This window comes from Nonomuraea longicatena (assembly GCF_039525605.1).
Taxonomy (GTDB): Bacteria; Actinomycetota; Actinomycetes; order Streptosporangiales; family Streptosporangiaceae; genus Nonomuraea; species Nonomuraea longicatena.
Window position 1 is genome coordinate 105,695 of sequence record NZ_BAAAHQ010000046.1, and the last position, 57,671, is coordinate 163,365.

Annotated in this window: 52 protein-coding genes (2 of these 52 running past the window's edge); 31 read left to right on the forward strand and 21 right to left on the reverse strand. The window is 71.1% G+C overall.

What is annotated here, in order from left to right:
- The 4 genes in view from pqqB to pqqE are tightly spaced (each overlapping or abutting the next) and all read left to right on the forward strand, a layout consistent with a single transcriptional unit that may run on beyond the window.
- Positions 1-458: the 3' portion of a pyrroloquinoline quinone biosynthesis protein PqqB gene (gene pqqB, locus ABD120_RS34500; RefSeq protein WP_343954506.1), read on the forward strand. Its footprint begins 349 nt before the window's first position; only the last 458 of its 807 coding nucleotides appear in the window; its start codon lies off the left edge, out of view; the stop codon is at positions 456-458.
- Positions 455-1,123 carry a pyrroloquinoline-quinone synthase PqqC gene (gene pqqC / locus ABD120_RS34505; RefSeq protein ID WP_343954507.1) on the forward strand — a complete coding sequence of 223 codons (669 nt, stop codon included), beginning with the start codon at positions 455-457 and terminating at the stop codon, positions 1,121-1,123. The genes pqqB and pqqC overlap by 4 nt, the downstream gene beginning before the upstream one ends.
- Positions 1,123-1,365, forward strand: coding sequence for a pyrroloquinoline quinone biosynthesis peptide chaperone PqqD (pqqD, locus tag ABD120_RS34510; protein WP_343954508.1), 243 nt, complete (start codon positions 1,123-1,125; stop codon positions 1,363-1,365). Before pqqC ends, pqqD begins: the two co-directional genes overlap by 1 nt.
- A complete protein-coding gene (gene pqqE, locus ABD120_RS34515) occupies positions 1,362-2,444 on the forward strand; it encodes a pyrroloquinoline quinone biosynthesis protein PqqE (RefSeq protein ID WP_343954510.1) in 1,083 nt (360 codons plus the stop codon). The genes pqqD and pqqE overlap by 4 nt, the downstream gene beginning before the upstream one ends.
- Here pqqE and ABD120_RS34520 read toward each other — a convergent pair.
- From ABD120_RS34520 to ABD120_RS34540, 5 genes are all read right to left on the reverse strand, one after another.
- Positions 2,404-3,300 (reverse strand): oxygenase MpaB family protein, encoded by an 897-nt coding sequence (locus tag ABD120_RS34520; protein ID WP_343954511.1) that lies wholly within the window; start codon positions 3,298-3,300, stop codon positions 2,404-2,406. The two genes, pqqE and ABD120_RS34520, sit on opposite strands and share 41 nt — an antisense overlap.
- A gap of 13 nt (positions 3,301-3,313) precedes the next feature.
- Complete coding sequence (locus ABD120_RS34525) at positions 3,314-4,204, reverse strand: alpha/beta fold hydrolase (RefSeq protein WP_343954513.1); 891 nt, start codon at positions 4,202-4,204, stop codon at positions 3,314-3,316.
- Positions 4,205-4,294: 90 nt separating this feature from the next.
- Positions 4,295-5,290: a hypothetical protein gene (locus tag ABD120_RS34530; protein ID WP_343954514.1), complete on the reverse strand. Its 996-nt coding sequence runs from the start codon at positions 5,288-5,290 to the stop codon at positions 4,295-4,297.
- Positions 5,291-5,493: 203 nt separating this feature from the next.
- A complete protein-coding gene (locus ABD120_RS34535) occupies positions 5,494-6,027 on the reverse strand; it encodes an RNA polymerase sigma factor (RefSeq protein WP_343954515.1) in 534 nt (177 codons plus the stop codon).
- 347 nt (positions 6,028-6,374) lie between these two features.
- Positions 6,375-8,072 carry a DEAD/DEAH box helicase gene (locus tag ABD120_RS34540; protein WP_343954516.1) on the reverse strand — a complete coding sequence of 566 codons (1,698 nt, stop codon included), beginning with the start codon at positions 8,070-8,072 and terminating at the stop codon, positions 6,375-6,377.
- Positions 8,073-8,406: 334 nt separating this feature from the next.
- On the opposite strand from ABD120_RS34540, the gene ABD120_RS34545 reads away from it, so the two are divergent.
- Positions 8,407-9,051 carry a ferritin-like fold-containing protein gene (locus tag ABD120_RS34545; protein ID WP_343954517.1) on the forward strand — a complete coding sequence of 215 codons (645 nt, stop codon included), beginning with the start codon at positions 8,407-8,409 and terminating at the stop codon, positions 9,049-9,051.
- A gap of 334 nt (positions 9,052-9,385) precedes the next feature.
- Here ABD120_RS34545 and ABD120_RS34550 read toward each other — a convergent pair whose 3' ends face one another.
- The 5 genes from ABD120_RS34550 to ligD (ABD120_RS34570) form a co-directional block, all read right to left on the reverse strand.
- Entirely contained in the window at positions 9,386-9,646 is a 261-nt protein-coding gene (locus ABD120_RS34550; protein WP_343954519.1) for a DUF3107 domain-containing protein, read from the reverse strand.
- A gap of 51 nt (positions 9,647-9,697) precedes the next feature.
- On the reverse strand, positions 9,698-10,318 hold the full coding sequence (locus ABD120_RS34555) for a TetR/AcrR family transcriptional regulator (protein ID WP_343954520.1): 621 nt from the start codon (positions 10,316-10,318) through the stop codon (positions 9,698-9,700).
- A 93-nt stretch (positions 10,319-10,411) separates the two neighbouring features.
- Positions 10,412-10,618, reverse strand: coding sequence for a hypothetical protein (locus ABD120_RS34560; protein ID WP_343954521.1), 207 nt, complete (start codon positions 10,616-10,618; stop codon positions 10,412-10,414).
- Positions 10,619-10,652: 34 nt separating this feature from the next.
- On the reverse strand, positions 10,653-11,531 hold the full coding sequence (gene ligD / locus ABD120_RS34565; RefSeq protein WP_343954523.1) for a non-homologous end-joining DNA ligase: 879 nt from the start codon (positions 11,529-11,531) through the stop codon (positions 10,653-10,655).
- Positions 11,528-12,409 carry a non-homologous end-joining DNA ligase gene (gene ligD / locus ABD120_RS34570; protein ID WP_343954579.1) on the reverse strand — a complete coding sequence of 294 codons (882 nt, stop codon included), beginning with the start codon at positions 12,407-12,409 and terminating at the stop codon, positions 11,528-11,530. Before ligD (ABD120_RS34570) ends, ligD (ABD120_RS34565) begins: the two co-directional genes overlap by 4 nt.
- Positions 12,410-12,491: 82 nt before the next feature.
- On the opposite strand from ligD (ABD120_RS34570), the gene ku reads away from it, so the two are divergent.
- Positions 12,492-13,337, forward strand: a complete 846-nt coding sequence (ku, locus tag ABD120_RS34575; RefSeq protein ID WP_343954524.1) for a non-homologous end joining protein Ku — start codon at positions 12,492-12,494, stop codon at positions 13,335-13,337.
- Positions 13,338-13,605: 268 nt separating this feature from the next.
- Here ku and ABD120_RS34580 read toward each other — a convergent pair whose 3' ends face one another.
- Positions 13,606-13,890, reverse strand: coding sequence for a hypothetical protein (locus tag ABD120_RS34580; RefSeq protein ID WP_343954525.1), 285 nt, complete (start codon positions 13,888-13,890; stop codon positions 13,606-13,608).
- Between the two features lie 537 nt (positions 13,891-14,427).
- The gene (locus tag ABD120_RS34585; RefSeq protein ID WP_343954526.1) at positions 14,428-14,739 is read right to left on the reverse strand and encodes a hypothetical protein; all 312 of its coding nucleotides are present in this window, start codon (positions 14,737-14,739) and stop codon (positions 14,428-14,430) included.
- Between the two features lie 628 nt (positions 14,740-15,367).
- Between ABD120_RS34585 and ABD120_RS34590 the strand changes: the two genes are divergently transcribed.
- From ABD120_RS34590 to ABD120_RS34640, 11 genes are all read left to right on the forward strand, one after another.
- Positions 15,368-16,267, forward strand: coding sequence for an alpha/beta fold hydrolase (locus ABD120_RS34590; RefSeq protein ID WP_343954528.1), 900 nt, complete (start codon positions 15,368-15,370; stop codon positions 16,265-16,267).
- 43 nt (positions 16,268-16,310) lie between these two features.
- Complete coding sequence (gene moeZ / locus ABD120_RS34595) at positions 16,311-17,492, forward strand: adenylyltransferase/sulfurtransferase MoeZ (protein ID WP_343954529.1); 1,182 nt, start codon at positions 16,311-16,313, stop codon at positions 17,490-17,492.
- Positions 17,493-17,541: 49 nt separating this feature from the next.
- Positions 17,542-18,261 (forward strand): hypothetical protein, encoded by a 720-nt coding sequence (locus ABD120_RS34600; RefSeq protein WP_343954530.1) that lies wholly within the window; start codon positions 17,542-17,544, stop codon positions 18,259-18,261.
- Positions 18,255-19,469: a S8 family serine peptidase gene (locus tag ABD120_RS34605; protein ID WP_343954531.1), complete on the forward strand. Its 1,215-nt coding sequence runs from the start codon at positions 18,255-18,257 to the stop codon at positions 19,467-19,469. The genes ABD120_RS34600 and ABD120_RS34605 overlap by 7 nt, the downstream gene beginning before the upstream one ends.
- A 60-nt stretch (positions 19,470-19,529) precedes the next feature.
- The gene (locus ABD120_RS34610) at positions 19,530-20,435 is read left to right on the forward strand and encodes a hypothetical protein (RefSeq protein WP_343954532.1); all 906 of its coding nucleotides are present in this window, start codon (positions 19,530-19,532) and stop codon (positions 20,433-20,435) included.
- A complete protein-coding gene (locus ABD120_RS34615; RefSeq protein ID WP_343954533.1) occupies positions 20,429-21,559 on the forward strand; it encodes a S8 family serine peptidase in 1,131 nt (376 codons plus the stop codon). Before ABD120_RS34610 ends, ABD120_RS34615 begins: the two co-directional genes overlap by 7 nt.
- A 22-nt stretch (positions 21,560-21,581) precedes the next feature.
- Positions 21,582-21,935 (forward strand): hypothetical protein, encoded by a 354-nt coding sequence (locus tag ABD120_RS34620; RefSeq protein ID WP_343954534.1) that lies wholly within the window; start codon positions 21,582-21,584, stop codon positions 21,933-21,935.
- Positions 21,929-22,237 (forward strand): MGMT family protein, encoded by a 309-nt coding sequence (locus tag ABD120_RS34625; protein ID WP_343954535.1) that lies wholly within the window; start codon positions 21,929-21,931, stop codon positions 22,235-22,237. The genes ABD120_RS34620 and ABD120_RS34625 overlap by 7 nt, the downstream gene beginning before the upstream one ends.
- Positions 22,238-22,371: 134 nt before the next feature.
- Complete coding sequence (locus tag ABD120_RS34630) at positions 22,372-25,164, forward strand: CDP-glycerol glycerophosphotransferase family protein (RefSeq protein WP_343954536.1); 2,793 nt, start codon at positions 22,372-22,374, stop codon at positions 25,162-25,164.
- A gap of 95 nt (positions 25,165-25,259) precedes the next feature.
- The gene (locus tag ABD120_RS34635) at positions 25,260-28,685 is read left to right on the forward strand and encodes an ATP-dependent helicase (RefSeq protein WP_343954537.1); all 3,426 of its coding nucleotides are present in this window, start codon (positions 25,260-25,262) and stop codon (positions 28,683-28,685) included.
- The gene (locus ABD120_RS34640; RefSeq protein ID WP_343954538.1) at positions 28,679-31,942 is read left to right on the forward strand and encodes an ATP-dependent helicase; all 3,264 of its coding nucleotides are present in this window, start codon (positions 28,679-28,681) and stop codon (positions 31,940-31,942) included. Before ABD120_RS34635 ends, ABD120_RS34640 begins: the two co-directional genes overlap by 7 nt.
- Before the next feature lie 48 nt (positions 31,943-31,990).
- Here the strand turns inward: ABD120_RS34640 and ABD120_RS34645 are convergent, their stop codons facing one another.
- From ABD120_RS34645 to ABD120_RS34655, 3 genes are read right to left on the reverse strand one after another with little or no spacing between them, the layout of a single operon-like run.
- The gene (locus ABD120_RS34645) at positions 31,991-33,598 is read right to left on the reverse strand and encodes an IucA/IucC family protein (RefSeq protein ID WP_343954539.1); all 1,608 of its coding nucleotides are present in this window, start codon (positions 33,596-33,598) and stop codon (positions 31,991-31,993) included.
- Between the two features lies 1 nt (position 33,599).
- A complete protein-coding gene (locus tag ABD120_RS34650; RefSeq protein ID WP_343954540.1) occupies positions 33,600-34,994 on the reverse strand; it encodes an IucA/IucC family protein in 1,395 nt (464 codons plus the stop codon).
- Positions 34,991-36,148 carry an ATP-grasp domain-containing protein gene (locus ABD120_RS34655; RefSeq protein WP_343954541.1) on the reverse strand — a complete coding sequence of 386 codons (1,158 nt, stop codon included), beginning with the start codon at positions 36,146-36,148 and terminating at the stop codon, positions 34,991-34,993. The genes ABD120_RS34650 and ABD120_RS34655 overlap by 4 nt, the downstream gene beginning before the upstream one ends.
- 147 nt (positions 36,149-36,295) lie before the next feature.
- Here ABD120_RS34655 and ABD120_RS34660 point away from each other — a divergent pair, with 147 nt between their 5' ends.
- The 6 genes from ABD120_RS34660 to nudC all read left to right on the forward strand — a co-directional run bounded on the left by ABD120_RS34660 (position 36,296) and on the right by nudC (position 41,199).
- Positions 36,296-36,640 carry a hypothetical protein gene (locus tag ABD120_RS34660; RefSeq protein ID WP_343954543.1) on the forward strand — a complete coding sequence of 115 codons (345 nt, stop codon included), beginning with the start codon at positions 36,296-36,298 and terminating at the stop codon, positions 36,638-36,640.
- A gap of 69 nt (positions 36,641-36,709) precedes the next feature.
- Complete coding sequence (locus ABD120_RS34665; protein ID WP_343954544.1) at positions 36,710-38,038, forward strand: sensor histidine kinase; 1,329 nt, start codon at positions 36,710-36,712, stop codon at positions 38,036-38,038.
- A complete protein-coding gene (locus ABD120_RS34670; protein WP_343954545.1) occupies positions 38,035-38,697 on the forward strand; it encodes a response regulator transcription factor in 663 nt (220 codons plus the stop codon). The genes ABD120_RS34665 and ABD120_RS34670 overlap by 4 nt, the downstream gene beginning before the upstream one ends.
- Positions 38,698-38,770: 73 nt before the next feature.
- Positions 38,771-39,496, forward strand: a complete 726-nt coding sequence (locus tag ABD120_RS34675; protein WP_343954546.1) for a hypothetical protein — start codon at positions 38,771-38,773, stop codon at positions 39,494-39,496.
- A 3-nt stretch (positions 39,497-39,499) separates the two neighbouring features.
- The gene (locus ABD120_RS34680; RefSeq protein ID WP_343954547.1) at positions 39,500-40,123 is read left to right on the forward strand and encodes a class F sortase; all 624 of its coding nucleotides are present in this window, start codon (positions 39,500-39,502) and stop codon (positions 40,121-40,123) included.
- 116 nt (positions 40,124-40,239) lie between these two features.
- The gene (gene nudC / locus ABD120_RS34685) at positions 40,240-41,199 is read left to right on the forward strand and encodes an NAD(+) diphosphatase (protein WP_343954548.1); all 960 of its coding nucleotides are present in this window, start codon (positions 40,240-40,242) and stop codon (positions 41,197-41,199) included.
- Between the two features lie 3 nt (positions 41,200-41,202).
- Here nudC and ABD120_RS34690 read toward each other — a convergent pair whose 3' ends face one another.
- Together ABD120_RS34690 and ABD120_RS34695 are read right to left on the reverse strand one after the other, a co-directional pair.
- On the reverse strand, positions 41,203-41,451 hold the full coding sequence (locus tag ABD120_RS34690; protein ID WP_343954550.1) for a mycoredoxin: 249 nt from the start codon (positions 41,449-41,451) through the stop codon (positions 41,203-41,205).
- A 62-nt stretch (positions 41,452-41,513) separates the two neighbouring features.
- A complete protein-coding gene (locus tag ABD120_RS34695) occupies positions 41,514-42,410 on the reverse strand; it encodes an alpha/beta hydrolase (protein WP_343954551.1) in 897 nt (298 codons plus the stop codon).
- A gap of 163 nt (positions 42,411-42,573) precedes the next feature.
- On the opposite strand from ABD120_RS34695, the gene ABD120_RS34700 reads away from it, so the two are divergent.
- From ABD120_RS34700 to ABD120_RS34725, 6 genes are all read left to right on the forward strand, one after another.
- Positions 42,574-44,607 carry an ATP-dependent DNA helicase UvrD2 gene (locus ABD120_RS34700; protein ID WP_343954580.1) on the forward strand — a complete coding sequence of 678 codons (2,034 nt, stop codon included), beginning with the start codon at positions 42,574-42,576 and terminating at the stop codon, positions 44,605-44,607.
- A 1,250-nt stretch (positions 44,608-45,857) separates the two neighbouring features.
- Positions 45,858-46,730 (forward strand): acyl-CoA thioesterase, encoded by an 873-nt coding sequence (locus ABD120_RS34705; RefSeq protein ID WP_343954552.1) that lies wholly within the window; start codon positions 45,858-45,860, stop codon positions 46,728-46,730.
- A gap of 109 nt (positions 46,731-46,839) precedes the next feature.
- Positions 46,840-47,139: a hypothetical protein gene (locus ABD120_RS34710; protein WP_343954553.1), complete on the forward strand. Its 300-nt coding sequence runs from the start codon at positions 46,840-46,842 to the stop codon at positions 47,137-47,139.
- Between the two features lie 128 nt (positions 47,140-47,267).
- Positions 47,268-47,537, forward strand: a complete 270-nt coding sequence (locus ABD120_RS34715) for a WhiB family transcriptional regulator (RefSeq protein WP_343954554.1) — start codon at positions 47,268-47,270, stop codon at positions 47,535-47,537.
- A gap of 862 nt (positions 47,538-48,399) precedes the next feature.
- Positions 48,400-48,972, forward strand: coding sequence for a TetR/AcrR family transcriptional regulator (locus ABD120_RS34720; protein ID WP_343954555.1), 573 nt, complete (start codon positions 48,400-48,402; stop codon positions 48,970-48,972).
- A gap of 74 nt (positions 48,973-49,046) precedes the next feature.
- On the forward strand, positions 49,047-50,222 hold the full coding sequence (locus tag ABD120_RS34725; protein WP_343954556.1) for a Cmx/CmrA family chloramphenicol efflux MFS transporter: 1,176 nt from the start codon (positions 49,047-49,049) through the stop codon (positions 50,220-50,222).
- A gap of 221 nt (positions 50,223-50,443) precedes the next feature.
- Here ABD120_RS34725 and ABD120_RS34730 read toward each other — a convergent pair whose 3' ends face one another.
- The 3 genes from ABD120_RS34730 to ABD120_RS39925 form a co-directional block, all read right to left on the reverse strand.
- Positions 50,444-50,848: a hypothetical protein gene (locus ABD120_RS34730; RefSeq protein WP_343954557.1), complete on the reverse strand. Its 405-nt coding sequence runs from the start codon at positions 50,846-50,848 to the stop codon at positions 50,444-50,446.
- A gap of 263 nt (positions 50,849-51,111) precedes the next feature.
- Positions 51,112-52,449 carry an ABC1 kinase family protein gene (locus ABD120_RS34735; protein WP_343954558.1) on the reverse strand — a complete coding sequence of 446 codons (1,338 nt, stop codon included), beginning with the start codon at positions 52,447-52,449 and terminating at the stop codon, positions 51,112-51,114.
- Positions 52,446-55,028, reverse strand: coding sequence for a ThiF family adenylyltransferase (locus ABD120_RS39925; RefSeq protein ID WP_425564084.1), 2,583 nt, complete (start codon positions 55,026-55,028; stop codon positions 52,446-52,448). Before ABD120_RS39925 ends, ABD120_RS34735 begins: the two co-directional genes overlap by 4 nt.
- Positions 55,029-56,136: 1,108 nt before the next feature.
- On the opposite strand from ABD120_RS39925, the gene ABD120_RS34740 reads away from it, so the two are divergent.
- The gene (locus tag ABD120_RS34740) at positions 56,137-56,652 is read left to right on the forward strand and encodes a M48 metallopeptidase family protein (protein ID WP_343954559.1); all 516 of its coding nucleotides are present in this window, start codon (positions 56,137-56,139) and stop codon (positions 56,650-56,652) included.
- Positions 56,646-57,233 (forward strand): hypothetical protein, encoded by a 588-nt coding sequence (locus tag ABD120_RS34745; protein ID WP_343954560.1) that lies wholly within the window; start codon positions 56,646-56,648, stop codon positions 57,231-57,233. Before ABD120_RS34740 ends, ABD120_RS34745 begins: the two co-directional genes overlap by 7 nt.
- Before the next feature lie 165 nt (positions 57,234-57,398).
- On the opposite strand, the gene ABD120_RS34750 is transcribed toward ABD120_RS34745, so the two are convergent.
- Positions 57,399-57,671 carry the end of an NUDIX hydrolase gene (locus ABD120_RS34750; protein WP_343954561.1) on the reverse strand. Its footprint extends 276 nt past the window's final position, so 273 of the gene's 549 nt are visible here — the last part of the coding sequence; its start codon lies off the right edge, out of view; its stop codon occupies positions 57,399-57,401.

The following is a 57,671-nucleotide window of genomic DNA, read 5'->3' on the forward strand; positions in this document are numbered from 1 at the left end:
TCCTGCGGCCCTACGCCCCGATCCGATGGCGCCCGCTGCCGGAGGCCGTCACCGTGTCGGACAAACGGCCGCGCTACGCCGACGGGCCGGGGCGGGGCTGGGTCTCCGCGCTGCGCTTCACCGACGGGGGCAGGACGCTCGTGTACGCCCCCGCCATGGGCGCGTGGACGCCGGAACTGGAGGCCGCCTGTGAGAGCGCCGACTGCGTGATCCTCGACGGCACCTTCTGGGACGACGAGGAGCCCCGCCGTACGGGGATCTCGGAGAAGACCGCGACCCAGATGGGCCACCTGCCCGTCGAGGCCACGATGCGGCGCCTGGCCGGGCTGCGCGCACGCTGCCTGTACACCCACCTCAACAACACCAACCCCCTCGTGGACCCGGGCTCCGGCCGGCACAAGGTGCTGGAGGAACTGGGCCTGGAGGTGGCCGCCGACGGGATGGTGATCGACCTGTGAACCCCTTCGAAGCCGAGCTGCGCGCCGTGCCCGAGGAGCGCTACCACCACCTGCACCCGTTCAACCTGCGCATGCACGCGGGCGAGCTGAGCCAGGCGGAGCTGCGCGGCTGGATCCTCAACCGCTTCCACTACCAGCGCAACATCCCCGTCAAGGACGCCCACGTCCTGGCCAAGCTGCCGACCTCCGACCTGCGGCGCATGTGGCTGCGGCGGATCCAGGACCACGACGGCGCCGCCCCCGGCGAGGGCGGGATCGAGCGCTGGCTGCGACTCGGCGAGGCGGCCGGGCTCGACCGCGACCTGCTGCTGTCGGGGGAGGGCGTGCTGCCGGGGGTGCGGATGGCGGTGGACGGCTACGTGAACCTGTGCCGCAACGGCACGCTGGTGGAGGCCGTGGCGTCGTCGCTGACCGAGTTGTTCGCGCCCGACCTGATGCGTACCCGCATCGCCGCCTTCGAGAAGCACTACCCGTGGATCGGGGCCGAGGGCCTGCGCTACTTCCGTATCCGCGTCGACCAGGGGCGGCAGGACAGCGGCGAAGCGCTGGCGCTGGTCCTCGACCGGGCGCGCACCCGTGAGGACCGCGACCGCGCGGTCGCGGCGCTGCGCTTCAAGTGCGACGTGCTCTGGGCGCTGCTCGACGCCGTGGACGGTGCGTACTGATGGACGACTGGCGTCCCGAACTGTCGCGCTCGGCCGTGCTCCGCCACTGCCCGATCCGCGAGGCCGAACTGCTCATCGTGCCCGAGCGCATCGTGGTGCTGAACGACGAGGCCGCAGAGATCGTCGCCCTGTGCGACGGTGACCGTACGGTCGCCGAGATCGTCGCCGAGTTCCCGCCCGAAGCCGGAGCGGACGTGACGGAGTTCCTGGAGAAGGTCCGCGCGGAAGGCTGGCTGCGGTGAACCCGCCCTGGGCCATGCTGGCCGAACTCACCCACGGCTGCCCCCTGCGCTGCCCGTACTGCTCCAACCCCACCGAACTGGTCTCCCGTACGGCGGAACTGTCCACGGCCGAGTGGCAGCGGGTCTTCGCCGAGGCCGGTGCGCTCGGGGTGGTGCACGCCCATCTGTCCGGCGGCGAGCCGCTGATGCGCCGCGACCTGCCCGTGCTGGTGCGCGCGGCCAAGGAAGCGGGCATCTTCACCCAGCTCGTGACCAGCGGCGTCGGCCTCGGCGGCGGCCGGGTGGCGGAGCTTGCGGAGGCGGGGTTGCACAGCGTGCAACTGTCGGTGCAGGCGGCCTCGGCGGGGGAGTCCGACCGGATCGCGGGCCGCCGCTCGTTCGCGGCCAAGGAACGGGCCGCGGCGGCGGTCACCGGCGCGGGGCTGCCGCTCGGGCTCAACGTCGTGCTCCACCGGCACAATCTCGACCAGGTCGAGGAGCTCATCGAGCTGGGCATCGCGTGGGGGGCGGAGCGGATCGAACTGGCCAACACCCAGTTCTACGGCTGGGGCCTGCGCAACCGCCACGCCCTTCTCCCCACAAGAGCCCAGTTGTCGCGCGCCGAAACAATAGTCACGAAATTTCGGGAAAAAACGGATGCAGAGCTGATCTGGGTGGTTCCTGATTACTTCGATGGCGTCCCCAAGCCCTGCATGGGCGGCTGGGGCGCGATCTCGCTCACCGTCGCCCCCGACGGCCGGGTGCTGCCCTGCCCCGCCGCCTACGACCTGCCGCTGGAGCTGCCCAACGTCCGTGACCGCGACCTGGCCTGGATCTGGGCGCACTCACCCGCCTTCACCGCCTACCGGGGCACCGCGTGGATGTCCGAGCCGTGCCGAAGCTGCCCGCGCAAGGAACTCGACTTCGGCGGCTGCCGCTGCCAGACGTACGCGCTGACCGGCGACGCCGCCCGCACCGACCCCGCCTGCCGCCTGTCACCCGACCACCACCTGGTCACCGAGATCACGGGCGCCGAACTGCCGTTCATCTACCGCACGGTCACCGAGGAGCCCAGCGGCGGGGGTCGGTCAGCCCCTTGAGGCCCTTGCCGACGTCGTAGCCGAGTTCGCCCAGGCGGTCGCGGGCACCGTCCAGCATGCGCCTGGTCGAGGGCATGAACACCCGGTGGTAGGGCGCCTCCGGCACCGCGCCCGCCACCAGGCCGAAGGCCCGCAGCGCCGCCGTCACCCCCGCCTGCGGCACCTCGGGCAGCACGCCGTACATGCGCCGCGCCCAGGCGGGCAGCGTGTAGTAGCAGAGCGCGCCGAACGGGAAGTACAGCGGCTTGCCCGGCGACAGCCTGCGCAACCGCTCGGGCAGCCGGGGCCACAGCAGGAACCGCACCGTGGCCGCCGACTCCTCGACCACCCGCAGCTTCGGGCGCATCCGCTCGAAGTAGGCGGCCATCTCGGCCCGCGAACCGGGCACGTCCTCGGGGTGCAGGCCCACATAGGCGGCGCTCCTGCGCTGCTCACGCAGGTAGCGGTCGGCCTGGTGGCCGGTGAGGGCCAGGCCGCCGCGCCGTACGACGTCGAGGTAGGAGGAGACCTCCGCGCAGTGCACCCACAGCAGCAGCTCGGGGTCGTCCACCCGGTAGGTGCCGCCCTCGTGGGAGATCCGCAGCGAGCGGTGGATGTCCCGCACGCGGCGCCCGATCGCCTCGGCCTCCGCCGGGCTGCCGAACGTCACCCGGCCGACGAAGTCGGCGGTACGCATCAGCCGCCCGAACGGGTCCTCCTGGAAATCGGAGTTCTGCCAGACGCCCCGCATCGCGATCGGATGCAGGGCCTGGAGCATCAGACTGCGGACCCCGGCGACCCACATGCACCGGTTGAGGTGGACCTGCCAGGTCGCCGACTGAGGCGGTTGGACGACGGCCGTTTCGATGCTCGCCATAGCGAGCCGATGATTACACGAGGTCGGACCTGGTGTCCAAAAGACGGGCTTCTGCGGCATTCCAGAACCGGATCAGCGCGGCCGCCGTGGTCTCCGGCGCCTCGACGGCGGGCGAGTGCGCCGCACCCGGCACCACCACGCACTCGGCCTGCAACCTGACCGACATCTCGACCTGCGACTCGGTCGGCCAGCCGTCGTCCTGCTCACCGAACAGCACCAGCGCGGGCACCTCGATCTCCCGCAGCTCGTCGGTGCGGTCGCGCATGGTCAGCACCTGCTCCGCCATCCGGGCCAGGCCCGTGGGGGAGTTGGCCAGCATGCGCTTGTGGAGGAAGGAGAGGATCTCGTCGGACACACCGCCGGTCAGCGCCTCGCGTTCGAGTCCGGTGTGCCAGACGTGCTCAAGCCCGCGATCGGGCACCTCCTCCATGATCTGCCTGCTGTCGCGCGCCCGCCTGCCGACGATGCCCGCCGGGCCCGCGCTCATCAGCGTGAAAGAGGTGAACTTGGTGCGCCCGTCGATGACCGCCTCGCGCGCCACCAGCCCGCCGAAGGAGTGCCCGACCAGGTGGATCGACTCGCCCCCGCCGACCACCTGGGCGACGGCGTCGACGTCCGCGCCGAGCGCCGCGCACGTGTACGCCCCCGGCTCCTCCGGCCCCGGGGTCTCGTACTGGCCGCGCAGGTCGATCGCCACCACCCGGCGCCCTGAATGCGCCAGCGTCTGCAGCACCGCGAGGAAGTCTTCCTTGCTGCCGGTCAGGCCGGGCACCAGCAGGGCGGGGGAGCGCTCGACGACCCCGCTCACCGGGAGCGCCTCAAGGGCCGCGAAGGTGCCTTGAGGCGTCTCAAGATGGCCGGGGGTGACGCCAGGTGGCAGGGTCAGGAATCGCGGCGTACTCACGTGGCGCAACAATACCCCGAGGTCAGCGCGACGACACCGGCCGACGCCGCACGGCGGGGCGAGTTCTAGGGACTTGTCCGTTTTGAGAATTCACCGGATGCACGTCTTCGCGCAGTTGTCCGGCCGCTGCGGCATGGAGTCCGTCCACTCGGCCCGATCGTGGACGGTGATCGACGTGGAGTCGCCGGTCGCCTCGTCGATCTGCTGCCGCGACAGCAGCCTGCCGTCCTTCTCGGAGAACAGGTACCAGGTGTGCCTGTACTCGATCCCCACCCCGCGCTGCCCTGCGGAGTCGGTGATCTGGCCGAGCGGCCGCACCCCCGGCGCCGACTGCACCAGGCGCAGCAGCGCGGCCCGGGTCCCGCCCGTGATCGGGCTCTCCGTCAGCAGCCCGACATACTGCTCGAACAGCCACCTGTCCTGAGTAGGGAAGACGATTCCCTCAGGTGGCTTCGGCCCCTTCTTCCGCCAGCTTTCGTACTCGGCCCAGTAGGACTGGAGCCGCTTCTTCAGCGCTGCGGGCTCCTGCGGCAGCGCGAGCAGCTTGTCCGCGCCGACCCCCCGCAGATCCATCGGCCATCGAAGGGTCTGGTAGGCGTAGCTGGTGCGGTTCGCCGAATATCCGGGCGTCTCGCCGCAGTCGGTGCCTCTCGCGCACAGCCGGGGCGAACCGGCCCGCCGCCAGGCGGCCTCGGCCTTGACGTTGAGTGGGCGGGTGTAGAGCTCGCGGCTCATGACCAGCACCTGCTCACCCGCCGCACGTGGAGTCCACGACTCGTATTTCGCGGCCATCTCGACCCGGAACCGGCCGTTCTTCGGCCCGGTCTCATGCTTGCCGATGCTGCGCGTGACCACGAGCCAGTACTTGCCGGATACGGCCGTGCGCGCGGCGGACGCCTGCGCCTCCAGAGCCCCCTGCGCCGCCCGCTCCAGAACACCCGGCGTCGTGCGGTCCGGAACCTCCGGGTTCGCGCGTTCCACAACCCCCGGCACCGTGGCCGAGGGCGCCTCCGCCGTCAGCATTCTCGGCACCGTCACCATCCCGATCACCGCCGCCGTGGCCACCGCCGCTGTCAGCCAGCCCATCCGATTCCCCCTCCGCCCGGCAGCGCCTGTGCGCCATGCCCCTCTGCTCGCCTGCCGGTCTTCGGTAGCCCGCCAGGCCCTTCTACCTGTTTGCCGGTCTTCGGCGGCCTGCCGAATCTCCTCGGCTGCCCGCCTGGTGCCCGGAACCGGGTCCAGGGCGTCGGGCCGGGCCTTCGCCAGCGCCCTCATCAGCTCGCTGTGCCTCACACGCCCTCCTTCGGTGTCAACCGCCGGACGGTTCTGCTCTCCTCGCCCAGCGCCGCCTCCAGCCGCCTTCTCGCGCGATGCAGCCGGACGAAGAAGGCCGACACCGAGCACCCGACCACCGAGGCCGCCTCCCGCGACGACAGGCCGTGCCACGACACGAGCGTCAGCACCTCCTTGTCGTCGTCGCCGAGCGCCGTCAGCGCCCACAGCAGCGCCGCCCGCTGCGCGACCTCCTCGCCCACGTCACCGCCCGCCACGGCCGCCTCGGCGGCCCAGCCGTGCAACGCCTCCGCCAGCGCGGCGTGCCGTACCTCGTCGCGGTACAACTCGCGGATCACGTTGCGCGCCACCCCCAGCAGCCACGGCAGCACCGCGCGCCTGGGGACGTCCTGCCTGCGGCGCCACGCCACCGTGAACGTCTCACTGACCACCTCCTCCGCCAATTGACGCCCGCACCTGCTCACCGCATAGGCGAACACCTGTGGCCGCAGGGCGTCGTACAGGTCGGAGAACTCCCTCTCATCGAGCACCGGAGCCCTTTCTCTGTCCAACAGGGGGTAATGGCGAAAAGGCGGCGGTTCTTACACCCGTTCTCCGGTCAGAGGCGGCGCCGGGTCTATGGGGGTTCTTGCACCCGTTCGCCGGTTAAGGGCGGAGTCGTCGCGGCGTCGCGCCCGTGGGCCTGGAGGAGCGGCGGTCGGCGGGGGGTCAGTGGCGGCGGCGAGGCGGGGTGGGGCGGCTGGGCCGTGACTTCTGAGGCTCGGAGCCGTGGCTCCGAGAAGCGGCGGACACGGAGAGATCTCTCAGAGGTGCTGGAAACACGACGAGGGCGCACGTCCTGGGCAGGACGTGCGCCCCCGGTCGGTGAAGCGGCCGGTCAGCCGGCGCGGCGGCGGCCGCGCTGCTGCTGGCGGTTGTTACGGCGCTGGGCCTGGCGCTCGGACGCGGCCGACGGCGCGATGTCGTCGTCGTCCGTCGCCAGGTCGGGCGACTGGAAGATCACCGAGAACGGGCTGGCCGGGATGATGCGCTCCGGCTCGCGCCGCACCGGCGGCGGCGTCCGCAGGAAGCTCGGCTCGTCGTCGTGGTCGTCCGGCTCGAACTCCTCGTGCTCGGCCGGAACCTCGGCCACCGGCTCGGGAGCCGCCACCCTGCGGGCGCGTACCCTCCGTGCCGGAGCCGCCTCCTCGGCCGGGCTCGCCTCGATCTCCTCGCGGGTCGTGACCGCCGCGGGTTCCTCGGCCCGGCGCGGTCGGCGGCGCCTGTCCATGCTCTCGCCCTCCACGATCTCTACGGTCTCGACGACGGCGTCGGCGGCGTCGGTGACCCGGCCCCCACGCGTACGGCGGCGCTGGCGCGGCGTGCGCGCCGGACGCTCCTCCTCACGGCGCCTGCCACGCACTCGGGACCTGCCGGTCTCGCCGAGGTCTTCGAGCTGCTCGGCCGCAAGGCCCGCCCGCGAACGGTTGGCGTGCGGCAGCACCCCCTTGGTGCCCTCGGGGATGCTCAGCTCGGCGTAGAAGTGCGGCGAGGTGGAGTACGTCTCGACAGGCTCGGCGAACTCCAGGCCCAGCGCGTTGTTGATGAGCTTCCAGCGCGTCAGCTCCTCCCACTCGGCGAACGTGACCGCGATGCCCGTGCGCCCGGCCCGGCCGGTGCGGCCGATCCGGTGGACGTAGGTCTTGTCGTCGGTGGGGCAGTCGTAGTTGACCACATGGGTGACGTCGTCGATGTCGATGCCCCTGGCCGCCACGTCCGTGGCCACCAGCACGTCGATCTTGCCGTTGCGGAAGGCGCGCAGCGCCTGTTCCCGCTGGCCCTGGCCGAGGTCGCCGTGGACCGCCGCGACCGCGAAGCCGCGGGTGTCGAGCTGCTCCGCGACCATGTCGCAGGCCCGCTTGGTCTCGCAGAAGACCATGGTCAGACCACGTCCCTCCGCCTGCAGCAGCCGGGCCACGATCTCGATCTTGTCCATGCGGTGCACCCGCCACACGAGCTGGCGCACCTGCGGCGTGGCCTCGCCCTCGCCCGCGTCGTGCTCGGCCCGCACGTGCGTGGGCCGGTTGAGGTACTTGCGCGACAGCGCCACGATCTCGCCCGGCATCGTCGCCGAGAACAGCATCGTCTGGCGCTCGGCCGGGATGAGCTTGAAGATGCGCTCGATGTCGGGCAGGAAGCCCAGGTCGAGCATGCGGTCGGCCTCGTCGAGGACGAGCGAGTTGATCTGCGCGAGGTCGAGGTGCTTCTGCTTGACCAGGTCGAGCAGGCGGCCGGGGGTGCCGACGATGACGTCGACGCCCGCCTTCAGCGCCTCGATCTGCGGCTCGTAGGCGCGCCCGCCGTACACGGTGAGCACGCGGGAGCCGAGCTTGCCCGCGGCGGTCACCAGGTCTTCGCTGACCTGGGTCGCGAGTTCGCGGGTCGGCACGACCACGAGGCCGCGCGGCTTCTTGCGGTTCTTGCGCGGCTTGCCGATGCTCTGCAGCATCGCGATGCCGAACGCGTAGGTCTTGCCGGTGCCCGTACGGGCCTGGCCGATGAGGTCCTGTCCGCTCAGGGCGAGTGGCAGCGCCATCTCCTGAATCGGGAACGGTGTGGTGATGCCCTCGGTCTCGAGGGCATCAGCGATCTCTGGTGTGACTCCGAGGTCTCGGAAAGTCGTCAGCTTGGGCCTGCCTCAGTCTCCAATGAAGGCGGGCCTGCCGGGACCGGCGGGTCATCCGACCAGGGTCCTCGCGGTAGATCCAGCCCTCTCATGTCATCGCGACCGCATGGGGCCCGGGGAACGGGGTCAGCCGGGGGGTGAATTCCCCGAATTAACACAGTGCGGTCGCACTTTCACAGAGCAGTGTACTCGATACCACAACGTTGGCCGAGTTCGTGTCTGTTCCCGAAGTACGCTGCTTGCCATGAATCAGTCCCCTGGTGTCGTCGATCTCCTCGGTGTGCTGGCCTACGCGGAGCTCAGCGCCTTCCTGCGGCTGGCCGAGGACGCGGCGCTGCTGGCTCCCACGCTGGGCGACCGGGCCGCGCTCGGCGAACTCGCCGTCGCCGAGTACGGCCACTTCAAGCTGCTGAGCCGCAAGCTGGGCGAGATCGGGGCCGATCCGGACGCCGCGATGGCACCGTTCGTCGAGTCCCTGGACGCCTGGCACGCCCAGACACGGCCGGCCGACTGGCTGCAGGCGCTCGTCAAGGCGTACGTCGGCACGGGGATCGCGCTGGACTTCTACCGCGAGGCCGCCCGCCGCCTCGACCCCGCCATCGCCGCCCTCGTTGACGAGGTGCTGGTGGACGAGGGGCGCTCGGAGTTCGCCGTCGAGCGGGTCAGGGCGGCGCTGGAGGCGGACCCCACGGCGGCGGGACGGCTGGCACTGTGGGCGCGGCGGCTCGTGGGGGAGGCGCTCAGCCAGGGCCAGCGGGTCGCGGCCGAGCGTCCGGAACTGGCCAGGCTGCTCGTCGAGGCCGTCGCGGAGGACCAGGCCGAGATCTCCCGGCTGTTCGCCCGCCTGACCGAGGCACACGGCAAGCGCATGGCCGCCATGGGCATCTGACACCGGCCCTGCCCGGGGCGGGACCTTACCTTGACGGCACTAACGCGGGCGGGGCGGTCCTCGCCCGTGCGGGGCCCGGGATGCGGCGGTAGGTTTTCGTCATGAAGGCCACGCGCCGCTACGGCGGTTGCAGGACGAGGTGCGCGCAGGACCGCTGGATCGCCCGCCCGGTGTTGCGCAGGCAGAGCGGACCCTGCCCCGCCGCGACCGCACCCCACCCGAGGGGACTTCCCAGACCACGCTGGTGCCGCCTACGGAGAACCTGACCACAGGCTGCGGAAAGGACCTCGCCCGCGTGAGCCGAGGTCCTTTCCGAACCGCCCGCCCGCGAGGGTCAGAGGGTGCCGCCGAAGCCCACCGGCCGCGACTCGTCCTCGCCGATCTCGATGAAGCCGAGCGAGGCGATCGGGACGATCACCCGCCTGCCCTTGACGTCGGTGACGGCGAAGACGCCGCGATCGGCGGCGAGAGCCTTCCTGATCTCCTCTTCGAGCTCCTCGGCGGACAGGTCGATCTCTACCATGAGCTCACGGTGCACGGACCGGACGCCGATCTTGATTTCCATCATGCTCCCTTTCGACGGGCCTTCCCCCATCGTGACCGCTCCACCGGCCGAGGTGACCGCTGATCGCGCCCAGCGAACGGGTTAAGCCGTGCGCGGAAAGCCGCTGATGCCGCGCCAGGCGAGGCGGGCCATCAACTGCTCGGCGGCCTCCTTGGGGATCGAGCCGTGCGTGGTCATCCAGTAGCGGGCGCTGACCTCGGCCATGCCGACCAGCCCGACGGCCAGCAGATGGGCCTCCTCGCTGGCGCAGTCGGTGTCCTCGCGGATCACCGCGCTGATCATCTCGGCGCACTCGCGCAGCGAGCGCTCGACCCGCTGGCGTACCGGGGCCACGTTGCGCAGATCGGACTCGAACACCAGGCGGAAGGCCTCACCCTGGCTGGAGACGAAGTCGAAGAAGGCGCTGAAGGCCGCCTGGACGCGCAGTTTGTTCTCGCTGGTGGAGGCGAGCGCCTCGCGGCAGCGGCTGACCATGTCGTCCACATGGAGGTCGAGCAGCGCGAGGTAGAGCTCCAGCTTGCCCGGGAAGTGCTGGTAGAGCACGGGCTTGCTGACGCCGGCCCGGTCGGCGATCTCGTCCATGGCCGCAGCGTGGTAGCCGTTCTCGACGAACACTTCCTGCGCGGCGCTGAGCAGCTGCCGTCGGCGGGCGAGTCGGGGCAGCCGGGTGCCCCGGGGCTTGGCGTCCGGGGTAGCGGTCACGCGCGTCTCCAGTGTGTCGGGCAGGTCTGTCTGGCAGGCCGGTGTCTGTCAGGTCGCGGACCTGGCGGCTGGGGTCATCCTACGGGCGAGGGCTCAGCGGTAGTCGTCTTCGTCGAGGTCGACCACCCGGGCCTGCTCGGCGGCGTCGGCGGGGTCGGCGTCGAACGGGACCTCACCCTCCCAGGTGCCCTCCTCGCGAAGCTGACGGTGCTGCTCGGCGGCGTCGGCCTCGGTCGCCTCCATGGGTACTCGCTCGTCGTCGATGACGAAGTCGTCTCCGCGCACGTCCATCTCCGACATCTCAGTTCCCCTTCCGGTGCGGACGGGTTCCAGCCTACGCCCGGACGAACAAGTCGCCGTGTTCCCGCACCCGATCGAGCACGTCGGAGGCGGTGAACACGAGGTCCTCCGGGGTCCGGCAGCCCTCCACCTCCGCCCAGAGCAGCGGCGTCGACACCGTCGGGTGCGGCCTGGCACGCAAAGAGTACGGCGCGATCGTGGTCTTGGCGGGGTTGTTCTGGCTCCAGTCGATGAACACCTTGTGCTGCCTTGCCTGCTTCGCCATGACACTGACGACCAGCTTCGGGTGGGCCCGCTCCAGGCGCCTGGCGACCTCTTTGGCGTACGCCGAAGGCTCAGGCGGGCCGTCCCATGCGGCGTACAGCTGCATGCCCTTGTTGCCGCTGGTCTTGGGCCGGGCGTCGAGGCCGTCGGCGGCGAGCGTCTCCCGAAGGAGCAGCGCGACCGCGCAGCACTCGACGATCGTGGCAGGCGGGCCGGGGTCGAGGTCGAACACCAGCGTGTCCGGTGCCAGCGCGGCGCCGTCCGCGTCGACCCGCCACTGCGGCACGTGGAGTTCGAGCGCCGCCAGGTTGGCGTAGTAGACGAGGCTCGGCAGGTCCTCGACGAGCGCGAAGTCGATGGTCTGGCGGTCCATGGTGCTGCCGGGGACGGGCAGGGTGACCCTCCTGACCCAGCCAGGTACGTGCGCGGGCGCGTTCTTCTCGAAGAAGAAGGCGCCCTCGACGCCGTTCGGGTACCGCTTGGCCGTCAGCGGGCGGCCCGCGAGGTGCGGCAGCAGGACGTGGGCCACACGCGTGTAGTAGTCGATGACCTCCGCCTTGGTGAACCCGTCCGCCGGGTAGAGGACCTTGCCCAGGTTGGTGAGCACGAGGTCGCGGCCCTCGACGCGCACGGGTGTCTTGCCGCTCACAGCCGCACCTCCGCGGGGACCTTGTCGGCGCGCAGCCCGTGCCAGACGGGGTGGCGCAGCCGCAGGTCGTCCGTCACGGTCGCGTAGGCGACCTCGCCGACCAGTTCCGGCCGCACCCAGTGGTTGCGGCCGGGTACCGGGCCCGTGAACGGGCTGTGCGGGATCTCCATCGGCGCGAGCGTCGCGTGCAGGCGGTCGAGCGCCGCGTCCGTGAAGCCGGTGCCGACGTGGCCGACGTACACGAGCCCGTCGTCGGTGAACGCGCCCATGAGCAGCGAGCCGACCCCGCCGGAACGGCGGCCCTTGCCCGGCTTCCAGCCGCCGACGACGACCTCTCGGGTGCGTAGATTCTTTACCTTTATCCACCAGTGCGAACGCGTCCCCGGCCGGTAGGGGGAGTCGAGCCGCTTGGCCACCACCCCCTCCAGTCCCTGCTCGTGGGTGGCGGCCAGCAGGTCGGAGTCGCCGGGGAAGTACGGCGGTGCCCCGATGCCGAGCCCGTCGAGCAGCGCCCTCCGGTCCTGGTACGGCAGGTCGAACAGCGGCCGGCCGTCGAGGTAGAGCAGGTCGAAGGGGTAGTAGGAGACCGGGTACAGCCTCAGCGTGCGCCGGTCGGGGTCGGTGAGGTGCATGCGGTGCTGGAGGCGTCCGAAACTGGGCCGCCCCTGGTGGTCGAGGACGACGAGTTCGCCGTCGAGGATGGCGTTTTTCAGCCCGAAGGTGGGTATCTCCGGATAACGGCGGGTGAACTCCGTCCCGTGCCGCCCGGTGACGCGCAGGCCGCCGTCGAGGTGGAGGACCGCCCTGATGCCGTCCCACTTGACCTCCAGGCCGTAGCGCTCGCGGTCGGCGGGGAGATCCCCGGCCACGGCGAGCATAGGTTCGACCGGGTATGGCATCGGATGGTCCATGCCGGGTATGTGCCCATACGGTGAGCTCGGCTACCGACGAGGAGTGCTCATGCGCAGCATCTGGAAAGGTGCGATCTCCTTCGGGCTGGTCACCATCCCGGTCAAGCTTTACTCGGCGACCGAGCAGAAGGACGTCGCCTTCCACCAGGTGCACCGCGAGGACGGCGGGCGGATCCGCTACCGGCGGGTGTGCACCATCGACGGTGAGGAGGTGTCCTACGCGGACATCGCCAAGGGGTACGAACTGGCGACCGGCGAGATGGTCGTGCTCACCGACGAGGACTTCGCCGACCTGCCGCTGAGCACCTCGCGGCGGATCGACGTCCTGCAGTTCGCCCCGGCCGAGCAGATCGACCCGATCTACTTCGCCAAGTCGTACTTCCTGGAGCCGGACGCGCAGGGGGCCAAGCCGTACGTGCTGTTGCGGAACGCCCTGGAGAGCTCGGGGCAGGTCGCGGTCGTGAAGGTCGCCCTGCGCCAGCGCGAGTCGCTGGCGACGCTGCGGGTGCGCGACGGGATCTTCGTCCTGGAGACGATGCTCTGGCCCGACGAGATCCGTACGCCGGAGTTCGCCTTCCTGGAGGAGGACATCGAGGTCAGGGCGCAGGAGCTGCAGATGGCCGAGTCGCTGATCTCCACGATGGAGGGCGACTTCGACCCGACCGAGTACCACGACTCCTATCGCGAGGCCCTCCAGCAGGTGATCGAGGCGAAGATAGCGGGCAAAGAGGTCGTCGCCGCGCCGGAGGGAGCGGAGGAGGCCGGCCCTGCCGTCGATCTCATGGCCGCGTTGCGGGCCAGTGTCGAGGCGGCGAAGAAGGAGCGGGAGGGCGCGAAGCCCGCGAAGACTCCCGCGAAGGCCCCGGCGAAGAAGAAGACCAGGAAGTCCGCCTAGCCTTTTGCCGGTGCGGGGGTTTCTGATTCCGCGCGGATGAACAATCACAGGCTTCGCGCGCATGAATGCCACAGGTTTCGCCCGTGAATGCCACAGGTTTCGCGCGTGAATGCCACAGGTTTCGCGCGCATGAACGCCGAAGGTTTCTCGGGGATAAACGCGGGAGGGGCCGGACGGAAGATTCCGTCCGGCCCTGCGCCTTTTATCTGGAGACCGGGAGCCTCGCCGACGAAACCCCCGGCCCTCTCTTCGCTGGCGCCTCGGATCCCTAGTAGATGAAGTGGGTGTCCTTGACGCAGCCGCGTTCCCGCTTGATGTGGAACGGGTGGTGCTTGAACTTGGTGACGGTCACCTTGTTCTTCTTGTGGCCGAACTTGACGTGGCCGTTCTTCTGGACCCAGACGCACCTGGGGCCGAGGTTCGCGGAGATGCCTGAACCGATGGCGCTCGCGTTGGCTGCGGTCGTGGTCGTGGTCGCGCCGAGGCCGAAGATGCCGCCTGCAAGGGCGGTGCTGAGAGCCGCGGCCGTGAGCGTCCTCTTGACATTGAACATGATGTGCTTCCCCTTGACGGTCTCTTGCACTTCAGGCGCTTGGCCGGATTTCTGTGGCTAAGGCCTGGGATGGTTCTTACTGCGGGAGCCATCCTGGTTGTCAGAATTTCCGACCATTCATGATCATAAACGGCGGTGAGCAGGCTTTTGCCGTGCATAAACCACGGGATTGCTTTTATTGACACGATTTCTGTTGGTATGTCACGATTTGCACCTCTAAGCAGGAAACGCGCCGTGGGCAATGCGGGGGATAACGGGCAATGCTCCCACCGGACATGACGATGCCGCGGAACCGTTCTCCGGTTCTGCGGCATCGTTTCTGTGAGGGCTTGTCGATCTAGAGGCAGTGGCCGTGGGAATGACCCAGCGGTCCTGTTCTCCTCCGCTCCGCGCCTATCCGGCGTCGGACCCGTCAGCCGTGATCACTGTGCGCGCGGTCGCCCGCCGCCGTGGCCACTGTGTCTGCGGCTCCTCTCACCGGCCCCGCCGAGGCGGGACGGCACAGAGCGTCAGCACGATCCCTCGGCTCGTGCCGGCTTACCACCAACGGCCGCCCCAGCCGCCGCCGCAGCGGCCGCCGCCGCCCCAGCCGCCGCCGCCGCCCCATCCGCCACCGCGGATGATGATGACGGTGCGCCGGGCGCCCCAGCCCCAGCCGCCGCAGCGGCCACGGCCACGCCAGCGGCCCCAGGTGAGGACGGGCGTGCTGGTGGTGTTGATGGCGGTGCTGATCGTGCTGGTGGTCGGAGTCACCGTGTTGGCGCTGGCGGCGCTGCCCGTGGCCAGCATCCCACCACCGATCGCAGTGGTGAGCGCAGCGGCTGCGAGCGTGCTCTTGAGCATGGACATTGTGCTTCCCCCTTGACTGGTCTGCACTCGTGATGGCGTGTGGCCATCCCTGCACCGTCGATTGCCGGTGATTCGTCCCCACAAACGGTGTTTCGTGACTTTTATCCTGTGTTTATGGCGGTAATGCACGCTATTAGCTCTATGTGCGGATTTCGGGCGAAATGTCGGGATTGCTGTCCTAGAGTTCAGACCCCCCAAATCGCCGCGGCCGACCCTCGACGCCCAGGCAGACCCCGAGCCACCCCCGGTCGCCCTCGGGAAGGCCCCGAACCGCTCCCGGTCGCCCTCGGGCGGGCCTCGAACCGCTACCGGGCGGGCTCCGAACCGCTCCCGAAACGGCCTCTGGCCGCTCCAGAACCCGCCCCGACACGGCCGAACCAGCCTTGATACGGCCCCTGGCCGTCCCCGAACCCGCCCCGAACCCGCCCCGAACCCGCCCCGGAACGGCCCCGGGCGGGTCCCGCAGCGGCCCGGTGGACCTCCGGGCCGCGCCTGTCGGCTTGCGGGTGTCCGCCTTCTTGTCGCAGTGGGCTGACGTGTAGTGCGGTAGGACGAGGCGGTGGGCGCGGCGCAGGGGGGCGGCTAACGTGGGAAGCCCAGCGAGAAAGCCAATGAAAGGGGGCAACCCGTGACGCAGCAGCCGACCCCACACTGGCCAGGACACATGGTCGGCCCGGTCTTCGTGCGCTCGACCCCGGAGGGCGCCCCGGAGAGAGCGGTCTTCGTCCACGGCCTGGCCGGCTCGGCCACCAACTGGACCGACCTCATGGACGAACTGAAGGACCAGGTCACCGGGTACGCGCTCGACCTGCCCGGCGCCGGGTTCTCACCGCCTCCCCCCGACGGCGACTACTCGGTGGACGCCCACGCCCGCGCCGTCATCGGCCTGCTGGAGCAGGTGGGCCCGGCGCACCTGTTCGGCAACAGCCTCGGCGGCGCGATCTCGGTGAAGGTCGCCGCCGCGCGCCCGGACCTGGTGCGTACGCTCACGCTCGTCTCCCCTGCCCTGCCCGACCTGCTCCCCAGGTACGGCCCCGCCCGCATCGCCGCCGCCGCGGCCCCCAGGCTGGGCGAGTGGGTGGCGGCCAGGTTCCGGCTGGTCCCCGCGGAGCGCCGGGTGGACGCCAGCTTCTCGATGGTGTGGAAGGACGCGACCGGGATCCACCCGGACCGGGTGCGCGAGGCGGTGGAGGAGGTGCGCAGGCGCGACGGCCTCCCGTACACGGCCCTGGCGATGATCGGCTCGGCGCGGGGGATCGTGGCCGAGTACCTCAGGCGCGGCGAGGAGAGCCTGTGGAGCCAGGCCGCGAAGGTGACCGCGCCCACGCTGATCGTCCACGGCCGCCACGACCGGCTGGTGCGCCCGGCGATGGCCGCGAAGGCGGGCCGTACGTTCCACCAGGTCAGGCTGGTGCTGCTGCCGCACGCCGGGCATGTGGCGATGATGGAGCAGCCCGCGCTGGTGGCCGCTGAGGCCAGGCGTCTGATCGGTGAGACGCGATTGGGGAATGCCCCACTGGCGGGCTAGGTTTCTATTGGAGATGGGACCCCTGAATCGGGAGCGTAGAACCGTGTCGTTGCCACCCTTGGTCGAGCCGGCAGCCGAGCTGACCGTTGACGAAGTGCGCCGCTACTCGCGTCATCTGATCATCCCCGATGTGGGCATGGCGGGGCAGAAGCGGCTGAAGAACGCCAAGGTGCTGTGTGTGGGCGCGGGCGGCCTGGGCTCGCCCGCGCTGATGTACCTCGCGGCGGCGGGCGTCGGCACGCTGGGCGTCATCGACTTCGACATCGTCGACGAGTCCAACCTGCAGCGCCAGATCATCCACGGCCAGTCCGACGTGGGCAGGCTGAAGGCGGAGAGCGCGGCGGCCACGGTCAGGGAGATCAACCCGCTGGTCGACGTGGTCGTCCACAACGTGGCGCTGACCACCGACAACGTGATGGAGATCTTCTCGGGCTACGACCTGATCGTCGACGGCACCGACAACTTCGCCACGCGGTACATGGTCAACGACGCGGCGGTGCTGCTCGGCAAGCCGTACGTGTGGGGCTCGATCTACCGCTTCGACGGCCAGGCGAGCGTGTTCTGGGCCGAGCACGGCCCCTGCTACCGCTGCCTCTACCCCGAGCCGCCGCCTCCCGGCATGGTGCCCTCGTGCGCCGAGGGCGGCGTGCTGGGCGTGCTTTGCGCCTCGATCGGCTCGATCCAGGTCAACGAGGCCATCAAGCTGCTGACCGGCATCGGCGACCCGCTGGTCGGCCGGCTGATGATCTACGACGCCCTGGAGATGAAGTACCGCGACGTCAAGGTGCGCAAGGACCCCGAGTGCGTCCTTTGCGGCAAGAACCCGACGGTCACCGAACTGCTCGAAGACTACGAGGCGTTCTGCGGCGTGGTCTCCGACGAGGCCGCGCAGGCCGTCAGCGGCTCCACGATCACCGCGGCCGAGCTCAAGGCCATGCAGGACGAGGGCGAGGACATCTTCCTCATCGACGTCCGCGAGCCGAACGAGTACGAGATCGTCTCGATCCCCGGCGCGACGCTGATCCCCAAGGGCGAGTTCCTCAACGGCACGGCCCTGGAGAAGCTGCCGCAGGACCGTCGCATCGTGCTCCACTGCAAGTCGGGCGCGCGCTCGGCCGAGGCGCTGGCGATCGTCAAGAACGCGGGCTTCACCGACGCCGTCCACCTCGGAGGCGGGGTGCTGAGCTGGGTCAAGACCGTCGATCCCAGCTTGCCGACATATTGAGCCCGCTTTCTGGGGGAGGCATGAGACTCCCCGCACTAAGGTCGGTGGCGTGACCGACGCCCGTCCCTGGCCCGCGCTCGTGGTGGCCTCCGCGCTGACCGTGGTCTGCGCGGCCGCCGCCGGGGTGGCGGCCAGTGTGGCGGGTGCGGAACTGTCGCGGGGGCCGACGGCGGCCGAGCTCGCCGGCGCCGCCAGACAGGAGGTCGGCGAGCGCTGGCGCACCTGGGAGGCGGGGGAGATCTTCCCCGCCTCGCTGCCGTACTCCGCCGAGCAGGGCGGCCGGGAACGTGCCACCCGGGTGGGCATCTCGCCGCGCACCGGCTGCCCCGAGGCGGTCGACCGGCAGGCGGCCAGGGCGCTGACCAGGAACGGCTGCAAGGGCGTGCTGCGCGCCACCTACATCGACGCGCTGCAGGGTGTGCTGGTGACGGTGGGGGTGGTGGCGCTGCCCGACGAGTCGCGTGCCGCCCGCGCCAAGTCCGTCTTCCCTCAAGGGGGCAAACCCGTGCCCGGCCTGCGGCCGGTCGCCTTCTCCGGTACGGTCGCCGACCGCTTCACCACGTCGGTGCGCCAGGCCGGTTCGGTGCGCCAGGCGGGGCCGTACCTTGTGCTGACCACGTCCGGCCAGGTGGACGGCCGCCCGGCGCACGCGGTCGGCGAGCAGCGGCCGACCATCTTCGCCTTCGCCGCCGAGTTGTCAGAGCGGGTGCTCGCCGAACTGTCCGAGCCGAGGATGCCCGACTGCGCGGCGGCGGGGTTCCGGTGCTGAGACGGGCGGGGGCGGCCGCGTTCGCGGTGCTGGTACTGGTGCCGGTCCCGGCGGCGCACGCCGACGACATCAGGGGCAGCCAGCGCGAGGTGATCAGGACGCTGGGGCTGGCCAAGGCATGGCAGGTGACCAAGGGCGCCGGGGTGACCGTCGCGGTGCTCGACTCGGGCGTCGATCCCGGGCACCGCGATCTCGCGGGCGCGGTGGTCGAGGGCCGCGACTTCACGGCGGGCGCCAACCCGCCGGGTGTGGCCCCGAGCAGGCTGCACGGCACGTACATGGCGTCGCTGATCGCCGGTCACGGCCACGGGCCGGGCGGGCGGCAGGGTGTGATCGGGGTGGCGCCGGCCGCGCGGCTGCTGTCGGTGCGGGTGATCCTGGAGGACGAGGAGCCGGGCTTTCGCGAGTTCAACACCGAGCGGGAGTTCGAGGACGTGGTGGCGAAGGGCATCAGGTACGCCGTGGACAGGGGCGCCGATGTGATCAACATGTCGATCTCGAAGGAGCTCGCGACCAAGCGGGAGCGGGCGGCGATCCGTTACGCGATCTCCAAGGGCGTGGTGCTGGTGGCGGCGGCGGGAAACGACGGGGCGAGCGAACCCGACGCCAACGGCTTCGCCCCCTACTCCTATCCGGCGGCCTTTCCCGGGGTCGTGTCGGTGGCGGCGACCGATCGCGGGCTGCGGCGGGCGTCGTTCTCCAACTGGAACCCGTCGGTGATGGTCGCCGCCCCCGGCGTCGACATCCTGGGCGCGGGTCCGGGCGACGCGTACTGGGTGGGGAAGGGCACGTCGCAGGCCGCCGCGCTGGTGTCGGGGGTAGCCGCCCTAATTAAGGCCAAATATCCGGACATGTCGCCTGGGCTGGTCGCCCAAGCCCTCACCTCCGGCGCCCGCAAGAACCCGCCCGGCGGCTACGACACCGGCACCGGCTTCGGCGTCGTCGACGCCGCCGCCTCCCTCGCAAAGGCCGCCCAGCTCGCCCGCCACACCCCGACCGCTAACGGCGCCCAGGCCCACGACCCGGCCCGCCCGCTGGCGGAGGCCGGGGCCGGTGGGGCGATCCAGATCGTCCACCGCGACACCCGCCGCGTCACCCTGTTCGGCGCGTTCGCGGCGGGGGCGGCGCTCGCCTCGCTGACCTCGCTCGGCATCCTGGTGGCACTGGTACGGCGCGCCCGCAGGGGCCCGCCACCGGCCGACGCATGAACTCCCCACCAATGGGGACGAACCAGGCACAAATCCGAATCGGTGCGAAACGGGGCGGTGGTGAGGGCACGTAAAACGAGTTCCGGGCTGCCGCGCGACGCAGCCGCCCCGACCAGGAGGAACCCCCTCGGCTCCACCGCCGGTCGGCGCACGCGCACGCGCCGCACGACAGCCGGGCCACCCGCGCGGCCACCGGACAACCCGGCCGCCCGCCGGCGCGCGGAGGCCGCCGCCCTCCGCCAGGGCGTACGCAACAGGGTGGTGTTCCGCGTCCTGGTCGCCGCCATCATCGCCGTCTCCTCCCTGGTGGTGCTCATCGCCATGGCGGGCCTGTTCGCCGAGACCAGGTCGCGCCCGCTGACCGCCGACGAGCAGCACCTCTACCGGCAGCAGGAGGTCGCGGGACGCTGGCAGTCCTGGCCCGCCACGACCGTCTTCCCCGACGAGGTGAAGTACCTCGGCCTGGAGCGCGCCGTCCAGTACGCCAGACGCGTCGGCATCGCCCCTGAACGCCCGTGCGCGGAGGCCGTGGACGAGTCCGTCGCGGAGGTCCTCGACCAGCACGGCTGCCGCACCCTCCTGCGAGCCACCTACGTCGATCAGACCGCCACGTTCGTGTTCACCGTGGGTGTCGCCGTCCTGGCCGACGAGGAGGCCCGGGTCAGCGCCGCCGAGGAGCTCACCAGGGACGACCGCGTCGGGGTGCTGCCGGCCGCCTTCCCCGGCACGCTCGCCGACCGGTTCGGGATCGCGCAGCGCCAGCGCAACGGCTGGGTGGGGGCCGGGCCGTACATCGTGTTCGCGACGGCCGGGTACGCCGACGGGCGCACCCGCGCCGCCGTACCGGCCGAGGAGATGACGCACAGCGAGTTGTGGCCGGCCGCCAAGTCGATCGGCAACCAGATCGCCTACTTCCTCGCCGACCCGCCCACGGTGCCGCCCTGCACCCAGGGGGCCGTGTGCTGAGCGTCCTGCGACTGGGTCTCGCCGGTCTGCTCGCCTTCGCGAGCCCCGTGCCCGACCGGCAGCAATGGGTGTTCGACGCGCTCGGCGTAGAGCGGGCGTGGACCCTCACCCAGGGAGAGGGCGTCACGGTCGCGGTCGTCGGCAGCGCCGTGGACACCCGCCTGAAGGAACTGCGCGGCCGGGTCACGGTCGGCCCCGACATGGCCGGCTCCACGCTCAACCGCGAGGTGAAGCCGGGCGCCCACGGCACCGCCATGGCCGCGCTGATCGCGGGCGCGGGCGGCGACGGGCTGTCCGGGGTGGCCCCGAAGGCGCGGGTGCTGTCGCTTCCGGTGCCCGAGCGCGTACAGGCGGGGCCGCTCGCCGAACCGCCGAACCCGGGGGGTGAGACCCCGCTCGCCCGCGCGATCCGCTACGCCGCCAACCACGGCGCCGACGTGGTGAGCGTGCCGACGGCCTCCTACGGGGTCAACCGGTCCGAGCGCGAAGCCGTCTCGTACGCCCTCGGCAAGGGCGTCGTGCTGGTCGCGGCGGCGGGCGACGACGGCATGGGAGCGTACGCGCGGGACAAGGGCACCTCCTACTGGAGCTTCCCCGCCGGATACCCCGGCGTGATCGGGGTCGCCGCCGTCGACCGGCAGGGCCGCACGGCGCCCTTCAGCAGCGACAACCTGTCGGTGCTGGTGGGGGCGCCCGGAGTGGACGTGCCGGTGGTCGAACTCGGCGGCGTCCGCGAACTGTCGACCGGGACGGGGACGGCGGCGGCGCTGGTCGCCGGCGTGGCCGCGCTCATCAAGGCGGAACACCCGAAGCTCGCTCCCTGGCAGGTGGCGCAGGCGCTCACCACCGGCGCGAGGGGCCGCCCCGCCGCCGGATACGACGAGAGAAGCGGATTCGGCACGGTGGACGCCGCCGCCGCCCTCGACGCCGCGGCACGCCTGGCGGGCAAGCGCCGCGAGCTCGCCGTCCCGGGCGACCGGCATTTCGGCGCGGGCGAAAGCGCCGGAAAACCCGCTCCTCCCGGCCCTGATCCATGGCGGCTGCTGCTCTACGGCACCGGCGTCATCCTGGCCCTCGTCACGTTCTGCGGTGCGATCATCGCGCTGAATCCGCGTAAGCGGTAAAGATCCGCTATGGTCGCGCGTCATGGGATACGAGCTACGCGTGATCCGTGACTCGCCGCTGGCGCTCGCGGAGCTCGCGAGGGCGATCGCACCGGCCGGGTTCGAGCTGGGTGCCTCAGAAGAGATCGTCGCACGACACAGGGAAACCGCCTACACCGTGGGCCGCTGGCGTGGCCAGGTCGTCGGCGAGCCGGACTCCGACTGGCACGTGGCGCAACTCGTGCGGCTGTCGGCCGTGCTCGGCGGCCGGCTCGTCGGCGAGGACGGCGAGGTCTACCTGCTCACCGACGGTGTGGTCGAACTCGTCAGCGGCCACACCGCGACCGAGGTGGGCAAGTTCGACGTGATCATCGAGGCCGGTCCCGCCACATGGTGACACCGTACGCCGAGCGGGTCCTCGACCTCGTCGAACGGATCCCGCCCGGCAAGGTGATGTCGTACGGCGACATCGCCGAATATCTCGGTGAGGGTGGCCCGCGCCAGGTCGGCCGGGTGATGGCCGTCTGGGGCGGCGGTGTGCCGTGGTGGCGGGTCGTGCACTCCGACGGCACCGGCGCCGCCCCTGACCACCGGGAACGCTGCCTGCGCCATTGGCGGGAGGAGGGCACACCGCTGCGCGGAGAACGCGTGGACATGCGCGAGGCCCGCTGGAACGGTACTTCAGCGGATTTTCAGTAAAGCCCCTGAGCTGGCCTTCGTCCCGCTTGGCGAATTCTGCCCATGTGATTCCTATTACCATGGCCAGAACACTGATTGTGGGTCCGAAAGGCGGGTGCCCCTTGATGGCCTCCGGCGACACGGTTCAGGAGCGCTTGAAGGCTGTCCAGGACCTCTGCGATCGCGGTGAGCCCCTGGACACGATCATGCCGCTCGTCCAGGCGGATCCGGCGCTGGCCGCCGAGATCCTCGACGGCCCGCTGGGTCTGCGCATGGACCAGGCGATCAAACGGGGGGCGGCGCGCAGGCGTGAACTCATCACGCTCATGCGACCCTACCTCGCCGCGCTCGACCCTGCGGTCAAACGCGAACTGACCGTCGCCCGGCGGCTGCTCGTCCACCTGATCGAGCACCGCGACCTCGGCGAACTCGTCGACGGCGACGTCCTCACCAAGGTGGTCGCGGCGGCGGCCGAGCCGTCCAAGCGGCTGCGCAAGGGCTTGCGCTGGTACGCCGACCTACCGCTGCGCGACGAACTGGCGCCGGACCTCTACCGGCTGCGCCGCGCCGACCTGGTGCCCGTGACGCAGATCGACGACCTGGTCTGGAAGGACGGCAGGCTGCTCGTGCGCGGCCACGCCTACCTCGCCGGGCTGTCGGTCCGCAGCCGCCGCTTCAACCGCGCCACCGTCGTGCTGCGCGGGCCGAGGTGGCTGCCGCCGGTGCGCATGCGCACCCGCCGCGTGTACGCCCCCGAGGCCACCCACGCCGCCCGCGAGCCCGGGTGCAACTACGACTGGTCGGGTTTCACCGCCGAGTTGAGCGCGTGGCCGCTGCTGTGGCGGGGCGGGCTGCGCGGGCTCGTGTCCGCCGTGCGGCGGCGCATGCGGCATCGCCCCGCCGTACGGGATGCCACGACGTGGCGGGCCGAGATCGTCTTCTGGAGCCGGGGTGCGCGGGCCACGGGCCTGCTGCGGGGGGCGGCGGTCGGCCGTACCGAGCGGCCCGCCGGGCTGCGCGTCAAGCAGGGGCTGTGGGTGCGCCCCGTGTGGACCTCCGACCGGGCGCTGCAGGTGGTGCTCCAGCCCAACCGGGCCGAGCTGACCGGCGTCGAGTTCGACGGTGAGCGGCTCCAGCTCAAGATCCTCCTGCCCGGCCGCAGCGTCACCAAGGGCCACGCGCGCCTGGGCGGGCACCGGATGGCCGCCGAGTTCACACCGGGGGCCGAGGGCACCACGGTCACCGTGGGCCTCGCCGTACCGTCGCTGCTCCAGGAGAAGGACGGGCGGCGGCTCTGGATCGAGCCCAAGGGCGACCCGGCCGCCTCCGTCATGCTCGGCGACGCCGCCGAGATGCGCGCGACCTCGGGCGACCGCGAGATCGCCGTGCTGGCCGACCGGCGCGACCGCGTGGTCGTCTCGGCGCACCGCATCAGGCCCGTGCTCACCTCCGCCGTCTGGGAGGGGCCCGAGCTGGTGCTGCGCGGCAGCTATCCCGACGCGGCCGGGCCGCGTACGCTGACGCTGCGCCACCGCTCGGGACTCACCTACACGGCCCCGCTGGAGCGCTCGGGCGAGGACTTCACCGTACGGCTGAAGCCCGGCACGATGCCCCGATTCGGGGAGTCCGTGCCGCTGGCGGCCGGTACGTGGAACATGACGGTCCGCCACCCCGCAGGGGAGATCGTCCCCGTGCGCATGGACCACGCCGCGCTCGCGGGGCTCGACGAGGACCCGCGCACAGTGGGCGGCCACGCCTACCGGATGGTCTCGACCCGCTTCGACGTCCCGGTCGTGCTCTCCGAGGAGGTCCGGCCGGCCGACGAGAAGGGCGTCGCGGGCACCCACGTGCTGCGGCGCGTCTTCTACCCCGCCCAGCGCACCGAGCCGCTCACCGACGCCACCGTGTACGCCGTCAACGACGGCCGCCTGTACGCCGACAGCGTACGGGCGATCTACGAGGAGCGGCTGCGGCGCGGCGACGACCGCGAGCACATCTGGGTCGTCAAGGACGGCGCGTTCGTCCCGCCCGGCCCGGCCACGGTGGTGCGCGCGGGCAGCCGCGAGCACCACGCCGCGCTGGCCCGCTCGCGCCACATCGTCACCAACGCGTTCCTGCCCGCCTGGTTCCGCTCGCGCGAGGACCAGGTCGTCGTCCAGACGTGGCACGGCACCCCGCTCAAGCACATCGGCAACGACCAGCCGCACATGACCCGCGACCCGAGGCCGCCGGTGTGGCACCGGCAGGCGGCGGAGGTGCGCGGCTGGGACCTGATGCTGTCGCAGTCGCCTTGGGCGACGCCGGTGCTGCGGCAGGCGTTCGGTTACAAGGGCGAGGTGCTGGAGAGCGGCCTGCCGCGCAACGACGCGCTCAACGGGCCGGAGGCCGAGCGCCGGGCGGCGGCGATCCGGGCCAGGCTCGGGCTGGTCGAGGGCAAGCGGGTGGTTCTGTACGCTCCCACGTGGCGCGACTACGACCGCAAGAACGCGATGGTGAAGCTCGACCTGGCCAGGGCGCGCGAGTCGCTGGGCGCCGACCACGAGATCCTGGTGCGGGCGCACCCGATGCAGGCCATGCCCGCCGTCCCCGACATCGCCCACGACGTCACGACTTATCCGGATATGGCGGATCTGTTGTTGATCACCGATGTGCTGGTGACCGACTACTCCTCGTCCATGTTCGACTTCGCCGCGACGGGCCGGCCGATCGTCCTCTACGCCTACGACCTGGCCAAGTACTCCACCAAGCGCGGCCTCTACCTCGACCTGGCCGCCCAGGCCCCCGGGCCGGTGCTGTCCACGTCGGCGGACGTCGTCGACGCGCTGCGCTCGATCGACTCGGTGGCCTCCGAGTACGCCGACCGCTACGCGACCTTCCGCGCGCTGTACGCGCCGAAGGACGACGGCAAGGCGACCGCCCGCGTCGTCGACCACCTTTTCCCGTCGTAGGGCAGAGCAGGCGGATGACGAGGGCGAACGCCTCCGCCACCGGCTGATCGCGGCGCGGGAGCGGGCAAGTCGGCACGATCTGTCCGTGTGGTCTGATGGAATCTGGTGCTGTGAGTGGTCAGACCTGGCGGTTGGTACGTCGAGGGAGCAAGGCGGCGGCCGTGCCCCTTGCGCCCCCTGTGCTCGACGAGCACCAGCGTGCCGTGGTCGAGCACGAGGGCGGCCCGCTGCTGGTCCTCGCCGGTCCCGGCACCGGCAAGACGACCACGATCGTCGAGAGCGTGGTCCGGCGCATCCAGCGGCGCGGCCTCGACCCCGAACGGGTGCTGCTGCTCACCTTCAGCCGCAAGGCCGCGGGCGAGTTGCGCGAACGGGTGACCGCGCGGCTGCGCCGTACGACGCGGAGCCCGCTCGCCATGACCTTCCACAGCTACGCCTACGCGCTGCTGCGGCGCGAGGCCGTGGCGGCGGGTGAGGCGCCGCCCCGGCTGCTGAGCGGCCCGGAGCAGCTCCTGGAGGTCAGGCGGCTGCTGCACGGCGAGCTTGAGGACGGCGCCCCCGGCTGGCCGCTCGCGCTGCGCGAGCCGATGAAGACCAGGGGCTTCGCGGAGGAACTGCGCGACTTCCTGTCGCGGGCGAGCGAACGCGGGCTCGACAGCGAGCGCCTCGTCGAACTCGGACGCAGGCACGACCGCCCCGACTGGCGGTCGGCGGGCCGCTTCCTCGACCGCTACCAGGCCCGCTTCGACCTCGACCCCGACCCGATGCTCGACTACGCCGACCTGATCAGGGCCGCCGCCGGGCTCCTGGTCGATCCCGACGTACGGCGCCGCGAGCGCGCCGCCTACGACGCGGTCTTCGTCGACGAGTACCAGGACACCGACCCGGCCCAGGAGTTCCTGCTGCGGCAACTCGCGGGCGACGGGCGCGACCTGGTCGCGGTGGGCGACCCCGACCAGTCCGTCTACGGTTTCCGGGGCGCCGACGTCCACGGGATCCTGGATTTCCCCGAGCGCTTCAGGCGGCTGGACGGCCGCCCCGCGCCCGTGCTCGCGCTGCGTGTGTCCCGCCGCAGCGGCGCCGACCTCCTGGAGGCCGGCCGCCGCGTCGCGAGCCGCCTGCCCGTCGCGCCCCGGCCGACCCTGGGGGCGCCGGAGGGCCACCGCGATCTGGAGCCGCTGCCCGATCTGGAGGCGGGTGAGGTCCGCGTGCTGCTGGCCGACTCGACCAGCCAGGAGGCCGCGATCGTGGCCGACACCCTGCGGCGGGCGCACCTGATCGACGGGGTGCCGTGGCATCGGATGGCGGTGCTCGTCCGCTCGGCCAGGCGCCAGGTGCCGCTGCTGCGGCGGGCGCTGGTGAGCGCGGGCGTGCCGACGATGGTGGCGGGCGACGAGGTGCCGATCGCCCAGGAGCGGGGAGCACGGCCGCTGCTGACGCTGCTGCGGGTGGCGACGGAACCGGACACGCTCGACGAGTCGGTGGCGGAGGAACTGCTGACCGGACCGCTCGGCGGCACCGACATGATCGGCGTCCGCCGCCTGCGCCGCGCCCTCAAGATCGCCGAGAACGAGGCCCTGGCAGGGGGCCGCAGCGACGCCGCCACCCCGGAACCGCACGACGCCGCCACCCCCGATCCGCACGACGCCGCCACCTCCGATCCACAGGACGAGGCCGCCCCGGAACCGGAGGACGAGGCCACCCCGGACATCGACGCGCCGGGCGCGGACCCCGGCGACGAAGCCGAGCCCCCGGCGACCGGCGCCCAGGAGCCAGAAGCGGAGGCCCAGGAGCCGGAGGACGGGCGGGCGCCGGACGACGGGCCGAGGTCGTCCGGGGAGATGCTGGTCGCGGCCCTGCGCGACGCCCGCGAACTGGTACGGATCGAACCGCACATCGCCCTGCCCGCCGAACGCGTGGCCCGCCTGCTCGCCACCGCCCGCGCGGCCGTGGCAGAGGAGGGCACGGCCGAGGACGTCCTGTGGGCCGTGTGGCAGGCCAGCGGCCTGGCCGAGCGCTGGACCGACACCAGCCTCGCGGGCGGCGCCAGAGGCGCCCAGGCCGACCGCGACCTCGACGCGGTGGTGGCCCTGTTCGACCACGCCGCCAGGTTCGTCGACCGGATGCCGAAGGCGGGCCCCGAGGTCTTCCTGGACGACATCGCCGCACAGGAGATCCCCGGCGACACGCTCGCCGAGCGCGCCCCGGACGGCGACGCGGTAAAGGTGCTGACCGCCCACCGCGCCAAGGGCCTGGAGTGGGACGTGGTGGTGGTCGCGGGCGTCCAGGAGGGCGTCTGGCCCGACCTTCGGCTGCGCGGCTCGCTGCTGGGCGTCGAGGACCTGGTCGACCTGGTCGAGGGCAGCGAGCCGAGCCCCGCGTCCCTGGCGTCCAAGCTGCTGGCGGAGGAGCGCAGGCTGTTCTACGTGGCGGTGACGCGCGCGCGGCGGCGCCTGGTCGTGACGGCGGTCGGCGGCGAGGACGCCGACGAGCGCCCGTCACGCTTCCTGTCGGAGCTGATGCCCGGCGCGGTCGAGGACGCCACGGTGGACGACCGGGCCCGCTGGCTGAACATGCCCGCCCTGGTGGCCGACCTGCGCAGCGCGGTGACCGACCCGGCCAAACCGGTGGCGATGCGGCGCGCGGCCGCCCACCAGCTCGCCAGACTGGCGGCGGCCGGGGTGCAGGGCGCGCACCCGAACGAGTGGTACGCGCTGACGACGCTGTCCGACGACCGCCCGCTGGCCTGGCCGGACGACACGGTGCGCATCTCCCCGTCGGCGGTCGAGAGCTTCACCAAGTGCGGCCTGCGCTGGCTGCTGGAGACGGCGGTGGGCGCGGCGGGCACGAGCACGGCACAGGGCCTGGGCAACGTCATCCACGCCCTGGCCGTGCTGGCCGCCACCGACCTGCCCGCTGAAGACCTGCTGCGCCGCCGCCTCGACGGCATCTGGGACGAACTCGACTTCGGCGGCACCTGGTTCAACAGGAAGCAGCGCCAGGTGGCCGAAGCGATGATCGCCAAGTTCCTGCGCTGGCACGAGGACAATCCGCGCGAACTGGTCGCCCTGGAGGAGTCGTTCACGGCGACCGTCGCCGAGGGCGTCGAGATCAAGGGCAGGGTGGACCGGGTGGAACGCGACGCCGACAACCGGGCGGTGATCATCGACCTGAAGACGGGGTCGAGCAAGCCGAAGGCGGGCGAGCTCGACCGCCACCCGCAACTCGGCGTCTACCAGCTCGCCGCGCTGCTCGGCGCGTTCGCCAGGCACGGCATGACCGAGCCCGGCGGGGCGGCGCTGGTGCAGCTCGGCAAGGCGGGTGGCAGGAACGACGCGCTGGAGCAGGCGCAGCCCGCGCTGGCGGACGACCGCGACCCGGGCTGGGCCAAGGACCTGGTCGACACGGTCGCGATCGGCATGTCCGGCCCGTTCTTCCAGGCCAAGGCCAACGACGGCTGCCGCAGTTGCGCCGCGCGGTCGAGCTGCCCGGTCAACGACAGCGGGGGGCAGGTGTGCTGACCCCGGTCGAGCTGGCCGACAAGCTCGGCATCCTGGCCCCGACACCGGAGCAGTCCGACGTGATCGAGGCACCGCTGGAGCCGATGGTGGTCATGGCGGGCGCAGGCTCGGGCAAGAGCGAGACGATGGCCGGGCGGGTGGTGTGGCTGGTCGCCAACGGCCTGGTCAAACCGGCCAACGTGCTCGGGCTCACCTTCACCCGCAAGGCCGCGGCCGAACTCGCGGCGCGGGTGCGCGAACGCCTCGACGGGCTGGCCGAGGCGGGCCTGGTCGATCGGTCGCTGCTGGACGACGAGCCGACGGTCTCCACCTACCACGCCTACGCCTCCCGCCTGGTCACCGACCACGCGCTGCGCGAGGGCCTGGAGCCGACGATGCGCCTGGTCACCCCGGCCGTGTCGTGGCAGCTCGCGGCCCGGGTGGTGGCGCTCTACGACGGGCCGATGGACCGCGTCGAGCTGGGCCCGCCGTCGGTGACGGCCGCCGTGCTCGAACTGGCCGGGGAACTGTCCGAGCATCTGCGCACCGGCGCCGACGTGCGGCGCGTGGGGGAGTGGCTGGACGCGCGCTTCGACCGCCTACCGGGACGGACCACGGCGGCGCAGCTCCGGCCGGTGACCGTACAACGGGCGAGGGAGCAGTTGCTGCCGCTCGTCGCGGCCTACGAGCGGCTGAAGCGCGCGCGCGAGGTCATCGACTACGGCGACCAGATGGCGCTGGCGGCGCGGATCGCGGCGAACCACGCCGAGGTCGGGCGGATCGAGCGCGACCGGTTCACGGTGGTGCTGCTGGATGAGTACCAGGACACCAGCCACGCCCAGTTGGTGCTGCTCCGCAGCCTGTACGGCGGCGGCCACCCGGTGACGGCGGTGGGCGACCCCTGCCAGTCCATCTACGGCTGGCGCGGCGCCTCGGCGGGCAACCTGCGGCGCTTCCCCGAGGACTTCCGCACCGGCGCCGGCGACCACGCCCCGGTGCGCCGGTTGAGCGTGAGCTTCCGCAACGGCGACCGGGTCCTCGACGTGGCGGCCCGGGTGCAGTTGCCGCTGCGCATGGAGGCCCGCGAGGTGCCGGTGCTGGTCCCCGGCGCCAACCGCAAGGACCGGGGCCGGGTCACCTGCGCCTTCCACGAGACGGCCGACGACGAGGCCGAGTGGATCGCCGAGGGCATCGCCCGCCTGCTCGGCCAGGAGAACGCCCCCGACGGCCTGCCGTGGGGAGACAAGGAGCGCAAGAAGACCCTGGCGTTGCAGCCGCAGGACGTGGCGATCCTGGCCCGCAAACGGTCACAGTTCCCCGTGCTGCGCAGGGCGCTGGAGCGGCGCGACATCCCGGTCGAGGTCGTGGGCCTCGGCGGGCTGCTGACGGTGCCCGAGGTGAACGACATCGTGGCGACGCTGCGGGTGCTGTACGACGCGACGGCGGGCGACGCGCTGGCCCGGCTGCTGGCCGGTCCCCGCTGGCGGATCGGCCCCGCCGACCTGCGGGTGCTGGGCGAGTACGCGCGCGAGCTGACCCGCGAGGCCGACGCGGCGGCGGGGCGCCGCGACGACCCGCTCGACCAGGTGGTCGCCGACCTGGCGGACGAGCGCGGCAGCCTGATCGACGCCCTGGACGAACTGCCCGACCGCGAGGAGTGGCTGGAGGCGTTCTCGCCGCTGGCCAGGACCCGTCTGGTGGCGCTCGCGCACGAGCTGCGCAGGCTGCGCGCGCAGGCGGCGCAGCCGCTGCCCGACCTGGTCGCCGAGGTGGAGCGGCGGCTGGGGCTGGACATCGAGGTGGCCGCGCGGGCGGGCACCGTCAGCGCCTTCGCCGCGCGCGCCGACCTCGACGCCTTCCACGACGCGGCCGCGCGCTTCGCGGGCGACGCGGAGGACCCGACGCTGGGCGCGTTCCTCGCCTACCTGGAGGCGGCGGAGAGCGAGGAGTTCGGCCTGGAGGCCGGGCGGGTCGGCGAGAGCAACAGCGTCAAACTGATGACCGTGCACGCCTCGAAGGGCCTGGAGTGGCCGGTCGTGGTCGTGCCGGGCCTCTCGCAACTGCTCAGCGGCAGGGGTACGGTCACCACCGGCAGCATCTTCCCCGCGACCCCGGTGACCAACAGCCGCTGGACCGACAACCCCCGCAAACTCCCCTACCCGCTGCGCGGCGACGCCGCCGACCTGCCGAGGCTCGGCGGGCTGTCGAAGGACGAACTGGCGCTGTTCGACGACGACTGCCGCGAGCGCGATCTGACGGAGGAGCGCAGGCTGGCCTACGTCGCGGTGACCCGCGCCCACTACCACCTGATCGCCTCCGGCTACCGGTGGGGGAGCGCGACGCGGCCGCTCGCGCCCTCGCCGTTCCTGCTGGAGGTCCGCGACACGGCGGACCGGGTGGCCTACTGGGCGCCCGACCTGGAGGAGGGCGCCACGAACCCGCTGCTGTCCGAGCCCGCCGCCGCGACCTGGCCAGTCACGCCGGAGGGCGCCCGCTACGACGCGGTGGAGGACGGCGCCCGCCTGGTCGAGCAGGCGCTGGCGGGCACCCTGCCCCCGGCGGAGGACGAGCCGGTGAAGACGTTCGACGAGGAGCGGATCCGCGCCTGGGAACGCGACACGGACCTGCTGCTGCGCGAGCGCGAGTCGCACCGGCGCGGCGCCGGGCGCACGGTGGAACTGCCGGGCAGGCTGACGGTGTCGTCGCTGGTCACGCTGGCGACCGACGCCAAGGAGCTGGCCCGGCGGATCAGGCGCCCGGTCCCGGTCAGACCGGCGCCGCTGGCCAGGCGCGGCACCTCCTTCCATCGCTGGCTGGAGGGGCGGTGGGACCAGCAGCGGCTGATCGACGACTTCGAGCTGCCCGGTCTCGACGTGGCCGAGGAGGAGGCGGACGTGCGGCTGGCCGAGCTCCAGGAGCGCTTCGAGGAGAGCGAGTGGGCCGAGCGCAAGCCGTACGAGCTGGAGGTGCCGTTCGAGACGATGATCGCCGACCGGGTGGTCAGGGGGCGGATGGACGCGGTCTACCGGCTGCCCGACGGCTCGTTCGAGGTCGTCGACTGGAAGACCGGGGCCAGGCCGGGCGGGAAGGCGGCGGCGGCCGCCGCCGTGCAGCTCGCGGCCTACCGGCTGGCGTGGGCGGATCTGGCGGGCGTGCCGGTGAAGCGGGTGAGCGCGGCCTTCCACTACGTACGCTCCAACGAGACCGTCCGACCGGTGAACCTGCTCGACGCGCGTGGCCTGGTGGCGCTGATCGAGCAGGTGCCCTTCCGGAAGTAGTCGAGGACGACACGGTCGCCTTCCTGGAGATGAGCACCCGGCTGCAGGTCAGGAAGGCCATCTAGAAGACCACGGTGTCCCCACCCGCGCCGAGGTGAGGGGGTTCTCGATCGGGACGTATCCGGCGGCACGGTCGGCCGCGCGGGCCCACCGTACGGACAGGTTGGCCTTGGCGGGCAGGGGCGCGCCCGCCAGCAGGGCGGACAGCGGCAGCGGACGGCCCAGCCGCTCGGCGCAGCCGTCCACGACCTCCCTGGCCGCTGTCCACAGCCGGGCCAGCAGCGTGTCGTCGGCGCCCGCGACGGCGGCCGCGATCTCGGTGAGGTGGTTGACCAGCAGGCAGTAGGAGACCCTGGCCCAGCCGCGTTCGGCGTCGTAGGAGAGCGCTCGGGCGACCTGCTCCGGCACGCCGGTCAGGTCGTGGCGGCCGGTGACCAGCTTGGTGCCCTCCAGGTCGCGGAAGACCGCCTGCGCGGGCAGGCCGTCCGGGCCGAGGCCGACGAGCACGTTCTGCAGGTGCGGCTCCAGGACCACGCCGTACCGGAAGTACAGGTCGAGCACGGGCGGGACCACCGCCGTGACGTACGCGCGCCACCACGCCACCGGGTCCTGCGCGTCGACGCGGCCCGCCGCCAGCGCGCCCGCGAGCACCGGCGTCACCCCCGGCGCCACCACCGACCAGGGGCTGGCCCGCACGATCACCCCGAGCCCCTCCAGCAGCCTGGTGCCCAGCGCGGCCGAGCGGTAGCCGGGTTCGGGCAGCCACGCGCAGCCCAGCCGCTCGAAGATCGGCGTGAGCCTGCGGTTCAGCTCGACCGCCCCGGCCAGCTCGTACCAGGCGTTCTTGCGCACGCAGTTGGTGATGCGGACGTCCAGGCTGAACTTCAGGCACACGCCCGCGTCCGGCGCGTAGACCGTGCGCACCGACGACGTCGGCACCACGGACGGACCCGGCCCGAGATCGATCATCCGCGCGTCGAGCGCCGAGCCGAGCAGGTCGAGCTGCCACGGATGCGCGGGCAGCAGCGCGTACCCCGGCGGCGCCTCGCCCAGCAGGTCGAGCGCGCCCGCCGCGCCCTCCTCCACCAGGCTGGACAGCTCCACGCCGAGCAGTCGCAGCGGGAAGCGCGCGTGCGCCTCCGGCGCGTACCCGAGCCAGTCGCGGCCGCCGCGCGCCTTCGGGCTCGGATGGAACGGGTGCCCGTGCACCAGCGCCTGCTCGGAGGCCAGCCACGGGTCGCCGGGCGGGGTCGCCGTCGCGCGGGCCCGCAGGATCGCCTCCAGCGCCTCCCTGCTGGCCCGCACCTGCCCGGCGAACTCCGCGTTGCCCCGGTCGGCCCCAGTCAGGTCGGCCCCAGTCAGGTCGGACACGGACAGATCGGCCTCAGCCAGCCGGACGAGTTCGTCCGAGGTCAGCGTCTGCCACACGCCGTCCTCCAGGCGCTCAGGGCGCCCCGTGAAGCGCAGCGCCGCCCCGCCGGTCGTCCGGGCCCGCAGCAGCGTCCCCGCGACCCTCAGCAGCACGTACGGCCCCGCCGTCCACACCAGCCCGCGCGGCCCCGCCACCTCACGCACGCAGCACCGCAGCAGCGCGGCCAGCGTCGACTCCTCGGCCTGCGCCGCGTAGGCGCGGGTGTCGAGGACCAGGCTTTCCACGTCACGCTCTCCTCAGGTAGTTGGGCCCGCTGGCGCCGTAGAACTTGTTGACGTCGCGGGCGCCGGTGCGCTCCTTGGCCACGAGCGTCCCCGCCGTGACCATCGACTTGCCGGTCAGCCGGGCCGCGTCGAGCGTCCTGGCCCGCAGCAGCCTGGCCATCGGGTGCTCGCCGTGCTCGTCCAGCGCCTCCGCGAGCGTCGCGCGCAGCAGCCGCGCCGCCCGCTCGTACGGCAGCGCCCCGAACGCCACGGCGGCGGCGGCCAGGTGCAGCGTGATGGTCACGAAGACGTCGGCCAGCGCGTGGGGGTCGTCGGTCAGCATGCGCCCGTCGCCGAACGCGGGCACGGCCACGCCCGCCGCCGCCAGCCGCGCGGGGGAGGCGAGCAGCCCGTCGTTGTCCTTGACCAGCAGCCGCATGCCGTCGGCCGCGAAGACGAGGGCGAGGTTCTGCTGATGGGCCTCCAGGGCGACGCCGTACTCGACGAACAGCCGCACGTTCCACCGCAGCAGGATCCGCAGGTAGCCGGGCAGCACGTCGCCGAAGCGGTCGAGCACGCCGGGCGCCGTCAGCGCCGCCACGGGGACGATCTCACCGGCCGGGAGCCTGCGGATCATCCAGGCGAGGTATTCGTGGCCGGTCTCCGCGTAGGTCTGCTCGTCCGCCACCAGCACGTCGGGGTCGGCCAGTCGTCTCACCAGCAGTTCGGCCAGGGCGCCGTCGCGCAGCGTGCCGGGTCTGATCGAGCGGCGGTTGCGCGTGCCCAGGGTGCTGACCGGCAGGGGGAGCTTGAGGTGGGTGCGGGCGTCGAGTTCGACCGTGCGCATGGACAGCGTGGGCCGTACGAGCGTGTCCGGCCGCTCGACGGCGCGGGTGCCCTCGACCTCCAGCGCCCGCCCGAGCGTGAGCGGGTGGACGGGGAACGGCTCGTCGTGGCCGGGCACCGCCACCCAGCGCAGCGCGAACGTCGGCGCGAACTCCGGCGCGTAGGCCAGCAACTGGTCGGCGGTGAGGCCGATCCTGGCCCGCGCGGTCGGGTAGACGGGGTGCTCCAGCGTGGCGGCCAGCGCCTCGTACGACGTCGGCGCCTGCCTGTCGCGCAGCCCGTCGGTCATGAGCGCGGCGGCGCACTCCTCGGCGAAGGCGGCCACGCCCTCGGCGTCCGCCGGGTCGGCGACGTGGTCGAGCGCGCCGAGCACCTGGGCGAGCCGCAGCCGCTCCTCGGGCGCCACGACGAAGTCCTGGTAGAGGCGGCCGGGCACGAGCCGGACGACCATCCCGTCGGGCAGGCTCATCCGCACCCCGTCGCGGGTCCTGCTGATCTGCCGGGACAGCCCGCCGTAGTCCTCGCGCAGCAGTGCGTTCAGGACGCGCGCGGCCAGCGCGGACTCGCTCATGGCGCGATCACCCACGGGCGCTCGGCCCGGTAGGCGGCGACGGCGGCCTCGACGCCGGCGCGGTCGGGGCCGACCGCCCTGATCACGCCGAGGAAGTCGCGGTTGGTGCGGGTGAGTTCCACGCGCTCGCCGAGCGCGCGCAGCGGCCGGTGCCACAGCGTGACGCCGTCGCGGGAGCGTTCCTCCGCACCGGGCGCGGCGGTGATGGTGCCGGAGCGGTCGGCGACCAGGCTCACGGCCGTGCCGTGCCGGGAGGACGGCGGCGGCTGCGGCACCGGCTCGCCGAGGTGGACGCGCAGGATCCACTCGAACAGCGGCACGCCGAGCACGTCGGCCATGAGAAAGTCGCAGTGGTCGCCGATCACGCGGTAGTTGACCTCGACGATCCGGGGGCCTGCGGGCGTCTCGACGTACTCGGTGTGGCAGGCGCCGAACCCGGCGCCGAGGGCCCGCAGCGCGTTCAGGACGTGCTCGTGCGGCCCGTCCGGCGCCCAGTCCAGGCGCTCCTCGACGAAGTACGGCAGCGGCCCCAGCGTGGTCGCGAACCCGCCGAGCACCCGCACCCGCGAGCCGTCGCCCAGGGTCTCCACCGTGCGCAGCGGCCCTTCGAGGTACTCCTCGACGACGACGGCCGCGCCCGGCCGGTTGCGCCTGACGGCCGCGACGGCGGCGGCCAGGTCGCGCTCGACCAGCATCACGTCCTCGCTGGCGACGCCCTCGCGGGGTTTGACGACCACGGGGTACGGCGGGTCGGCGGGCACGGGGTCGCCCGGTGCGAGCCGTACGGAGCGGACCTCCTCGACCCCGGCCTCGGCGAGGCGGCGGCGCATGAGGTACTTGTTCTTGGCGGACAGGCAGGCCCGCCAGTCCTTGCCCGGCAGGCCGAAGTAGTCGGCGGCGAGCGCGGTCTCCGCCTGGAGGTGGTCGGAGTTGGAGAAGATCGCGTCCGGGCGTCCGAGGTGTGCGATGGTGTCGATGAGCGCGCGCGGGTCGCGCACGTCGCAGCGCACCACGCCGGGCCGCCGGTCACCGTGCCCCCCGTGACCCTCGTGATCAGTGAGAATCGTCACGTCGCAGCCGAGCGCGCGGGCCGAGGGCAGGAACCCGTCGGTCACCGAGTCGGTCGGCTTGAGCGCCGTGAGATAGAGCCGCAACGCAGGTACCCCCTGGCTCAGGTAAGGCTAACCTAACTCGGCGATGATAGTGCCAGGGAGATCGTCTCGTCGCATCGACAGGGTAAATGAGAGTCTTCTCATCTTCGTCTCACAGACCTCTCCTCGGCACCGCATACGGTTGCTGGCATGCCCCGGAGAACCACCCTCGTCGCGGCCGTGGTCGTGGCCGCGTTCGCCGCCCTCGCCATCGTCGTGGTGTCGCAGGTGAACGCGGTCGAGCCGGATCTGGGCGAGGCCATCGTCGTCACACCGTCCGCCAGCCCGTCCGTGCTGTACGACACCCCCACCTCGACGAGCACGCCGACGCGCACCAAGAAAGCCGAGCCCTCCTCCCGGCCGTCGAGCTCTAAGCCCACCAAGGTGCCGTCGGCGACCCCCACCAAGAAGAGACCCAGGGCCGAACAGGTACCACCCCCGCCGCCCCGCAGGGGCGGCGACGACGATGACGATGACGGCGGAGATGACGACTGAGCAGATGACCGGTGAGCAGATGACCCCCGAGCCCGCCGCGTGAGCGCCCGCGCCAGGATCGTGGGCTGGATGCTCGCGGTGGTCGGTCTGGCCCTCGCCCTGTCCACGTTCGCCACGTGGACCGTTCAACTGGCCCGGGTCGAAGAACGCATCATCGGCGAGTTCGAGCACGAGATCGGAGAACTCCGCGCCTACGTCACACAGCGTCCGGGCGCCGACCTCGACACCCTGTTCAAGGGCTACCTCCAGGTCAACGCCGCCGACCGCTGGGAGACCTTCTTCACCCTGCTCGACGGCCAACCCCACCTCAAGGGGTACGGCGAGGCCCCCGCCCCCCTCGATCAGGACGAGGGCCTGGTCCGCCAGGCCGGACTCGCGGCGAAGCCCACGGTCGGTCCCTGGGAGAGCAGGGCAGGGGAGATCCGCTACGTCAGCATGCCGGTGAAGATCGCGAACGACGCCCGCCAGGGGCACTTCGTCATCGGGATCTTCTACGAGCACCACCGCCAGGAGGTCGTGGAGTCCGTGAGAGTCCTCGCGCTCACCTCCCTCGCTGCCCTCGCCCTCGCGGGCGCGGCCGGGTGGTTCGTCGCCGGCCGGGTGCTGGCGCCGGTGCGGATGGTGCGCCAGGCCGCCGAGCGCACCGGCGACTCCAGCGACCTCAGCAGGCGCCTCGACGTGGTCGGCAACGACGACGTGGCGGCGCTGGCCAGGACCTTCAACCACATGCTCGACCGGCTCCAGCGGGCCTTCGCCGTCCAGCGGGAGTTCGTCGACGACGCCGGCCACGAACTGCGCACACCCATCACGGTGATCAGGGGCCACCTGGAGCTGATGGGCGACGACCCCGCCGAGCGCGAGGAGACCATGGCCCTGGTCACCGACGAGCTCAACCGCATGAACCGCATCGTCGACGACCTCCTCACGCTGGCCAAGGCCGAGCAGCCCGGCTTCCTCACCGTCGAGGACGTCGAACTGGCCGACCTCACCGTCAGCGTGATCGCCAAGGCGAGGGCGCTCGGCGAGCGCGACTGGCGGGTGGACGAGGTGGCGGAGGCCCGCATCGTCGCCGACCGCCAGCGGCTCACGCAGGCGCTCATGCAACTACTGGCCAACGCCGTGCGCCACACCCAGCCGGGTGCGCTCGTCGCGGCGGGCTCGGCCGTCGAGGGAGACCGGGTCCGCCTGTGGGTCCGCGACGGCGGCCACGGCGTCCGCGAGGAGGACAGGGAGCGCATCTTCCAGCGCTTCGTCCGCGCGGGCAGCCGCTCCCACCAGGGTGCCGGGCTCGGCCTCGCCATCGTGCGCTCGATCGCCGAGGCGCACGCCGGGCGAGTCTGGGTCGAGGACGGCGCCCGCTTCGTGATCGAACTGCCCTATCGGGAGGTGCCCGAGTGAACCGCATACTCATCGCCGAGGACGAGGCCAGGATCGCCGCCTTCGTGGAGAAGGGGTTGCGCGGCAACGGCTTCGTGACCACGGTCGTGGAGGACGGCGAAGCCGCCTTCGAGTACGCGAGAAGCGGCGAGTTCGACCTGATGGTGCTCGACATCGGGCTGCCGCTGGCCGACGGCTTCACCGTGCTGCGCAGGCTGCGGCAGGCCAGGGTGACGCTGCCGGTGATCATCCTGACCGCCCGCGACAGCGTCGCGGACAAGGTCGCGGGGCTGGAGGGCGGTGCCGACGACTACATCCCCAAGCCGTTCGCCTTCGAGGAACTGCTGGCCAGGGTCCGGTTGCGGCTGCGGGCCGAGCGGGCGCCGGAGGTGACCGTGCTGCGGGTCGGCGACCTGTCGCTCGACCTGCGCAGCCGCCGCGTCCACGTGGACGGCCAGATGATCGAGCTGTCCACGCGCGAGTTCGCGCTCGCCGAGGTGTTCTGCCGCCACCCCGACCAGGTGCTCACCCGCGAGCAACTGCTGAGCCACGTGTGGGGCTTCGACTTCGACCCCGGGTCGAACGTGGTGGACGTGTACGTGCGCTACCTCCGCAAGAAGATCGGGGCAGAGCGCATCGAAACCCTTCGGGGTACCGGATATCGGATGAGAGCCCTTTAACCAGGCGCTAACGGTCGTCCCACTGCTGTTCGGGAGGCTGGTTCCAGAATCGGACACCCCCTGGAGGACGGCAATGGAACTCAAGCGCATCCTGGTCGCCATCGCGATCACTTGCGGAGCCACCGCGACCGGCACGGCCCTCACGGCCGGACCGGCCTCCGCCACCCAGACGACCCAGGCAGCACAGGCGGCCCAGCTCGGGGTCCTCGACGACGATGACGACGACGGCGGGGACGACGACGATGACGACCGCCGCGTGCCGAGGGGCGGCGTCGACACCGAGAAGGGCGGCCTGAAGGTCCGCGACGACGACCGCGCCCCCAGGGGCGGCGTGGACACCGGCAGGGGCGGGGCCGCCCGGGACGACGATGACGACCAGCCCAAGGGCGGCATCGACACGGGCGCGGGCGGCACGGCCCTCATGGGCACCTCGAAGTTCCTGCGCGGACTCGAAGGCCCGACCGGCTCGGACGCCTCCGCCCGTTCGGACGCCTCCACCCGCTCGGGTGGCTCCGACGGCTCTGACGCCTCCGTGACCTCGGACCGCTCCGGGACGTCTGACCGCTCGGGGACTTCGGACCGCTTGGCCGACCAGACCGGTCCCAGCGGCGAGAGCGGCGTCACTTGGACCCGCGCCCGCGCCGAGGTCCGCACCGTGACCGACCTCCTCGCCCAGAGCGCGGCCACCGCCTCCCGGCAGAACACCGACCTGCTGCCCATGGGCCTGGCCGGAGCGGGCGCGGTCGTCCTCGCCGGCGGCGGCCTGCTCATCCTGCGCCGACTCCGCTCGGAGAGCTGAGCCGTGCGCGCCCGCACCGCCGCCGCCCTGTTAACCGTCACGGCGTGCGTGAGCACGCCCCTGGCAGCGGCCCACGCGACCGACCTCATGAGCGACCTGTCCGCCACGACCGTCCTCACAGGCGACCCGGCCGCCTTCACGGGCGACCCCTTCGCTGCGGCGGCGTCCTTCGCCGCTCCCGTCGAGAAGCGCGCCGCCGACCCCGTGCGGTTGCGCATCGCGAAGATCGGACTCAGCACCCGGGTCGTCGGACTCCGCCTCGACCGCAGGGGCAAGCTGATCGCCCCCACGAGCTTCACCCGCGTCGGCTGGAACGTGGCAGGACCGGAGCCGGGCGAACGCGGCCCCGCCGTCATCGCCGGCCACGTCGACTCCAAGACCGGCCCCGCCGTCTTCCACCGCCTGCGGCACCTCTCACCCGGCGACCGGATCCACGTGGACAGAGCCGACGGCAGCACCAGGGCCTTCACCGTCTACCGCGTGGCCCGATACCCCAAGAGCGGTATACCGAACGGCCAGGTGTACGGCCGCACCGAGGGCGCCGAACTCAGGCTCATCACCTGCGGCGGCGTGTTCGACAGGCAGAGGCGCAGCTACCGCGACAACGTGGTGGTCTACGCCCGCTGACCGAGGGCGCCCGGCCGCCGAACCCCCGGCCGGGCGCCCTCCCGCATCCCCTGTCCCACAGGGCGTCGTAGGATGACTGCGTAGCTGGGGGAGGGCGTGTCCTGGTGGAAACACGGGTGGAAGAACATCTCATCGGGCCACTGCTTCTGGCACGGTCCACAGTCGACAGATCGGCGCTCCGGCGCGGCGACGCCGACTGGCTCAAAGAGGTCTGGGCCCGGCCCACGACCAGGGTCCTGGTGATCCACGACGGCCACACCCTCGTCAGGCGACAGGGTGACGACGTGGAGGCCGTGCTCTACACCTCCGACGACGCCCCCGAGGGCGAGCGTTACCTGCTCGGCGTCGAGGACGAGGTCGCCTACTTCGCCGTCGCCGCCCCGCTGCCCGGGATCGACGGCGAGGCCGACGGGCGGGTGACCGTACCCTCGAACCTCGCCGACACCCCAGAGGGCCGTCCGGTGGTCGCGGGCCTGCGGCAGGTCGGCGGGCTGCTCGGCGACCGTGACGCGGGCCTGCTCGTGTACGCCGTCGCCCTGGAGGCGTGGCACGCCACCCACGAGTTCTGCCCCCGCTGCGGGAGCCGCACCGCCGTCGAGGCCGGCGGGCACATCCGCGTGTGCCTGTCCGACGGCTCCCAGCACTTCCCGCGCGTCGACCCGGCCGTCATCATGCTGGTCCGCGACGCCGACGACCGCTGCCTGCTCGCGCGCGGCCCCCAATGGCCCGAGGGGCGGCTGTCGATCCTGGCCGGGTTCGTGGAGCCGGGGGAGTCGCTGGAGCACGCGGTCGTGCGCGAGGTCGCCGAGGAGGTGGGCCTGACGGTCGTCGCCCCCCGCTATCTCGGCAGTCAGCCGTGGCCGTTCCCGCGCAGCCTGATGCTGGGCTTCTTCGCCGAGGCGACCTCCACGCGGCTGTCGGTCGACCACGAGGAGATCGCCGAGGCGCGGTGGTACTCACGCGATGAGCTCTCCCACGCGCTCGCGACGGGAGAGCTCCGGCTGCCGCCGGCGGTCTCGATCGCCCGCAGACTGATCGAGACCTGGTACGGCGGTCCCCTCGAAGGCGACTGGTGAACGTCAGGCGGGCTGCAGCAGCGCCTTGACCTCGCGTGCCGACGGGTTGGTGCGCACGACGTCGCCCTGCGGCGTCTTGATGACCACCGTCGGCACGACCTGGTTACCGTTGTTGACACTCATGACGAACCGCGCGGCCGCCGGGTCGGCCTCGATGTCCACTTCGGCGAACGCGATGCCCTCGCGGGTGAGCTGCGACTTGAGCCTTCTGCATGGGCCGCACCAACTGGTGGTGTAGACCGTGAGCGCCATGGCGGGTCCTTTCGTGACGGTGGCCGGTCGGTCCAACAACGAAGGCCCTGCCCGCCATTCCGTCACCCGATGCGGGAGGCGATCCACGCCTGCACACGCTCGGCCACGCCGGGCAGCCGGTAGAGCGGCGCGCTGTGCTCGCTGCCCGGGTTGGTGAACAGCGTCACGTCGACGCCGACCGGGCCGAGCATGTTCTTCAGCAACTGGCTCTGCACCGGCGGCACGAACTCGTCCTGCGAGTGCATCAGCAGCATGGGCGCGTCGTTGCGGCTGGCGTGCCAGGGCACCTCCATGCTCGCCCACACACGCGAGCACCTGCCCTTGGGCTCGCAGCCGCCCGCCAGCCGGATCGCGGCCTCGCGCAGCCGCCGCTTGTGCGGGGTGGCCTCCGCGCCGGCGCCGTCGGTGTAGGCGCGCAGCGGCGAGATCACCGGGGACAGGCCGACGACGCCCTTCAGGCCCGGCACGCCGTTGCCGTACGTGCCGACGGCCGTGGCGAGGTGGCCGCCCGCGGAGAAGCCCACCAGGACGTAGTTCATCGGGTCGAACGACCAGCGCTCGGCGTGCTTCCTGGCCAGCTTGATCGCGCCGAAGGCGTCGGTGCGCTGCGCCGGCCAGGACGCCTGGCCGGACAGCCGGTAGTTGACGTTGAAGACCGTGTAGCCGAGTTCGGCGTAGGCGCGGGTGATCTCCGTCATGTGCCGCTTGTCGCCCGACGACCACCAGCCGCCGTGGATGAGGAACACGCCCGGGCGCTTGGCGCCGGTGGGGGTCCACCACACGTCCATGTCCTGGTTGGCCCGCGAGCCGTACTTCACCGTCTCGGTCGAGACGTCGGACACGGAGGGCGTGACCGGGGGCACGGGTGAGCCCGGATCCCTGACCTCGGCCGCGACGGCGGCGCCCGGCGTGAGCGCGACAGCGGCGAGCAGCGCGCTCGCGACGACCGCAGTTCGCACGGCCTTCCTTTCCCCCATGCAGTTAGGACGGCCCCATTGTGGGGGAAATGACCAGTCCTTTGCATCTCGTTGGCGATGAGCGGACAGTTCAACCAGTGGCCGCATGTTGCCAGAATGGAGGCCGTCACCGCCACCGGACTGGAAGGATGTACGGGTGAACAGCGTGGATGACGTGCTGGCCGGGCTCGACCCCGAGCAGCGCGCGGTCGCCGAGGCCGTGCGCGGCCCGGTCTGCGTGCTGGCCGGCGCGGGCACGGGCAAGACCAGGGCGATCACCCACCGCATCGCCCACGCCGTACGCACCGGGTACGTCGACTCCGCCAACGTCCTCGCGGTGACGTTCACCACACGGGCGGCGGGTGAACTCCGCCACCGCCTCCAGGCGCTCGGCGCCCCCGGCGTACAGGCCCGCACCTTCCACGCGGCCGCGCTGCGGCAGCTCACCTACTTCTGGCCGAAGGTGATCGGCGGGGCGGCGCCGTCCGTCATCGAGTCGAAGCTGCCGGTGCTGCGTGAGGCCCTGCGCACCACCCGCACCAGCGCCGACGTGCTGCGCGACGTCGCCGGCGAGGTCGAGTGGGCGAAGGTCACGCAGGTGACGCCCGAGGACTACGTGGCCGTCGCCGCCAAGTCCGGCCGCAAGCCGCCCATCCCCGCCGACGAACTCGCCCGCGTCTACGACGCCTACGAGAGCATCCGGCGCGAACGCCACCTCGTCGACTTCGAGACCATCCTCGAACTCACCGCCGCCGTGATGACCGAGCACCACGAGGTGGCGGCGCAGATCCGCAGGCAGTACCGCTACTTCGTGGTCGACGAGTACCAAGACGTCAACCCGCTGCAGAAGCTGCTGCTCGACACCTGGCTGGGCGGGCGCGACGACGTGTGCGTCGTCGGCGACCCCAACCAGACCATCTACTCCTTCACCGGCGCGAGCCCCCGCTACCTCACCGGCTTCTCCGTCGAGCACCCCGGCGCCACCGTCGTCAAGCTCGTGCGCGACTACCGCTCCACCCCCCAGGTCGTCGACCTGGCCAACCTCGTCATCGCCAAGGGCCGCTCGCCCCATCGGCTCGAACTCCTCGCCCAGCGCCCCGACGGCCCGAGGCCCGCCTTCACCGAGTACGACGACGAGCCCGCCGAGGCCGCCGGCACCGCGCGGGCCATCCGCAGGCTGCTCGACAAGGGCGTGCCCACCCGCGAGATCGCGGTGCTGTTCCGCGTCAACTCCCAGTCGGAGGGTTACGAGGACGCGCTGACCAAGGCCGACATCCCCTATCTGGTGCGCGGCGCGGAGCGCTTCTTCCAGCGCCCGGAGGTCCGCCACGCCGTCGTGCTGCTACGCGGTGCCGCGCGGTCCGCATCGGGTGAGCCGCTGGCCTCCGAGGTCCACCACATCCTCGCGGGTGTCGGCCTCACCCCGAAGGCGCCGCCCGGCGGCGGCAAGACGAGGGAGAAGTGGGAGTCGCTGCGCGCGCTCGCCGACCTCGCCGAGGACATGGCCGCGGACGGCGCCGACCTGTCGACGTTCGTCGCCGAACTCGAACGCCGCGCCACCGAGCAGCACGCGCCGCCCGTCGAGGGCGTCACACTGGCCTCCTTCCACTCCGCCAAGGGCCTGGAGTGGGACGCCGTCTTCCTCGTCGGCCTCACCGACGGGATGCTGCCGATCATCCGCGCCGAGACGGACGAGCAGCGCGAGGAGGAGCGGCGGCTGCTGTACGTGGGCATCACGCGGGCGCGCGAGCACCTCACACTGTCGTGGGCGCTGGCCCGCGCCCCCGGCGGACGCAGGGGACGACGGCCGTCGCGGTTCCTGGACGGGCTCACCGGGCGCGTGTCCACGCCGCCGCCGGCGGCGCCTGTGGCACGTGAGCGGCGGCCGGTCGCGGCGCGGGTGGCGTGCCGGGTGTGCGCCAAGACGCTGTCGGCGGCGGCGGAGCAGAAGCTGGGCCGGTGCGCCACGTGCCCGGCCGAGTATGACGAGACGCTGCTGGAGAACCTGCGAACGTGGCGGGCGACGGTGGCCAAGGAGTCCAAGATCCCGCCGTACGTGGTGTTCACGGACGTGACCCTGCAGGCGATCGCGGAGCGGGCACCGAGGAGCGAGCAGGAACTGCTGTCGATCGCGGGCATCGGCCGGGTAAAACTCGAAAAATACGGCGAAGCAGTCCTGAACCTGTGCCGCGAGTCCTGACCCCCTATCCACCCTGATCGCTTTCCATCCTGTGCGCCGTCCTGCCCTGACCACTGTCTGTCTCGTGCGTGCTCGCCCTGACACTCGCCATCTTGTGCGTGCTCGCCCCGCCGCCTGTCCGTCCTGTGCGTCTTTTACCCTGACCGCGCTCTGCCGGGAGCGCCCCCTGTCCGTGCGGGTTGTGCTTTGTGCGCCCCCTGCGCGTGCGGGCTGCGCATTGTGCGCCTTCTGTCCTGTGCGCGTTCGGTCCTGCGGCGCTGGTGCGCCCGCTCCTCGCCCGCGTCCGGTCAGTCACTGTCACGGCAAGCCGTTCCACCGCCACCCGCCGCACTTCGGCCGATGGCCTCCAGGAACACGCTCCTCCTCCCACCCCGCCCCACCGCAACGCCCCCGTGTCTACGGACACCCCCGAACCACCGGAGGTCAAGCTTTCCTGCTGCGCTTTCCTGCTGCGCTTTCCGGCGTGTTGCCAGCCTTCTTGGGTTTCCCGGCGCCGCGCGGCCAGAAGTTGTGCGGTGGTGATCGGCGCCGTGGTGCGGCGGCCAGCGCGGGGCACGGCCGTGGGTAAGAGCGGAGTCGTCACGGTGGGTGGGGGAGCCGGGGAGGAGCGTGTTCCTGGAGGCCATCGGCCGAAGTGCGGCGGGTGGCCGGGTGGGGGCTGGGCCGTAAGGGCTGGGAGGGTTTTTCGCCACCCGCCACCCGCTACCGACCCACCGACCACCCGGCACCGGCACCCGCGATCGCCACCCACCGACCACCCGGCACCGGCCATCGCCGCCAGCACCCGCCACCAACCCGTACCCGCTACCGACCCCCTACCCGTTACCGACCACTCACCGACCTCCGGCCACCGACCTCCGGCCACCCGCCAGCCACCCGCCAGCTACCCGCCCGCCACCCGCACCCGACCAGCCGCAAGCTATCCGCTGCGCCGATCACGACCGCTGCCCCCGTTGCCTTGAGATTCAGCCATCCGCCGCCATGAGCCCCGTTCGGGTCGGCCACTCGCCGGGTGTCGTTCATGCAGGCCACTCGCCGTCCGGGCCGTTCACGGTCGCGAGCAACTTATGGGCACGAGGGCGCTCACTGAGCCAGAGCCACCCACTGCCCGCCAGCCAGCCCAAGCCCCGTCCACGGCGCGACATGAACCGCTCGTCACCAAAACGAGAGCAGATTCACACACCCCGGGTTTATCCACCCTCCCGATCGGCGCCACACTGGTTGACACGGACATTTCGCAAGGGGGACCCGTGAACGAGGCTCTCAAGGAGCTGCTCGACCTCCTCGATCTTGAGCAGATCGAGCTGGACATCTTCCGGGGCCGCAGCCCGGAGGAGCGCATCCAGCGCGTCTTCGGCGGCCAGGTCGCCGCTCAGGCGCTGGTCGCGGCGGGCCGCACGGTCCAGAGCGACCGCAACGTGCACTCCCTGCACGCCTACTTCATCCGTCCGGGCGACCCGACGATCCCCATCGTCTACAACGTCGAGCGCGTCCGCGACGGTCGCTCCTTCACCACTCGCCGCGTCGTCGCCGTCCAGCACGGCAAGGCGATCTTCACGATGTCCGCCTCCTTCCACGTCGCGGAGGAGGGCGTCGAGCACCAGGCCGCCGTCATGCCCGTCACCCCCGACCCCTTGACGCTGCCCACGTTCCAGGAACGCATGAACGAGCTCGTCGGCGCCGACCCCATGTGGCGCGACTGGCTCTCCCGCGAACGTCCGGTCGAGGCGCGCTACGCCTCGCCGCTGACCTTCGAGGCGTCCAAGGACCCGGCGCTGCGCAGCGCCCAGACGAACGTCTGGTTCCGCTACGACGCCGAACTGCCCGACGACCCGCTGCTGCACGTGGTGCTGGCCGCCTACGCCTCCGACTACACGCTCGTGGACACGGTCCTGCTCGCGCACGGACTGTCGTGGGGCAACTCGAACATCATGGGCGCCTCGCTCGACCACGCCATGTGGTTCCACCGCCCGTTCAGGGCCGACGACTGGCTGCTGTACGCGCAGGAGTCCCCGTGGTCGGGAGGCGCACGCGGACTGGCTCGCGGGCAGATGTTCACGGCCTCCGGAGATCTCGTGGTGTCGGTCGTGCAGGAGGCCATGATCCGTGAGCTGAAGTCGTAAAATCCCAGGTAGAAAATATGTTGCCCCTTCCCGGCTTCCCGGTTTAGGGTCATGGTCAAGCGAGTCGGACAGCCCTGTCCGACGAACACACGAACGGAGGTGAGTCCAGGTGATCAGCATGAAGAACATGTCGGCCGCACAGTGGCTCGCTTCCGCACGCCGTGACTCGGTGAGGCTGATCGATGGCCTAGCCGAACTTCGTCAGGAGAAGTCTGTCCGCGGCCGTGAGCGCAGCGCCATCACCCGTGTCGGTGGCGGCCTCGTCAGCAGCGCTCCCGCTTTCAGCGCAGGCGCCCCAGGCGCAATCGCCAGCCCGGCAGGCATCCACCTGCCGATGACCCAGCAGCAGTACACCAAGGGTGGACTGTGCGGTCCGCAACCCTGGAGGGATGCGCCGGTCAGAACCTGACCGGCACTCAGCCCCCAGGCCGCGGATCCACAGACAGGATCCGCGGCCTCTTTGTTTGTCCGCGATCCCTCCAAAACCTCCGAGGTGCCAAGACCGAGATCAACAAGATCGATCAGAAGGAGACGCAGATGGGGGCCAAGACGATCATGGACCTGATCGACGAAGCCAAGATCCCCTGCCGTACCAACCCTGACCTGTGGTTCGCCGAGTCGCCCGAGGACGTCGAGTTCGCGAAGGCGCTCTGCGGTGGCTGCCCGATCCAGAAGACCTGCCTGGACCGCGCGCTTGAGCGCGCGGAGCCGTGGGGCGTCTGGGGCGGCGAACTGATCCTCAGGGGGACCATCGTTCCTCGCAAGCGGCCGCGCGGGCGTCCCCGCAAGCACCCCGTCGCCGCCTAGAACCTCGTATTCCGAAAGGACACCGTTGTTATGGACACCCTGCCCACCAGATCTTTCAGCTCGCCGTATCTGTACCACGATCTGGTCAATGACCGAATACGGACGCTCCACCGAGAGGCGGAGCATCAGCGCGTGGTCAACCGGTTGCTCCGCCTCAAACGGGCTCGCCGCAACGTCCAACGCGCGAACGACCGCCTGCGCACGCTCATCTTGAGCATGTAGCAGCCGCGTCACCGCCCTCAGGCCCCCTCCGCATGGGCCCGCAGCTCCCGCTGCGGGCCTTTGCCCTTTCCTGTCTGCCAACAGGCTGACCTTCGTCGGCCCGCCGAATTCCGCCGACGGGTGCGGCCTCGTCGGCACGCCGGACTCTGCTGATAGACCGAATCTCGTCGGCCTTCCCGGCAGGCCAAGCTGCGGCGCCACGAACTCTGGCGGCCAGGTCGGTCCCCTCGGCCCGCCGAACTCTGCCAGCGGGTGGAGTCCCGTCGGCCGACCCGGCTGCCTTCCCGGCAGCCCAAGCCGTGTCGGCACCGCGAGTTCTGCAGGCGGGTTCGGCCTTGTCGGTGCTCCGAGCTCTGCTGAAAGGCCGGGTCTCGTCGGCAGGCCCAGCTCTGGCGGTGGGCTCGCCGCTGCGAATCGGCTCGACTCCGGCAGCGGGCCCGACGCCGTTACGGCCAGCCCGGCACACCCGCCCCGCCGCCGTGCCCGCCCTCTGTCGAGCGCCGCTCCTGAGGGCCCACGGAGTTCCCGCCGCAACGCCGCCTCCTTGTCCGAAGTCCGTGGCTCCCCTTCCCCCGCGAGGCTTCCTAAACATGCACAGGGTATTGAACTGTGCGTTCCAAAATGTGTTACATTGGCTGCCATGGCACGACCGAGGCAGTTCGACGAGGCGCAGGCCGTGGAGGCCGCGATGCGCGCCTTCTGGAGCACCGGCTACGAAGCCACCTCCACCCAGGACCTGTGTGAGGCGACCGGGCTCGGCCGTAGCAGCATCTACAACACCTTCACCAGCAAGCACGACCTCTTCCGCAAGGCCCTGGTCCACTACATGGACGAGCGGACCGCCTCCATTATCGAGGTCCTCGACGGCCAGGCCCCCGTCCGGGAGAAAGTGCGAGACCTGCTGTGGCGGTCGGTCGGACTCGCCCCCGACGACCCGCACGGGTGCCTGGTCGTCAACACCATGGTCGAACTCGCCCCCCGGGATCCCGAGATCGCCGAACTCCTCGGACGTGACCTCGACCGCCGCCGGACGGCGCTGCGTGACGCCTTCGAAACCGCCCGCCTGGCCGGTGAGATAGCCGCAGACCAAGACCCGAACGCGCTGGCCGCGTTCGTCATCGGCGTCATCAGCGGCATGCGCGTCGCCGAACGCGGCGGTGCCGACCGGGTCACTCTCGAATCCATCGCCACGACGGCCCTGCGCGCGATCTGATCTCCGTGGGTCGTCGTGTGCCTTTGCGTGCCCACATTCTGAACTGATCTATTCAAAACTACCGGAGTACCCCCATGCCATTGGCCATCTTCATCCTGGGCGCGGCCATCTTCGCCCAGGGCACCTCCGAACTCATGCTCGCCGGGCTCCTCACCGAGGTGGCCACGGCTTTCGACGTGTCCGTGCCCCAGGCGGGCCTGCTGATCTCGGCGTTCGCGATCGGCATGCTGGTGGGTGCGCCCATCCTCGCGCTCGCCACCATGCGCTGGCCGCGCCGTACGACACTGTTGATCTTCTTGGCGGTCTTCTCGCTCTCCCATGCGGCAGGCGCGCTGGCCCCGGACTACTGGACCCTGTTCGTCACCCGCGTGATCAGCGCTTTCGTCTACGCCGGCTTCTGGGCCGTCTCCATCGTCACCGTCTTCAGCCTTGTCCCGGTGAACGTCCGGGGCAAAGCCATGAGCATCCTCGCGGGTGGCCTCACCATCGCCACGATCTTCGGACTCCCCCTAGGCGCCCTGATCGGCCAGCAGTTCGGCTGGCGTTCGGTGTTCTGGGTGGTCGCCGTGATGTCCGCCGTCGCCATGATCGGCGTCCTGGCCACCGTCCCCGGCGGCCGCCCCACCACCGAGAAGGCCCCCGACCTGCGCCGCGAACTCCGTGGCATGGCCAACCCCCGCGTCTGGCTGGCCTACTCGATCACCGCGCTGGGCACTGCGGGCCTGTTCGTCAGCTTCAGTTACCTGGAACCCCTCCTCACCCGCACCACGGGACTCGCCACCTCCTGGGTGCCCGCCATCCTCGCCCTGTACGGCGTGGGCGCCGTCGTCGGCATCACCATCGGCGGCCGCACCGCCGACCGCCACCCCGTCCGCACCATGTACATCGGCATGACCGGCCTCATCGTCACCTCCATCGGCCTGGCCCTGCTGGCAGACCACCTGGTACCGACCATCGTGCTCATCTTCCTGCTGGGCGCTTTCGGCTTCGGCCCCAACCCCACCTTCAACTCCTGGGTGTTCACCCTCGCCAAGAACTCACCGACCCTGGCCTCCAGCACGAACGTCTCCGCTTTCAACACCGGTATCACCACCGGCCCCTGGCTCGGCGGCCTGGCCATCGGCGCGGGCTACGGCTACCCCTCGGTCGCCTGGATCGGCGCCCTCCTCGGCGCCCTCTCCCTCCTCGCCATAGCCGCCGCCACCCGCCGTACCAGCGCCGCCCCCGACCTCGCCCCAACCACGGTCTGACCGACTCCCCTCGCCGCAGCCTGCGCACCTGACTCCCGCCCCCTCAACTCCTTGACCCGAAGGCAACCAGGGGCCTTCACTTCACTGACGACTACGCCACCCGATCCCCATGGCGGCCACGCGGCTTTGGCACCGATCCCGACGAAACGGCCTTCACTTCGACGGCAGCCACGCCACCCCTGATCCCGACGGCGGCCAGGCGGCCTTGATCCCGACGGCGGTTAGAGGGCCTTGATCCCGATGACGCCAAGGCGGTCTTGGCGCTGATGGACGCCAAGGCAGCTTTGACGCCGACAGAGGCCAAGGCAGCCGCGGCGCCGACGGGCACCAACAAGGCAGCCTTGGGCCGAGGGGCACCAGGTAGCTTTGACACTGACGGGCACCGAGGCAGCCCTTGGGGCCGACGGGCACCAACGCGGCATTGGCGCCGACAGCAAGACGGTCGTCAATTCGACCACAGCCACGACCGCCTTGGCCCCGACCACAGCCACGACCGCCTTGATCCTGACGTCAGTCACGACCGCCTTGATCCCGACGGCGGGCAGGGCCGCCTCGACCCCGACGTAAGTCATGGCCTCCTTGACCCCGGCAGCAGGCAGGGCGGTCTTGGCCTCGACGGTCGCCATAGGGCCTTCACTTCGACGGCAACCAAGCCGCATTGATGTCGACGGTCGCCAGACGGCATTAACCTCGACGGCAGCCACGCCTGTCCTTGACTTCGCTGACAGTCAGACCACATTGCTTCCACGGCAGACAGGCCGTGGACGTAATCACCGGGCCGCACCACCGGGCCGCCACCGTTCTCCTGCCAGAGCGACCGGAGGTTGGTCAGGCGGACGCCAGCACTGGTCGCCGACGTCCTGTGCAGCCCTGGTCCCGCGCCCGCCAACTACACGGGAACGGGCTCACTGACTTCGTCCGGATCATCCGCGAACCCGGGCACCCACCGGATCGCCTCGTCACGGAAGCGAGCGGTCGTGCCCAACTGGCAGAGGACCCCCACCCCCGCCGCATGCACCCGATGGATCAGCACATAGCTGACCGGCAGGTTGAGCTGCCGGATCACGTTCGTGGGCCGCAGATCGGTGACACTGGCCGCCTGTGCCTGAAGCCACTCCCGGCTGAAGGTGAATTCCTCGACCGCCGTCGGCTCTATGTACGGCGCGAGGAACGCCCGCAACGCGTCGGCGTCGACGTCGAAGTGGTCCCTGATGAACCCCTCCGCTCGCAGCCCCGCGATGACGGTGTCCATGTCGCCGTGGTTGAAGATCCGAGTGAGCTGGCCGAAGACCGCCGGATATCCGTCGGGCATCCGGTTGACCGCACCGAAGTCCAGGACACCGAGTCGCCCGTCGGCGAGCATGCGGAAGTTGCCCGGATGGGGGTCGGCATGCAGCATCCCGACCCTGGCCGGAGACGAGAACAGGAACCGTACGAACAGCAGTCCGGCCCGATCACGCTGCTCCTGCGTGCCATCGGTGATCACGCGGGACAGCGGTGTGCCGTCCATCCACTCGGTGACGAGCACCATCTCGTTGGCGGCGATGACATCCGGTACGCAGAAGTCGGGGTCGTTCTTGAACTCCAAGGCGAAGGCGTGTTGAGCCTCCGCCTCACGGAAGTAGTCGAGCTCCTCGGCGATGCGCTCGCGCAGTTCGGTCAGCACGGCCTTGATGTCGAGGCCGGGCAACAGCACCCCGAACAGCTTGCTCAATCGTGCCAGTTGCGTGAAGTCTCCGAGCAGCGCCTTGCCCGCACCCGGATACTGGATCTTCACGGCCACTTCGCGCCCGTCGTGCCAGACCGCCCGGTGAACCTGCCCGATGGACGCCGCCGCCGTCGGCCGGTCGTCGAACGAGACGAAGTTCTCCCGCCAGTCGTCCCCGAGTTGCTCGGCGAGCACCTTGTGGACCGTCGCTACCGGTAGCGGGGGAGCGGCGTCCTGGAGCTTCGTGAGCGTGGCCCGGTACGGCCCGACGATCTCGGGCGGCAGCGCCGCCTCGAAGATCGACAGCGCCTGCCCGAGCTTCATGGCCCCGCCCTTGAGCTCGCCGAGGACCTTGAAGATCTGCTCGGCCGTGCGCTGCTGGATCTCCTGGGTCACGATCTCGGCCGACTTGCCGCCGATGCGCTTGCCCAGTCCCAGTGCGGTACGGCCGGCGAAGCTCAGCGGGAGCGTGGCCAGTTTGGCCGTACGTGTGACCGCGCGGCGTGGAAGATCGCTCACTCTGTTGCGCGGCGTCTCAGTGAGGCGCCACTTCCCCCTTTCGTGGTCGACTCGGTGCCGGCTGGACGTGGTCTTGCCACCGTGACCATTCTTAGCGAAGTTGCAAAGTTCCGTATACAACGACATTGGGAGTGGATCGTCCAAGTCCTACGTTTCCTCTGCCAATCAGGCAAAATATCGATTGTGCCGTTGGTCACAACGCAGGCGCGTCCGTCCAGGTAGGCGAGGGCGTGGGCGGCGGCCTCCGCCGCGACGAGCGCCGCCAGCGTCGTGTCGCAGGCGATCTCGCCCGCCGGGAACCCGCCCAGCCTCGCCGTCACGATAGGCCATCCGGGATCGCGGTCGCGCCGGGTGAGATCGAGGCAGTGGAGACACGCGGTTACCCCCGGTTCCACGAGCGGTCCCACGGACCCGTGCCCCTCGAACGCGGCCACCAGCAGATGCGGGATCCCGAGCGCGGTCAACTCATTGACCAGCACCCCGTCCAGAGGCCCGACCGGTGCGAGAATCACCAGGTCAGGTCGGTCCGTGCGATCCCCGAGGTACGGGCCACCCGCCCTGACCCGCACGAACGGCTCAGGAGCCTCAGAATCCTCGGCCGCCGACCGGCCGGGCTCGCGGCCACCCCCGGAGTTCGCTCCCGGTCGCGACCGAGCCTGCTGCGGCACGCCCCTGCCACGGCCTCCCGCCCTGGCAAGACGACGTGCTTCGGCTCCGGTTCCCGCCCTGGCCTCACCACGTGCTTCGGCTCCGGCTCCGGTTCCCGCCCTGGCCTCACCGCGTGCTTCGGCTCCGGCTTCCGCCGTGGGCCGTCCCTGCTTTCCCGCTTCGTCTTCTGCCCTGGGCCCGCTATGCCTTCCGGCTTCGCCTTCTGGCCTCGGCCTACCTTGCCTTCCATCTTGGCCTTCTGGCCTGGGTCCGTGGTGTCTTCCGTCTTGGCCTTCTGGCCTGGGCACGCCACGACTCTCGTCTTCGGCCACTGGGCCCGCTTCGCTACGTGACCCGTATCCGCCTTTTGGTGTGGCTTCACGGCCTGGTGCGGCTTCACTGCGCGTTTCGCCTCCGGCCCCTGAGCTGGGACCGCCACGCCGCCTGTCTCCGTCACCTGGCCCATCAGGTCTCCTGCCCCCCGCGTTCGCTGTTCCCGGGACCTTCGGAATCGATCCGCTCGGCCGTGGCGGTGGAGCGGCGCTCGGAGTCTGAGTCGCCAAGAATTCGGGCGAGGCGGCGCCCTGGGACAACGAATCGGGCGAGTAGGTGCTGGGTGTGGGGGTTGCGCATGGCTCTGTGACTGGTGGTGGAGTGATGCGGGCGGTTGTCGAGGTGTGGGTGGTGTTGGACCGTTTTGGAACGTTCCTTGGCGTGCTCGTGGAGGCAGGAGGGGAAACTGAGGTGTCTGCGGGGTGTGATGGGAGCCCGCAGGGGGTTGATGCAGCGGCTTCTGAGGGCGTTCCCGCCGTGTGATCTGAGGATGCCCCCGCTGTGTGCGGCGAGGCTGAGGTCGAATGGCCCATCGCTTTGGGTGACTCTGCTTGGGTTGAATGGTTTGTCGGTACGAGTGAATCTGTTGAGGTTGAATAGCTCGTCGATACGGGTGGATCTGCTGGGGTTGACGGGCTCATTGGTGCGGGTGGGTCTGTTGGGGTTGACGGGCTCGTTGGTGCGGGCGACCCTGGCGTGCGACCCGGCCGAACCCGGGTGGGAGTTTCGCGCACAGCGGAAGGCGAGGCGGGGGCCGAACCGGGTGGGACCGGAGTGCCGACAGGTGAGATCGGGTCGCGTGGGGGCGAGGCCGGCGCAACCGGAGGCAGGGCTGAGGCGGCAGTTCGCGGGGTGGCGGATGAAGTCTGGGCAGCGGCGGGTGAGGAGCAGGCAGGTTGGGCCTGCGCTGTGTTGGGCGCTGACGACGAGGGCGACGCCGATGGTGCGAAGGGGACCGACGATCTGACGGGTGCCGGCGATGCGGAGGCCGTGGGTGGAGTAGGTGGTGCTGGAGCGAACAGACGGCTTGCGGCAGCGGCGGCGGCCTCCTCTCGTGGGAGGCCGATCTCGGACCAGGTGAGGCCACCGGGCACCAGATCCTCGGGTCGGGTCCGACCGGGGTCGATGACGCGGATGTCGCCGATCCCGGCCGATGCGAGAAGGTTGACGAGCTGGGCGCCGACGCGGCCCGCGCCGTAGACGCGTACGCGGGCGCCGCGCCTGCGGCCAAGGGTGGTGAGTGCGTTGACGGGGGTGTCACGGGCCAGGTCGAGAGCGTCCAGATCGGGGCGCAGGCGATCGAGGTCGGCCAGCGCGAGCCCCTGGAGGGCTGTCGGCGGCAGCGCGGCGTCTTCGAGGATGCCCTGCGCCATCAGGGCGTCGAGGACCGAGCGGGCACCCGACTCGTCGAGGCCGGCGGCCTGCGCATGGGCGAACACCTGGGCCAGATCGAGGGTGCCGTCGAGGCTTTCGATCCATTTGTGGACTGCTGGAGTCAGGTCGGTGAGCATGACGGCTCGCCTCGGGTGTACGCCGAACTGGAGGGTGCGCTCGTCTCGGAGGATGCGGCGCAGGGCGGGTTTCACACGGGGCCTCATGCCGGGCAACGTTTCCACGATCGAGGTGGGTCACGGGTGGGATTCACGTGGCCTGTGGATAACTCTCCGTCACTTGGCGACCCTGTGGAGAACCCCGACTCGGCGGTGATCCCGGAGAAGGCTCTGACGAAGGTGGTACGCGAAGATCAAGGGCGGTGTGCCAGGAAGGCGGTGCGCGAAGAGCGAGGACCGGGTGCCAGGAGTGAAGAAGTGAACCTCGCCAAGGCACGTGGAACGCGGCATGGGCAAAGTAGAGGGCACCATCGGGGGGAAGCCGCCTATGGCCGAGCGATGCGCCGACGTGCAGCAGGCCGTCGCCTGGCGCCTGGGCGGCAATACGGGCGAGGGGAGCCAGGAGTCACGCCATGCAGTGAAGCAAGCTGTGCAGTCAGGCGACACGTGTCGGTAGCGACGCGCGCCAAGTGTGACGCGCGCCAAGTGTGACGCGCGCTGAGGGTGAGACGTGCCAAGAGTGACATGTGCTGAGGGCGAGACGCGCGAGAAGCGCGGGGCGAGGTCGCTGGAACGGCGTGTGGAGAAAGGCCATCGCGGCAATGACCGCGGAATCAGCCGAGCAATCCATGCCCGAAGTCAGCCCGGCACATGACCTGTCGTAGATCTTGCTGAATGGCTGTGAAACGACCGGCGAGATCGTGGAATGCGGTTCAACGGAAGCGACGCGAACGAATCCAAGCCGACCATCTGGACGAACAGCTCCACAGATCAAGAAGTGTCTCCCGGCCCGATTGAAGATGAAGCGGGGAAGTGCGAGCACCGGAGAAGGCCGGCCGCGGACGCGGCGACGCCGTACACGCGAGTGCCTGTCACGCGGCTGGCCGCAGCAGGCAGGAGGCAGGTGGCCCGACGCCGGTAAACAGTCACTTATCACCTCAGAAAACGATCTAAAGCCCACAAGCCCCACACCCACCGCATGCACTCCGCGCCCCTCGCGCCGCCCGCGATCCGCCGTCTCTCGGAACGCTCCCGGACCCCGTCGGCCCCCGCCGGGAAACACCGGTGCCCAAATTCATCGCCACTTAATCACCTGACCAGCCAAAACAGCCCTCACCCCCTGTGGAATTCGCCCCGTGTCGGCTAACGTGCATATGTGCCCCCCGAGACAGTCGAGGTCCGTCGAAGTTCTCGTCGCCGGCGTACGGTCTCCGCATACCGCGACGGCGACAAGACGATCGTGCTCCTGCCCGCTTGGTTGAGCGGCGAAGACGCCGAGGAATGGGTGAGCCGCATGCTCGACCGGCTGGCGGCCAAGGAGCGGCGGCGAAGGCCCACGGACGAGGGCCTGATGGCACGGGCGAAGGAACTGTCGGCGAAGTACCTGGACGGCAAGGCCAGGCCGGCGAGCGTCCGCTGGGTGGACAACCAGCAGCACCGCTGGGGCTCCTGCACCCCGGAGACTGAGACGATCAGGATCTCCACCCGGCTCAAGGGCCTGCCGGAATGGGTTATCGACTACGTCATCATCCACGAACTCGTGCATTTGCTGGTGCCGAGTCACGGCCCCGGGTTCTGGGCATTGGTCGAGCAGTATCCCAAGGCGGAGCGGGCGCGCGGGTTCCTGGAAGGATTCTCGGCGGCCGCCCATACGGCACCGGAGGAATGTTGACGCGAGTCGCGGCGGTGGTGGCACGGCGCAGCATGGCGCAGGCAGCACCGGAAGGCATCGATCCCGGCGAGTTCCTGACGGCGATCGCCGAGGACACCTACGAGATGCTCGCGGGCCTGGAACTGGTCACGCCGGTGCTGGTGACGAGCGTGCCGGAGCTGGAGGAGATCGTCTGGCCCGGCACCGAGGTCGTCCTGATCGACGAGGGCGAATCCATCAGAGACATCCTCGCCCGCCTGACCGGCGACCAGGCCGTCGTCGTCAACGCGGACGCCCCCGACCTGCCGCCGCTGCTCATCGGCAAGCTGTTCAGGGAACTCGGCCGCGCCCGGATCACCCTGTGTCCCTGTGAGTACGGCGGCGCCGTGGCGCTGGCCTGCGACCTCCCCCTCCCGGACTGGGCCGACCCGGACCTCGACTGCGACGACCCGGTCTCCCACCTCCGCGCCCAGGCCCCCGGCCGCCGCATGGTGGCCGCAACCCCCGGCTGGCACCGCCTGCGCACCCCTGCGGACATCCAGCGCCTCGACCCGGGCCTAGAGGGCTGGGACAACACCCGCATCCTCCTGAGCAAGGAATGACGACCAGAGCAGGCGACGACGGCTGGGCAAAGGTGACGGTCGGGCAAAGATGCCCACTGAGCAGGAGACGACGATTGACCGAAGGCCGGCTGCGGCGACTGATCATGGGATGACCGTTGAGCAGGGAACGACGACCGAGCAAGAAGTGACGAGGCCGCCCAGCCGCTACCCGGTAGACACCAGGATCGCCCGCCCCCGCCGAGCCAGCCGCCGCGTGGCCTCGTCCGACAGCGATGGTATCCCGTCGACCGGAAACCATCGCAGATCCAGCGACTCATCGCTGATGACCGCCTCGGCCCCCGCAGGCGCCACAGCCGCGTACTCGACGTCCAGATGCCACGAATGCGGCGGATGACACCACACCTCGTGCCGATCGAGCGCCAACGGCCCCGGCAGCAGCCGCAACCCGGAGATCCCGGACTCCTCCGTGGCCTCACG

Excerpts from the sequence above, each read along its gene's own strand:
- ABD120_RS34650 (WP_343954540.1), bottom strand. The coding sequence starts at position 34,994 with ATGAGCGAGTCCGCGCTGGCCGCGCGCGTCCTGAACGCACTGCTGCGC.
- ABD120_RS34720 (WP_343954555.1), top strand. The coding sequence starts at position 48,400 with ATGGCACGACCGAGGCAGTTCGACGAGGCGCAGGCCGTGGAGGCCGCG.
- ABD120_RS34540 (WP_343954516.1), bottom strand. The coding sequence starts at position 8,072 with ATGGCGCTGCCACTCGCCCTGAGCGGACAGGACCTCATCGGCCAGGCC.
- ku (WP_343954524.1), top strand. The coding sequence starts at position 12,492 with ATGCGCAGCATCTGGAAAGGTGCGATCTCCTTCGGGCTGGTCACCATC.
- ABD120_RS34560 (WP_343954521.1), bottom strand. The coding sequence starts at position 10,618 with ATGTCGGAGATGGACGTGCGCGGAGACGACTTCGTCATCGACGACGAG.
- ABD120_RS34580 (WP_343954525.1), bottom strand. The coding sequence starts at position 13,890 with ATGTTCAATGTCAAGAGGACGCTCACGGCCGCGGCTCTCAGCACCGCC.
- ABD120_RS34550 (WP_343954519.1), bottom strand. The coding sequence starts at position 9,646 with ATGGGGGAAGGCCCGTCGAAAGGGAGCATGATGGAAATCAAGATCGGC.
- ABD120_RS34620 (WP_343954534.1), top strand. The coding sequence starts at position 21,582 with ATGGGATACGAGCTACGCGTGATCCGTGACTCGCCGCTGGCGCTCGCG.
- ABD120_RS34635 (WP_343954537.1), top strand. The coding sequence starts at position 25,260 with ATGGAATCTGGTGCTGTGAGTGGTCAGACCTGGCGGTTGGTACGTCGA.
- ABD120_RS34730 (WP_343954557.1), bottom strand. The coding sequence starts at position 50,848 with ATGGCGACCGTCGAGGCCAAGACCGCCCTGCCTGCTGCCGGGGTCAAG.
- ABD120_RS34745 (WP_343954560.1), top strand. The coding sequence starts at position 56,646 with ATGTTGACGCGAGTCGCGGCGGTGGTGGCACGGCGCAGCATGGCGCAG.
- ABD120_RS34585 (WP_343954526.1), bottom strand. The coding sequence starts at position 14,739 with ATGTCCATGCTCAAGAGCACGCTCGCAGCCGCTGCGCTCACCACTGCG.
- ABD120_RS34715 (WP_343954554.1), top strand. The coding sequence starts at position 47,268 with ATGGGGGCCAAGACGATCATGGACCTGATCGACGAAGCCAAGATCCCC.
- ABD120_RS34520 (WP_343954511.1), bottom strand. The coding sequence starts at position 3,300 with ATGGCGAGCATCGAAACGGCCGTCGTCCAACCGCCTCAGTCGGCGACC.
- ligD (WP_343954579.1), bottom strand. The coding sequence starts at position 12,409 with ATGCTCGCCGTGGCCGGGGATCTCCCCGCCGACCGCGAGCGCTACGGC.
- ABD120_RS34530 (WP_343954514.1), bottom strand. The coding sequence starts at position 5,290 with ATGGGCTGGCTGACAGCGGCGGTGGCCACGGCGGCGGTGATCGGGATG.
- ABD120_RS34675 (WP_343954546.1), top strand. The coding sequence starts at position 38,771 with ATGGAACTCAAGCGCATCCTGGTCGCCATCGCGATCACTTGCGGAGCC.
- ABD120_RS34625 (WP_343954535.1), top strand. The coding sequence starts at position 21,929 with ATGGTGACACCGTACGCCGAGCGGGTCCTCGACCTCGTCGAACGGATC.
- ABD120_RS34660 (WP_343954543.1), top strand. The coding sequence starts at position 36,296 with ATGCCCCGGAGAACCACCCTCGTCGCGGCCGTGGTCGTGGCCGCGTTC.
- ABD120_RS34545 (WP_343954517.1), top strand. The coding sequence starts at position 8,407 with ATGAATCAGTCCCCTGGTGTCGTCGATCTCCTCGGTGTGCTGGCCTAC.
- ABD120_RS34725 (WP_343954556.1), top strand. The coding sequence starts at position 49,047 with ATGCCATTGGCCATCTTCATCCTGGGCGCGGCCATCTTCGCCCAGGGC.
- ABD120_RS34690 (WP_343954550.1), bottom strand. The coding sequence starts at position 41,451 with ATGGCGCTCACGGTCTACACCACCAGTTGGTGCGGCCCATGCAGAAGG.
- ABD120_RS34665 (WP_343954544.1), top strand. The coding sequence starts at position 36,710 with ATGCTCGCGGTGGTCGGTCTGGCCCTCGCCCTGTCCACGTTCGCCACG.
- ABD120_RS39925 (WP_425564084.1), bottom strand. The coding sequence starts at position 55,028 with ATGAGGCCCCGTGTGAAACCCGCCCTGCGCCGCATCCTCCGAGACGAG.
- pqqD (WP_343954508.1), top strand. The coding sequence starts at position 1,123 with ATGGACGACTGGCGTCCCGAACTGTCGCGCTCGGCCGTGCTCCGCCAC.